61 protein-coding genes (1 of these 61 running past the window's edge) are annotated in these 55,307 nt (G+C 54.8%); 26 read left to right on the forward strand and 35 right to left on the reverse strand.

The window, feature by feature from the left end; all coding sequences use genetic code 11:
* The 8 genes from KBY68_RS08825 to asnB form a co-directional block, all read left to right on the forward strand.
* On the forward strand, positions 1-971 hold a 971-nt coding region (locus KBY68_RS08825; protein WP_255096836.1), incomplete at its 5' end, for a glycosyltransferase.
* A complete protein-coding gene (locus KBY68_RS08830; RefSeq protein WP_255096837.1) occupies positions 968-1,981 on the forward strand; it encodes a hypothetical protein in 1,014 nt (337 codons plus the stop codon). The genes KBY68_RS08825 and KBY68_RS08830, both read left to right, overlap by 4 nt.
* Positions 1,982-2,081: 100 nt before the next feature.
* Positions 2,082-2,756 (forward strand): O-methyltransferase, encoded by a 675-nt coding sequence (locus KBY68_RS08835; RefSeq protein ID WP_255096838.1) that lies wholly within the window; start codon positions 2,082-2,084, stop codon positions 2,754-2,756.
* Between the two features lie 8 nt (positions 2,757-2,764).
* Positions 2,765-3,958: a glycosyltransferase gene (locus tag KBY68_RS08840; protein ID WP_255096839.1), complete on the forward strand. Its 1,194-nt coding sequence runs from the start codon at positions 2,765-2,767 to the stop codon at positions 3,956-3,958.
* On the forward strand, positions 3,955-4,812 hold the full coding sequence (locus KBY68_RS08845) for a glycosyltransferase family 2 protein (protein ID WP_255096841.1): 858 nt from the start codon (positions 3,955-3,957) through the stop codon (positions 4,810-4,812). Before KBY68_RS08840 ends, KBY68_RS08845 begins: the two co-directional genes overlap by 4 nt.
* A gap of 5 nt (positions 4,813-4,817) precedes the next feature.
* Entirely contained in the window at positions 4,818-5,996 is a 1,179-nt protein-coding gene (locus tag KBY68_RS08850) for a glycosyltransferase family 4 protein (RefSeq protein WP_255096842.1), read from the forward strand.
* A complete protein-coding gene (locus tag KBY68_RS12320) occupies positions 5,993-7,060 on the forward strand; it encodes a glycosyltransferase family 4 protein (RefSeq protein WP_255096843.1) in 1,068 nt (355 codons plus the stop codon). Before KBY68_RS08850 ends, KBY68_RS12320 begins: the two co-directional genes overlap by 4 nt.
* 3 nt (positions 7,061-7,063) lie before the next feature.
* Positions 7,064-8,725 carry an asparagine synthase (glutamine-hydrolyzing) gene (gene asnB / locus KBY68_RS08860; protein WP_255096844.1) on the forward strand — a complete coding sequence of 554 codons (1,662 nt, stop codon included), beginning with the start codon at positions 7,064-7,066 and terminating at the stop codon, positions 8,723-8,725.
* On the opposite strand, the gene KBY68_RS08865 is transcribed toward asnB, so the two are convergent.
* From KBY68_RS08865 to gmd, 9 genes are all read right to left on the reverse strand, one after another.
* Positions 8,700-9,779, reverse strand: a complete 1,080-nt coding sequence (locus tag KBY68_RS08865; protein WP_255096845.1) for an SGNH/GDSL hydrolase family protein — start codon at positions 9,777-9,779, stop codon at positions 8,700-8,702. The genes asnB and KBY68_RS08865 overlap by 26 nt on opposite strands.
* Positions 9,776-10,954, reverse strand: a complete 1,179-nt coding sequence (locus KBY68_RS08870; RefSeq protein WP_255096847.1) for a glycosyltransferase family 4 protein — start codon at positions 10,952-10,954, stop codon at positions 9,776-9,778. The genes KBY68_RS08865 and KBY68_RS08870 overlap by 4 nt, the downstream gene beginning before the upstream one ends.
* Positions 10,951-12,111, reverse strand: coding sequence for an SGNH/GDSL hydrolase family protein (locus KBY68_RS08875; protein ID WP_255096848.1), 1,161 nt, complete (start codon positions 12,109-12,111; stop codon positions 10,951-10,953). Before KBY68_RS08875 ends, KBY68_RS08870 begins: the two co-directional genes overlap by 4 nt.
* Before the next feature lie 4 nt (positions 12,112-12,115).
* Complete coding sequence (locus tag KBY68_RS08880) at positions 12,116-12,274, reverse strand: DUF5989 family protein (RefSeq protein ID WP_255096849.1); 159 nt, start codon at positions 12,272-12,274, stop codon at positions 12,116-12,118.
* 82 nt (positions 12,275-12,356) lie between these two features.
* Positions 12,357-12,755, reverse strand: coding sequence for an SxtJ family membrane protein (locus tag KBY68_RS08885; RefSeq protein ID WP_255096850.1), 399 nt, complete (start codon positions 12,753-12,755; stop codon positions 12,357-12,359).
* Positions 12,756-12,762: 7 nt separating this feature from the next.
* Positions 12,763-14,619, reverse strand: coding sequence for a carbamoyltransferase family protein (locus tag KBY68_RS08890; RefSeq protein WP_255096851.1), 1,857 nt, complete (start codon positions 14,617-14,619; stop codon positions 12,763-12,765).
* Positions 14,616-15,977, reverse strand: a complete 1,362-nt coding sequence (locus tag KBY68_RS08895) for a sugar transferase (RefSeq protein WP_255096852.1) — start codon at positions 15,975-15,977, stop codon at positions 14,616-14,618. Before KBY68_RS08895 ends, KBY68_RS08890 begins: the two co-directional genes overlap by 4 nt.
* A complete protein-coding gene (locus KBY68_RS08900) occupies positions 15,977-16,975 on the reverse strand; it encodes a GDP-L-fucose synthase family protein (RefSeq protein ID WP_255096853.1) in 999 nt (332 codons plus the stop codon). The genes KBY68_RS08895 and KBY68_RS08900 overlap by 1 nt, the downstream gene beginning before the upstream one ends.
* Positions 16,972-18,096: a GDP-mannose 4,6-dehydratase gene (gmd, locus tag KBY68_RS08905; RefSeq protein ID WP_255096890.1), complete on the reverse strand. Its 1,125-nt coding sequence runs from the start codon at positions 18,094-18,096 to the stop codon at positions 16,972-16,974. The genes KBY68_RS08900 and gmd overlap by 4 nt, the downstream gene beginning before the upstream one ends.
* A gap of 40 nt (positions 18,097-18,136) precedes the next feature.
* Between gmd and KBY68_RS08910 the strand changes: the two genes are divergently transcribed.
* Both KBY68_RS08910 and KBY68_RS08915 read left to right on the forward strand, forming a co-directional pair.
* Positions 18,137-19,531 carry a nucleotide sugar dehydrogenase gene (locus tag KBY68_RS08910; RefSeq protein ID WP_255096854.1) on the forward strand — a complete coding sequence of 465 codons (1,395 nt, stop codon included), beginning with the start codon at positions 18,137-18,139 and terminating at the stop codon, positions 19,529-19,531.
* 1 nt (position 19,532) lies between these two features.
* Entirely contained in the window at positions 19,533-20,471 is a 939-nt protein-coding gene (locus KBY68_RS08915; RefSeq protein ID WP_106500673.1) for a UDP-glucuronic acid decarboxylase family protein, read from the forward strand.
* Here KBY68_RS08915 and KBY68_RS08920 read toward each other — a convergent pair.
* The 7 genes from KBY68_RS08920 to KBY68_RS08950 form a co-directional block, all read right to left on the reverse strand.
* Complete coding sequence (locus KBY68_RS08920; RefSeq protein ID WP_255096855.1) at positions 20,468-20,917, reverse strand: hypothetical protein; 450 nt, start codon at positions 20,915-20,917, stop codon at positions 20,468-20,470. The two genes, KBY68_RS08915 and KBY68_RS08920, sit on opposite strands and share 4 nt — an antisense overlap.
* Before the next feature lie 12 nt (positions 20,918-20,929).
* Entirely contained in the window at positions 20,930-21,130 is a 201-nt protein-coding gene (locus KBY68_RS08925) for a photosystem II reaction center protein J (RefSeq protein WP_106500675.1), read from the reverse strand.
* Positions 21,131-21,139: 9 nt separating this feature from the next.
* Positions 21,140-21,259, reverse strand: coding sequence for a photosystem II reaction center protein PsbL (locus KBY68_RS08930; protein WP_106500676.1), 120 nt, complete (start codon positions 21,257-21,259; stop codon positions 21,140-21,142).
* An 8-nt stretch (positions 21,260-21,267) separates the two neighbouring features.
* Positions 21,268-21,399, reverse strand: a complete 132-nt coding sequence (gene psbF / locus KBY68_RS08935) for a cytochrome b559 subunit beta (RefSeq protein WP_106500677.1) — start codon at positions 21,397-21,399, stop codon at positions 21,268-21,270.
* 5 nt (positions 21,400-21,404) lie between these two features.
* A complete protein-coding gene (gene psbE, locus KBY68_RS08940) occupies positions 21,405-21,656 on the reverse strand; it encodes a cytochrome b559 subunit alpha (protein ID WP_106500678.1) in 252 nt (83 codons plus the stop codon).
* A 70-nt stretch (positions 21,657-21,726) separates the two neighbouring features.
* A complete protein-coding gene (locus tag KBY68_RS08945) occupies positions 21,727-22,737 on the reverse strand; it encodes a photosynthesis system II assembly factor Ycf48 (RefSeq protein ID WP_255096856.1) in 1,011 nt (336 codons plus the stop codon).
* Between the two features lie 10 nt (positions 22,738-22,747).
* A complete protein-coding gene (locus KBY68_RS08950) occupies positions 22,748-23,113 on the reverse strand; it encodes a rubredoxin (protein ID WP_255096891.1) in 366 nt (121 codons plus the stop codon).
* A gap of 109 nt (positions 23,114-23,222) precedes the next feature.
* On the opposite strand from KBY68_RS08950, the gene KBY68_RS08955 reads away from it, so the two are divergent.
* The 3 genes from KBY68_RS08955 to KBY68_RS08965 are packed head-to-tail and all read left to right on the forward strand — an operon-like array spanning position 23,223 to position 24,819.
* Entirely contained in the window at positions 23,223-23,585 is a 363-nt protein-coding gene (locus KBY68_RS08955) for an NAD(P)H-quinone oxidoreductase subunit 3 (protein ID WP_106500242.1), read from the forward strand.
* A 5-nt stretch (positions 23,586-23,590) separates the two neighbouring features.
* The gene (gene nuoB / locus KBY68_RS08960) at positions 23,591-24,328 is read left to right on the forward strand and encodes an NADH-quinone oxidoreductase subunit NuoB (RefSeq protein WP_255096857.1); all 738 of its coding nucleotides are present in this window, start codon (positions 23,591-23,593) and stop codon (positions 24,326-24,328) included.
* Entirely contained in the window at positions 24,325-24,819 is a 495-nt protein-coding gene (locus KBY68_RS08965; protein WP_255096858.1) for an NAD(P)H-quinone oxidoreductase subunit J, read from the forward strand. Before nuoB ends, KBY68_RS08965 begins: the two co-directional genes overlap by 4 nt.
* A 16-nt stretch (positions 24,820-24,835) precedes the next feature.
* Here the strand turns inward: KBY68_RS08965 and KBY68_RS08970 are convergent, their stop codons facing one another.
* Positions 24,836-26,215, reverse strand: coding sequence for a gluconeogenesis factor YvcK family protein (locus KBY68_RS08970; RefSeq protein ID WP_106500240.1), 1,380 nt, complete (start codon positions 26,213-26,215; stop codon positions 24,836-24,838).
* A gap of 55 nt (positions 26,216-26,270) precedes the next feature.
* Here KBY68_RS08970 and KBY68_RS08975 point away from each other — a divergent pair, with 55 nt between their 5' ends.
* A complete protein-coding gene (locus tag KBY68_RS08975) occupies positions 26,271-27,101 on the forward strand; it encodes an ABC transporter ATP-binding protein (RefSeq protein WP_255096859.1) in 831 nt (276 codons plus the stop codon).
* Complete coding sequence (locus tag KBY68_RS08980; RefSeq protein ID WP_255096860.1) at positions 27,085-28,017, forward strand: MlaD family protein; 933 nt, start codon at positions 27,085-27,087, stop codon at positions 28,015-28,017. Before KBY68_RS08975 ends, KBY68_RS08980 begins: the two co-directional genes overlap by 17 nt.
* A gap of 30 nt (positions 28,018-28,047) precedes the next feature.
* On the opposite strand, the gene bchD is transcribed toward KBY68_RS08980, so the two are convergent.
* Entirely contained in the window at positions 28,048-30,063 is a 2,016-nt protein-coding gene (gene bchD / locus KBY68_RS08985; protein WP_255096861.1) for a magnesium chelatase ATPase subunit D, read from the reverse strand.
* Between bchD and folK the strand changes: the two genes are divergently transcribed.
* Genes folK through KBY68_RS09000 form a run of 3 tightly spaced genes read left to right on the forward strand, consistent with a single transcriptional unit; the run spans position 30,062 to position 32,715 of the window.
* The gene (folK, locus tag KBY68_RS08990) at positions 30,062-30,691 is read left to right on the forward strand and encodes a 2-amino-4-hydroxy-6-hydroxymethyldihydropteridine diphosphokinase (protein WP_255096862.1); all 630 of its coding nucleotides are present in this window, start codon (positions 30,062-30,064) and stop codon (positions 30,689-30,691) included. The genes bchD and folK overlap by 2 nt on opposite strands.
* Positions 30,692-30,722: 31 nt before the next feature.
* Positions 30,723-31,286 (forward strand): NUDIX hydrolase, encoded by a 564-nt coding sequence (locus KBY68_RS08995; RefSeq protein ID WP_106500233.1) that lies wholly within the window; start codon positions 30,723-30,725, stop codon positions 31,284-31,286.
* A gap of 1 nt (position 31,287) precedes the next feature.
* Positions 31,288-32,715, forward strand: coding sequence for a cryptochrome/photolyase family protein (locus tag KBY68_RS09000; protein ID WP_255096863.1), 1,428 nt, complete (start codon positions 31,288-31,290; stop codon positions 32,713-32,715).
* Here the strand turns inward: KBY68_RS09000 and pedR are convergent.
* Complete coding sequence (gene pedR / locus KBY68_RS09005; protein WP_106500231.1) at positions 32,705-32,941, reverse strand: photosynthetic electron transport-dependent transcriptional regulator PedR; 237 nt, start codon at positions 32,939-32,941, stop codon at positions 32,705-32,707. The genes KBY68_RS09000 and pedR overlap by 11 nt on opposite strands.
* A 68-nt stretch (positions 32,942-33,009) precedes the next feature.
* Here pedR and KBY68_RS09010 point away from each other — a divergent pair, with 68 nt between their 5' ends.
* On the forward strand, positions 33,010-33,888 hold the full coding sequence (locus KBY68_RS09010) for a methylenetetrahydrofolate reductase (RefSeq protein ID WP_255096865.1): 879 nt from the start codon (positions 33,010-33,012) through the stop codon (positions 33,886-33,888).
* Here the strand turns inward: KBY68_RS09010 and KBY68_RS09015 are convergent.
* The 5 genes from KBY68_RS09015 to KBY68_RS09035 all read right to left on the reverse strand — a co-directional run bounded on the left by KBY68_RS09015 (position 33,868) and on the right by KBY68_RS09035 (position 40,441).
* Entirely contained in the window at positions 33,868-35,040 is a 1,173-nt protein-coding gene (locus KBY68_RS09015) for a nucleotidyltransferase family protein (RefSeq protein WP_255096866.1), read from the reverse strand. The two genes, KBY68_RS09010 and KBY68_RS09015, sit on opposite strands and share 21 nt — an antisense overlap.
* Before the next feature lie 42 nt (positions 35,041-35,082).
* On the reverse strand, positions 35,083-35,922 hold the full coding sequence (locus KBY68_RS09020; protein WP_255096868.1) for a segregation/condensation protein A: 840 nt from the start codon (positions 35,920-35,922) through the stop codon (positions 35,083-35,085).
* Between the two features lie 89 nt (positions 35,923-36,011).
* A complete protein-coding gene (locus tag KBY68_RS09025) occupies positions 36,012-37,571 on the reverse strand; it encodes an NAD(P)H-quinone oxidoreductase subunit 4 (RefSeq protein WP_255096893.1) in 1,560 nt (519 codons plus the stop codon).
* Between the two features lie 94 nt (positions 37,572-37,665).
* Positions 37,666-39,663 carry an NAD(P)H-quinone oxidoreductase subunit 5 gene (locus KBY68_RS09030; protein WP_255096869.1) on the reverse strand — a complete coding sequence of 666 codons (1,998 nt, stop codon included), beginning with the start codon at positions 39,661-39,663 and terminating at the stop codon, positions 37,666-37,668.
* Positions 39,664-39,703: 40 nt separating this feature from the next.
* Positions 39,704-40,441, reverse strand: a complete 738-nt coding sequence (locus KBY68_RS09035; protein WP_255096870.1) for an NnrU family protein — start codon at positions 40,439-40,441, stop codon at positions 39,704-39,706.
* A gap of 40 nt (positions 40,442-40,481) precedes the next feature.
* Between KBY68_RS09035 and KBY68_RS09040 the strand changes: the two genes are divergently transcribed.
* Positions 40,482-41,441, forward strand: a complete 960-nt coding sequence (locus KBY68_RS09040) for a LysR family transcriptional regulator (protein WP_106500225.1) — start codon at positions 40,482-40,484, stop codon at positions 41,439-41,441.
* Here KBY68_RS09040 and KBY68_RS09045 read toward each other — a convergent pair.
* Both KBY68_RS09045 and ndhM read right to left on the reverse strand, forming a co-directional pair.
* The gene (locus tag KBY68_RS09045; protein WP_106500224.1) at positions 41,432-42,058 is read right to left on the reverse strand and encodes a DUF3172 domain-containing protein; all 627 of its coding nucleotides are present in this window, start codon (positions 42,056-42,058) and stop codon (positions 41,432-41,434) included. The genes KBY68_RS09040 and KBY68_RS09045 overlap by 10 nt on opposite strands.
* Positions 42,059-42,409: an NAD(P)H-quinone oxidoreductase subunit M gene (gene ndhM / locus KBY68_RS09050; protein WP_255096872.1), complete on the reverse strand. Its 351-nt coding sequence runs from the start codon at positions 42,407-42,409 to the stop codon at positions 42,059-42,061.
* A gap of 64 nt (positions 42,410-42,473) precedes the next feature.
* On the opposite strand from ndhM, the gene pds reads away from it, so the two are divergent.
* Entirely contained in the window at positions 42,474-43,841 is a 1,368-nt protein-coding gene (gene pds, locus KBY68_RS09055; protein ID WP_255096873.1) for a 15-cis-phytoene desaturase, read from the forward strand.
* 3 nt (positions 43,842-43,844) lie between these two features.
* A complete protein-coding gene (locus tag KBY68_RS09060) occupies positions 43,845-44,774 on the forward strand; it encodes a phytoene synthase (RefSeq protein ID WP_106500422.1) in 930 nt (309 codons plus the stop codon).
* Here the strand turns inward: KBY68_RS09060 and KBY68_RS09065 are convergent.
* The 3 genes from KBY68_RS09065 to KBY68_RS09075 all read right to left on the reverse strand — a co-directional run bounded on the left by KBY68_RS09065 (position 44,762) and on the right by KBY68_RS09075 (position 47,449).
* Positions 44,762-45,703, reverse strand: a complete 942-nt coding sequence (locus tag KBY68_RS09065) for an alpha/beta fold hydrolase (protein WP_255096874.1) — start codon at positions 45,701-45,703, stop codon at positions 44,762-44,764. The two genes, KBY68_RS09060 and KBY68_RS09065, sit on opposite strands and share 13 nt — an antisense overlap.
* 10 nt (positions 45,704-45,713) lie before the next feature.
* On the reverse strand, positions 45,714-46,151 hold the full coding sequence (locus tag KBY68_RS09070; RefSeq protein ID WP_106500421.1) for an RNA recognition motif domain-containing protein: 438 nt from the start codon (positions 46,149-46,151) through the stop codon (positions 45,714-45,716).
* A gap of 74 nt (positions 46,152-46,225) precedes the next feature.
* Entirely contained in the window at positions 46,226-47,449 is a 1,224-nt protein-coding gene (locus KBY68_RS09075) for a tRNA nucleotidyltransferase/poly(A) polymerase-related protein (protein WP_255096875.1), read from the reverse strand.
* Between the two features lie 31 nt (positions 47,450-47,480).
* Here KBY68_RS09075 and KBY68_RS09080 point away from each other — a divergent pair, with 31 nt between their 5' ends.
* From KBY68_RS09080 to KBY68_RS09090, 3 genes are read left to right on the forward strand one after another with little or no spacing between them, the layout of a single operon-like run.
* Positions 47,481-47,684, forward strand: coding sequence for a Ycf34 family protein (locus KBY68_RS09080; protein WP_255096876.1), 204 nt, complete (start codon positions 47,481-47,483; stop codon positions 47,682-47,684).
* A gap of 5 nt (positions 47,685-47,689) precedes the next feature.
* Entirely contained in the window at positions 47,690-48,316 is a 627-nt protein-coding gene (gene tsaB / locus KBY68_RS09085) for a tRNA (adenosine(37)-N6)-threonylcarbamoyltransferase complex dimerization subunit type 1 TsaB (RefSeq protein WP_255096877.1), read from the forward strand.
* The gene (locus KBY68_RS09090; protein WP_255096878.1) at positions 48,316-48,873 is read left to right on the forward strand and encodes a YdcF family protein; all 558 of its coding nucleotides are present in this window, start codon (positions 48,316-48,318) and stop codon (positions 48,871-48,873) included. The genes tsaB and KBY68_RS09090 overlap by 1 nt, the downstream gene beginning before the upstream one ends.
* Here KBY68_RS09090 and KBY68_RS09095 read toward each other — a convergent pair.
* The 5 genes from KBY68_RS09095 to rpaB are packed head-to-tail and all read right to left on the reverse strand — an operon-like array spanning position 48,815 to position 53,413.
* Entirely contained in the window at positions 48,815-49,498 is a 684-nt protein-coding gene (locus KBY68_RS09095; protein ID WP_255096880.1) for a lysophospholipid acyltransferase family protein, read from the reverse strand. The genes KBY68_RS09090 and KBY68_RS09095 overlap by 59 nt on opposite strands.
* 1 nt (position 49,499) lies before the next feature.
* On the reverse strand, positions 49,500-50,402 hold the full coding sequence (gene fabD / locus KBY68_RS09100; RefSeq protein ID WP_255096881.1) for an ACP S-malonyltransferase: 903 nt from the start codon (positions 50,400-50,402) through the stop codon (positions 49,500-49,502).
* Between the two features lie 30 nt (positions 50,403-50,432).
* Positions 50,433-51,431: a beta-ketoacyl-ACP synthase III gene (locus KBY68_RS09105; RefSeq protein WP_255096882.1), complete on the reverse strand. Its 999-nt coding sequence runs from the start codon at positions 51,429-51,431 to the stop codon at positions 50,433-50,435.
* Positions 51,428-52,645 carry a phosphate acyltransferase PlsX gene (gene plsX / locus KBY68_RS09110; protein WP_255096883.1) on the reverse strand — a complete coding sequence of 406 codons (1,218 nt, stop codon included), beginning with the start codon at positions 52,643-52,645 and terminating at the stop codon, positions 51,428-51,430. The genes KBY68_RS09105 and plsX overlap by 4 nt, the downstream gene beginning before the upstream one ends.
* Before the next feature lie 6 nt (positions 52,646-52,651).
* A complete protein-coding gene (gene rpaB / locus KBY68_RS09115; protein ID WP_106500426.1) occupies positions 52,652-53,413 on the reverse strand; it encodes a response regulator transcription factor RpaB in 762 nt (253 codons plus the stop codon).
* Positions 53,414-53,505: 92 nt separating this feature from the next.
* Here rpaB and radA point away from each other — a divergent pair, with 92 nt between their 5' ends.
* Positions 53,506-54,909, forward strand: a complete 1,404-nt coding sequence (radA, locus tag KBY68_RS09120; RefSeq protein ID WP_255096884.1) for a DNA repair protein RadA — start codon at positions 53,506-53,508, stop codon at positions 54,907-54,909.
* Here radA and KBY68_RS09125 read toward each other — a convergent pair.
* Positions 54,906-55,307: the 3' portion of a photosystem I assembly protein Ycf3 gene (locus KBY68_RS09125; RefSeq protein ID WP_255096885.1), read on the reverse strand. Its footprint extends 120 nt past the window's final position; only the last 402 of its 522 coding nucleotides appear in the window; the start codon falls outside the window, past its right edge — the gene reads right to left on this strand; its stop codon occupies positions 54,906-54,908. The genes radA and KBY68_RS09125 overlap by 4 nt on opposite strands.

The raw sequence follows: 55,307 nt of genomic DNA on the forward strand, positions 1-55,307 counted from the left end.
CCATGAATGGCCAAGCCCCTATCACTATCCTCCTTCCGGTGTACGGGCGCAGTGCGCTTTTGGCGGAGGCATGGCATAGCTTGCAAGACCAGAGCGATCCTGATTGGCAATTGCTAATTGCTGATGATGGTTCCGATGGGGCCACTGCTGCATGGATTGCAGCTGGTCCGGCTAAGGATCAGCGCACCACTTGGATACGTCGATCCCAGAACTTAGGCTTGTTTGCCAATCTCAATGCTGCGCTTGAAACCCTGGATGAAATCAGCTGGGTTTTGTTGCTCTGCAGCGACGATCGCTTACTCCCTGATGCCGTAGCCACTATAAAAAAACTACGGAATCAATGGCCTGAAGCACCTTGGATTTTAAGCACCCATTTGTCTATAGGTTCTCAAGGTGAACCATTAGCTAATACGAGCGCCGTAGATCATTGTCAATTTGCTGCAACCACTTGCACATTTAAATCCGATGAGTTCATTCCGCTTTTGCTTCGCTACGGCAGCATTAATGGCAATTTAACTGGGATGGCATTTTCTGTTCAATTCTGGCGTGAGGCAGGTGTATTTCGATCTGATTGGCGCCATGCGGCAGATTGGGAATGGCTTATACGTGCTTCGGAAAAGGCTCCAGTGTTACTCAATCGGGAGCCGATTGCGCAAGTGCGTACCCATCCAGCCCAGCTCTCAAATGCCAATCAAACAAGTGGTGATGAGTTGCTTGAGGTGGCGGCGGTGCAAAGATTGTTGCTAGCCCATCCGCTATTGAAAAATGAGCCGCGGCGATATAAGTGGGCTTCCCATCGGCTGCAATTTCAATTATGGAATCTATTTAAACAAGCTGCAAAAGGGAATTGGCATAGTGTATTAACAGGTTTGCAACATATCCATATAACTGTTGGCCTATTGCCCGCCTTTATTGCCCTTTTGACTTGGCTACCCCAGCGCTTTAGAAGCTTTCATTCACAATTAAGATGATTAATCAACAATCGCTACGGATATTATTCCTAACCGATGATCGTGAGGATTACTTGGCTGATGGCCTGCTCCATGGCTTGAGGCAGTTGCCTGGGCTGGAAGTGGTTGATTATCCCCGAAAGGAATGTATGTATGAAGGGGGCCGTAAATGCAAAGTTGCACCAGAGTTTGGTGTGCGCGGTGGTGGCTTCAGCCTATATGGCCTTCTAACGGAACCTCAGGGCGGGATTGATCGTAGTTTTATTTGGCAACGGCTTGCGGCCGGTTGGTTTAACGCTGTGTTGATTAGTAATGTTTGGCGCCAATGGGGATCTCTCTTGCAATGGCATGAATTGCTTGCAACACAACCATTGCTTTTACTGGATGGTGACGATGATCAGCGCCTTTATCCCCGCAGTGGCACACGCGTACGTCAATTTGGCATTGGAACTGGCTTATCCAATTTATTACAGCAACCAACCACCCATATATTTAAGAGGGAACTTACCAACAGAAGCAGGAAGTGGGGATTACGGCTTAATATTCATCCTTTGGCCTTTTCAATTCCAGAATCTCTAATATTATCACAACTGCCAAGTAAAAGTTTGCTTTTTTCTTCCCATATTGTTGATCGGGATTTATCTGCCAAACTTGGGGCTAGTGCAAATTATGTTTTTGCTGATGAACAGTCTTATCGGAGTGATTTAGCTAGCTCCAGATTTGGCATTACTACTCGTCGCGCTGGTTGGGATTGTTTGCGCCATTATGAAATCGCCGCTGCCGGGGCTGTTATTTGTTTTCGTGATCTAGATAAAAAACCAGTTGGTTGTGCTCCCCATGGCTTGATTGATGGTTTGAATTGTATTTCATATGGATCCAGTGATGAATTGCTTAGCCGTATTGAGAGTATAAGTATTCAACAAGAAAATGAATTGCAGAATTCAGCATTGGCCTGGGCCCATAAAAATTCTACTGTAAATCGTGCGCTTGAATGCTTGTTGCTGGCGGGCTTAAATGCGCCTCCTAATTAGTTTGCTTTTCTACCCATGGATGTAGTAAGATTCTATTACCTATGCTTTTAAGGTGTTTTATAATAGGATATTCAAATCTTTCGGCCGCAGGTTGCTTGGCATGAAGGCCCCAATGGGCGCAAGCGACTGGCGCCCAAGCTTGATTGCTTCCTTAGTGGATGATCCTGCAAGCCAAACCCATCCTGAACTGGCTTGGATCTTGAGGGCAGTTGCCAATGCTGCATCCCTAAGGCTGCCAGATGCTCCTTTTTTTAATGTGTTTCCCGGTGAGCATTACCGTTTATTGGCTGGCATGATCCTGGAATTACAACCTGAATTAGTGCTTGAAATCGGCACCTACACGGGCATGTCTGCCCGGGTTATCTGTGATTATAGCCCAGCAAATTGTTCAATTCATACTTTTGACCTATTGGCTTGGGATGGTTTTGAAAGTTACTTAAAACCTGATGATTTTAAGGGCCAACGCCTGCAGCAACATCTGGATAATCTTGCAAATAGCGAGGTATTTAATCGCTATTTCCCCCTCTTGGATCAGGCGCAACTGATCTTTTGTGATGCCCCAAAAGATGGCATATTTGAACCTGCCTTTCTTAGCCTTTTGGCAGCGGCTAACTTATCTCAACGCCCCCGCTGGTTATTACTTGATGATATTCGTTTACTGCCAATGGTTGAATGTTGGCGATCAATTTCATCACCAAAGCTCGACCTAACATCATTTGGCCACTGGAGCGGCACCGGCTTAGTTGACATAAGCCTAGGTTTGCATTTGCGCTGAGCTTGCTTATGCCAAACCAGTTGCGCATCCTCCATGCCCTACCTGTGTGGGCCCCCGCTTGGCAATATGGCGGGCCCGTGCGCAGCGTTGGTCGCCTTTGCGGTGCCCTTGCTGATAGGGGCATCAAGGTGGAAGTGATCACAACCACCGCTGGTTTACCCGATTGGCCGCCAGCAGAAATTGGTGTGCCGCTTGAGCGAGATGGCATCACCATTACCTATTACCCGGAGGATCAACCGGGTGGAGCGATTCGCTCACGCGCCTTATTAGCAGCCTTGCCAAAGCACCTCGCCCGCAATCAGTTGCTTCACATAAGCGCCCTCTGGCAACCCTTGGGTCCACCGCTGCAGCGGGCAGCCCAGCGCCTTGGCCTGCCTGTGGTGCATAGCCTGAGGGGAGCGCTTGGCCCCTATAGCCTCAGCCGCGGCTGGTGGAAAAAGCTGCCTTACTACTGGCTAGTGGAACGGCCTTGCCTCAAGCGTGCCGCCGCCTTACACACCACTTCAGGCCGTGAGCAGCGCGAATGCAACAACCCATTGCTTGGCCTTGGGGGCTTGCCCCCCCGCTGGCTTTTGCCCAATCCCCTCGAGCTAGCAGCCTTTGGTTTTGATCCCCAGCAGCGCCTGGCCTGGCGCACCACCCATAAACTGAAAGCAAAGGAGCCCCTATTTTTGGTGTGCGGCAGGCACCATCACAAGAAGGGTTTAGATCTGTTGGCACCGGTTTTTAAAGCGCTTGCCCATCTGCCTTGGCGTTTTGCTTTGGTGGGCCCAGATGAAGATGCCAGCGCGGCCGCCCTCGAGCAAAGCCTTAGGTGCCATGGTTTAGGCGAGCGCCTATTGCGATTGCCATTGCAACAGGCGACTGAATTGCCAGCTCTTTTTGCCGCTGCCGATCTTTTACTAATGCCAAGCCGCCATGAAAATTTCGGCAATGTGGCCCTTGAAGCCCTGGCCTGCGGTTGCCCAGTGTTGTTAAGTGATGGCGTGGGTGCGGGCGAGGAATTGGAACGGTTACTTACAACACAACCCTGGGGTGCAGTGCTACCTCGCCGCTCGCATTTATGGAGCCAGTGGTTAGCGAATTGGCTTATGGATTTCTCTATTAAACCGTTAAGGCTTGATCCGCAGTTGTTAGTGGATCATTACGGCAGCAGCGCGGTGGCAGCCAATTGCGAAGCCCTCTATCGCACCCTGTTGTGACACCTTCGGTGGCAGGGGTTGTGCTCACCCTAAATGAAGCAACAGATCTGCCTCGGGCCCTGGCTTCCCTGAGCTGGTGCCAGGAACTATTGGTGCTTGATTCCGGCAGCAACGATGGCACCACCGCCCTTGCCGCTTCCCTAGGCGCCCAAGTGCTGGTTAATAAACCAGGTGGTGAATTTTTGATTAGTGAACAACGCAATTGGGCCCTAACCCATGGAAATCTGCAAAGCAGCTGGGTGTTATTTCTCGATGCGGATGAGGAACTTAGTAGCGCAGCTATTGCTGCTATCAAAAAGGCTTTGGCAAAGGCTGCCCTATCGCCAGCGGCGCCTGTTGGTTTTGAACTAACGCCCCGTTATTGGTTCCTAGGCCGTTGGTTGCGCCACACCCAGGGTTATCCCAATTGGCATCCCCGCTTGTTGCAACGCCAATGCCTTCGCTTTGAAGGCGGCGTTTGGGAAAGTTTTTGCAGCTTTAACGGCGGCCCACCAGGGCCGGTGGCTCGTATCCAAGAACCCTATGAGCACTATGCCTTTAGCAAAGGAATAGACAGCTGGCTTGAGCGCCACCGCCGTTATGCCAATTGGGAAGCCGAAAAAATTACCGCCTATCTAGATGGCGGCGGCAGGGAAGCCCTTGGCACGAGGCGTTGGCGTCGCCTGCGGCAGTTGGCGGCAATCGCTTGGCCCCTGCGACCCTTAGCTCGATTTGGTCAAAAATATTTGTTGCAGGGCGGCTGGCGAGAGGGTTGGCAGGGATTTTTATTTGCCCTACTAATGGCCACCTACGACCTGATCACAGTGGTGAAGGTGATCGAACTACGGCGTAAACGGGGTGGATTGCCACTTTGAATAAATTGCCAAGGCGAAAGATATGGCTGATAACTGAGCATTTCGCCCCTAGCCACGGTGCTACGGCTCAATTGATGGGCGACCTTGCCCTAGGGCTTGCCGCCCAGGGCAAACGGGTGGTGGTGCTCACGGCCACGGCTGATCCTGCAAATCAAGTTTTTAGTTGCCTGCAGTTGGTGCGCTTAGGGGCAGCCCCCGGTGAAACGCCACAGCTGTTGATTAAGGCCTGGCGGGGACTGCGCTTTTTTTTGCTTGCCTTCTGCTGGTGCAGTTGGTTTGGGCGCCGCGGCGACAAGTTATTAATTGCCAGTAATCCTCCTTTTATTGGATTGCTAGGCCCATTATTGCAATGGCGTGGTATCAAATATGTGTTCCTATTTCAAGACCTTTTTCCCCATTCAGCTGTGCTCAGCGGCCTGTTGCGAGCTGATGGTTATCTCACCAAATTATTTAAATTGTTAATGGGCTGGGTATGCGTCGGTAGCTATCGCACAGTGGTGTTGAGCGAGGCGATGGCAACTGCTTTGCAAAATGATTATCGCCAGCGATTACCAATCCAAGTAATTCATAATTGGGCTGTGGAAAAGGCTCTTCCCGGCAGCCGCACCCAAAATATATTTGCCCAAGAATTGGGCGTAGCTGATTACTTCTTGGTGCAATATTCAGGCAACTTTGGTAGGTTGCATGATCTTAATACCCTCCTGGAAGCTGCCCTATTATTACGTGAGAAGCCGTTCCGTTTTTTGTTTATCGGTGGTGGTGCTAAACAGGTTGAATTGGAAAACTTTGTGCAACGCCAGCAACTAAAAAATGTTATGCAGTTGCCCTATCAAGCTAGAAATAAATTAGCGATAACCCTTGGTGCCTGTGATATTGCTGCGATTGCTTTGCAGCCTGGGGTAGAGGCCACAGTTGCCCCATGTAAGTTCTACGGGATCCTTGCCAGTGGCCGGCCAGTTTTGTTGGTTGCTAATCCCAATTGCGATATGGCTCGTTTATTAATTGAAAATCAATGCGGCCTTGTGGTGCCACCAGGTGATGCCAATGGGCTGGCCCAACAACTGCTTGTTTTGCAACGGGATCCGGAACGCTTAAGTGCCATGGCGCAACGGGCCCTTGCCCTTTATAAACAACGTTTTGGCCTAGAGAAATCGCTGCAGGCCTATTCGGCCCTATTACAGTGAAGATTCTTTTAATTAGCTATGACCTGCGCCGCCGCGGTGGAATTGAGCGGCTCAGCCTTGATGTTGTTGGAGCACTGCAAGCCCAGGGCCATCATTTGGTGCTGCTAAGCACCAGGCGTTTGGGGCCGGGTTTGATTGGTCGACTACTGGGCCAGCTCTGGTTTTTATGCCAATTAGCCATAGCAAGCCGCCGGTGCGAGCAATTGTTTTGTATGCATGCTTTGTTGCTTGCCCAGGTGGATTGGCTATTGCCGCGCCCAATGCCGCGCTTGTGCTGGCTCCATGGGGTGGAAGTGTGGGGAAAGGCATTGGCGCCACTGGCTATTGCCCTGTGCCGGTGCCGTTTATTAGTGGCAAGCAGCAATTTCACCCGCAGCAAGGTTTTAGAGCACTCCCATCCCTGGCCGCCCGTGGTGGTTATCAACCCACCGGCAAGGCTTTGGTTAGGGCAGGTATTACCTGAACCATTGCCAGCTCAAGCGCAGGATTTACGCATGCTTACCGTTGCCCGCATGGCTGCTGATGAACGCTATAAGGGCCATGATCTGATTATCGAGGCGCTGTGTTTGCTTCATACAGATAATTGGCATTGGCAGATAGTGGGTATTGGCGATGATCAGCCCAGGCTTAGGGCCTTAGTAAATAATTTGGGCTTAGCTGATCGAGTGTGTTTTAGTGGGGCCCTTAACGATGATCAATTGCGCCAGGCATATCAAGATTGCAATTTGCTTGCGATGCCAAGTAGTTATGGCTTACGCGCCGATGGCAGTGCCATGGGTGAGGGATTTGGCATTACCTACCTGGAAGCCGCCATGGCGGGCCGCGCTTCTTTGGCTTGTATCGAAGGGGGGCAAAGCGATTTAATTCAAGCTGGCAAAACTGGTTGGCTGGTGCAACCCAATGTGGATGATCTGCTAATAAACTTGCAAGCGATTCTTAATAATCATGGTGAGTTGGCTCGCCGAGGAGCTGCGGCGAAACAATATGCTTCTAATAATTTTGGCTTCCGCAACTTTGAAGAGGCAATCAAAAAAACTACGCAAAATCTCCCATTGCAGGCCTGAGCAATGTGTGGTTTATTTGCTCGTTTTGGCTCGCCTATATCCACTGCCCATCAAAAGGCGGTACTAGCAGCTCTCAAGGGTCGTGGCCCCAATGCTCAAGGCAGCCACCTTGAACATCTAAACGATCAAAATAATAACTGGATTACCCTCCTGCATACACGCCTGGCGATCCAAGATCTATCTCCGTTGGGTAACCAACCAATGACGTGCCCAGAAGCAAAGCTATCTCTGGTATTTAATGGCGAAATTTATAACCAATGGGAACTACGCCAAGAGTTGGAACGTTGTGGGATTTGTTTTCGTTCAAATAGTGATACGGAGGTGTTATTACATGGCTATCGCCATTGGGGTGCAGATTTATGGGGCAAATTAAATGGCATATTTGCAGTTGCTATTTGGGATGGCATTCGCCAGGAGTTATGCCTTGCAAGGGATAGTTGTGGCGTTAAACCATTGCTTTGGCAAAGGCAAGGAGCTGCTGTAACCGTAGCTTCTGAGCTAAGTGCTTTTGAAGCAGCATCCCTCGCCAGCCGCCGCAAACTATTAATTAATGGCCTTCAATCCTATGCCCTTTGGGGGGCAGTGGAGGCTCCCTACACCTTATTGGAAGGGGTGGAAGTATTCCCAGCTGGCCACTACGTTATTTGCAACAGCCATGCACAACAGGCTCCCCAACCATTTGCTGCACCACTAACTGCCCCTAAGCCCCTAGATGAATTATTAGCCCAGGCTGTTGTTCGCCAGGCAATCGGTAATCAACCGGTTGGTTTATTTCTTAGTGGTGGGTTAGATTCCGGCCTTTTGGCAGCGCTATTACGTAAACATCAACAGGGCCCAATTCATAGCCTTGCCATAGGTTTTGAGCAGTTGCCTGGAGCAGTGGATGAAACAAATCTGGCTGCCCTCACCGCAAATCATTTACAACTAAGCCATCAGCGGGTGTTGATTACAGCCCAGGCATTGGAGGCTGCTTTTGAACCTTTTCTTGCTGCCATTGATCAACCAAGCATTGATGGCTTTAATACTTTTTTGGTAGCCCAGGCCGCAAGGGCCCAGGGCATGGTGGTTGCTTTTTCAGGGCTTGGGGCCGATGAGTTGTTTTATGGCTACGGCCATATGGGATGGCCTAAGCCGTTGCAAAGGTTGGCCTGCCGCCGCATACCTGCAAGTGGTTTAACACCTTGGCGTAAGCATTCTCTTTTGCGCCAGCGGGCAGAGCGCTGCGGCAGCACAGGCGCTTCTAATCAAGAATGCAGCAGCTACATGGCCAATACCCTTTTGCGAGATAGTGATGCCGTAACAATGGCCCAAGGCTTGGAGCTACGGGTGCCTTTTCTGGATCCAGATTTAATCGCCTTTGCCAAAACTAAAAGCGCTGTTGAACATCTTATCGCTGGGCCTAAAACGTTATTGAGGCAGCAGGCGCAGGCCCTATTGCCCACTGAAATTCTGCAGGGCCCTAAACGTGGATTTAATTTACCATTATCCCCATGGCTATCTAGCAATAAACGATTTAGCCCCAGCCGTTTGGTGCATAAGCTCGCTCAAATCGATATTCCCGCCCAGGCAATCTGGCGCAGTTGGTATTTAATGCAGCTCAGCCCCAGGCGTTTTGCATCCTATTGGCGTTGGGTGGTGCTTAGTGAGTGGCTGGAGCAGGTTTAATCAGCGCTGTTAACGATTGGTTCAACCACTGAGCTACCCGCCGGTGCCCTGCGGCGGTGAGGTGATCATCCAGTTGGAAATAGCAGGAGCTATCGCAGGCTTGGCTGAGGTTGAGCAGCAGCACTCTGGTGTGGGGCAACTGTCGCCGTAGGCTGCCTAGGGAATGTTTGAGATCTCGGTACACAGAGGCATTCCAAAGGCCGTAGTCGCTGCTTACAAACACCACCAAACTCTTGCCGGCTAACAATTGCTTGTAGGGCATAAAGCTGGCCACAAATGCCTCCCCATGTTTTGGGAATGGCACATCCAGAGGATTGGCTTCCGCCTTAAGAATCCCCTGCAACCAATGTTCTGTGAAAAGACGCAGGTGGCCTAAATTTGAGGCATCCAGTAGCAGCTCAGGCTTCACATAGGGCGTGTTAGTGGCATAGCTGAGATAGCTGCTGGATTGGAAGCGTTGCTTGCCCGTGGAGCTGTTTTCCCCCCAGTCATTTACGCCGTATTGCAGCAGGATCGTGCGGGCACTGGCATAGCCCTGGGGGTAAAGCCCGGCGTAGCGCTCCAGTAGCCGCAGTTCCCGGGCGGTGCCATAGCTGGAGATGCCCAGATTCAAGCTGGGTTGCAATTTGGGGCTCAGCAAACTGGAGTAGCGCTCTTCAGACTCCACACCCCAGCCCATGGCGTGGGAATCGCCGATCACGATGCTGCGCGGCTGCCGCAGTGCTGCTTCGCTGTCGCGCACACCCATGCTGTTGAACTGATGGGTGGTGCGAAATTCCAAATTGTCAAAACGACAACTCGCCCTGGGCTGGCCGATGTAGGTGAGGGTTTGATCCCGCTGGAAGCAGTCTTTACGGCCCTGGATTCCCTGACGGTAGATATTTAGATAGGGCCAGCGGGCCAGCTCCAGCAGCGGGCCCCATGCCAAGCGTGGATGGCGTAGGGCCCAGTGGGCCAGCAGCCAGGGCCCCAGCAGGGGACTTAGTAGAAGCGCCAAAACCGCCAGGTTGATAGCTACCAGGCGGACGGGGTTGCTCCAGGCTTTGGGGGTCATGGGTTTGGCTTCAGGCTGCTGGCCACCGCCTCCGCCAGTTGTTCGGGCCTTGGCAAAAACTTGTTGGCAATGGTTGGTGAGTTTGCCAGGTTCCAGGGGCCCCTTAGGGCTTGGGCCAAAGCCTGGGGATCTCCACTGGGGAACAACCTATGGGGGGCTTCCCCCAGCAAATCCCTAGCGCAGCCCGGATGGTCACTGGCTATCACCCGTAGGCCAAATTGCAGGGCCTCATTAACCACTAGCCCCCAGGTTTCCCCCTGCACCGAAGGAAACACAAGCGTGTCGGCAACTGCGTAAAAGCGCCCCAACTGCGACTGATTCTGAAAGCCCACAAAGCGGCTACGTCCAGGCAACTGTTCTTCGATGGCGGCAGCGAAGGCCTCTCTTAAAGGGCCATCCCCCACCACCACCAGCCACAACTGCCTTTGGCGTTCCGCTGGCAGCAGCGCCAGGGCCTTGGCGAGCAGCAGCGGCCCCTTCACGGGGGTGATTTTGCCCACACTAAGCAGCACTTCTGCCGTGGCTGGAATCTGCAGGGCCCTGCGCAGTTCGTTGCGTTGGGGCATCCAGTGTTCCACTTGCCGTTGGAAATACTCCACATCTACGGCAAATGGCACCGCTTTGCGGCGGTGGGAAGGCACTCCTAAACGGGCAAAATGATCATTGGAATCACTGCCGATTGGAAATATTTGGCTAAATAAACAGTAATAACGCCTTAGCAATTGATCTTTTAACAAACTTTTCCATGGGGCCCTTTGGAAGGCGCGATCAGTGCCATCGGCCCGCAGTAATAGCTCTTCACCATGGGCAGCAAGTATTAGGGTGCTAGCGGTAATAAATAAGGGGCTATAGGCAAATATCAAAACCGCATCAGCTCTCCAGTTGTGAATTTGTGCGCTGCCTTTCCAGGCAAGCTGAATTGCAGTGGCAGGTTTTGCCAAGTTGGCTAGGGGGCTTTCGCTAAGAAAGCAATGATCAAATCCAGCCGTGGGGGCACTATCCCAGGCAAACGACACGCCAAAGTCTGGGTCGAGGCTGGGTTTAACACCATGATTACAACCAAAAAATACTTTTACCTTTAGATCTTCACAGGCAGCTAAGGCTTGAAATACCGGTTTGAAATATTGCACCGGATGGGTAATTAATACTGCTAGGCGCTTAGATTTGCTTTTCATTTGATGAGCTGTTTATCAGTGCAGATCAGCTGAGCAAGAACTGTTGCTGCTAATTGGTGGCCATTGATATTCCAATGGCCAATTCCTTTCGCTTTGCCAAAGCCATGCAATATCAGGCCTTTTTGATCAACTTGTTGCTGCATGGCAGGTGCCAGGGCGGTGTAAGCAATTCCTAGGGGTTGAAGTAAAGCGGCGAGCTGTTTTTCCTTGGCGAATATCTGGCTTGGGCGCTGGTTGCGCCGAGGCCACACCTGCTCAGGGCTGGTGAGGCTCACCACAAGCAGCTTTGCCCCTTCTGCTTTTACTTCTGTATTTAGTTGTTTAATTAGAGCTTCGGTGAGGGCCCAACCGCTTGGGCTTGCTGGTGCTACTTGTGGCGGTGTGTTTTGGTTGCTTTTAGAATTTGAGTTTATTGGATTAGCACTGCGGTTTTTTGCTTCATTTAGCAATTGCGCCAACCGGCTATGCTCTACAAACCAGTTAAGGCTGCGTCCAGGTAAACTATTTCGAAATATACTTGCGGGGGATTGGCGGAAATCGTTATTAATATGCAGTGTGCCATTTCGATCTAAATAAAAGAAAGGCCTATCATTTCTGGCCGTAGGTGTATTGTCATTGATGTCATTACCTAAAAATACAGCAAGAATAACCAGGTTGGGTTTGTTATGGCGTGCATCAGATCTCCAGGTAAGCAGTTGTTGACCAGTGCCATAGGCGCCAACACCAAAATTCATCACTTCTAAACCTTTTGGATAATTAGATATCAATGTGCAATCAGGCTTGTGATTTACCTGCTTTTGTAATTGTGCCCACCAGGTTTCGTTTTGATTCACCTGGAATGCTTCACTAAATGAATCCCCCAATACGGCCACTCGCAATACTCCTTTTGTTGGCAGGGCAGCATGGTTGCTATCGCGGAAGCCCGCTTTATTAATACTTACCCAGCCGCGGCCCTCTTGATTCCACCACCCTGTTGCCCCTGGCCTGTGGCTAAAGCCCCGCACGGGGTGAAATTGATAAAAAGCTGGCTTTTCAAGGGCGGCTAAACGCAATGCAAATTCTGCCAATAGCAAAAATATCAACAAAACAGCAATATTCATCACCCCCAAACGCAGCAAGGGAATCAAATAGCTACGGCTGGCAAACTTGAAGGCCAATTCTTTAGAATAATGTGTAGATAAATGGTGCTAAGGCCGAACCCTGGGTGAGCACCACTAGGCCGCCAAGTAATACCAAGGTTACAATTAGAGGTAGCAACCAAAACTTTTTGCGTTCATTTAAAAAGCCCCACACATCTGCAAGTAGTTCGAATATTGCCATGGCCTTATGGATTGGATAGATGTCTTGATTATACATTGGAAGCCCAGGAATCAACCGCGATCAATTTCATGGCGAACAATTTCTACCACGGTTTTACCATGTGGCTGCCTGGGCGTGATTTTGAAACCAACCTGTAGCTGTTGGCTTGTTGGTTGGTTTTACGTTTAAGCGGATCAATGCCGCGGGCGCGCATGATCAAGCCCATGGGCGTAAATATTCCATAAAAAAGTAGAGTTAAAATAATTCTGCTATTTATTGCACCAAGCACATTGCCAAGCCTCAACCATAGTTTCTCAATTGGCGCGAGGGTTTCTGGTGCTAGTAGTGCTAATGCCACTAAAATGCTATTAACTATCCACAACCAAATTGGTGCTGGATGATTGCGCAACCATGGGCCGATTACACCAAAGATCAAGCTAAGGCCACCGGCTAATACAAAGCCAAATTCCCTAAGTTTTATTTTTTGTGATTTATGTGCCATGGGTAGATTAATCCAACGCAAAGGTGTCTTGCCAGCGTTCGCTATCGGCAAAATCGGGCTGTTCATTTTTTAGTAGTAGGGTATTGCCGATCACTAGGGCATCCATTTCAGTGCGCATAAAGCAACGGTAAGCATCTTCCGCTGTGCAAACAATTGGTTCACCGCGCACATTGAAACTGGTATTTACCAGCACTGGGCAGCCGCTGATTTTTTCAAAAGCTGTTATCAAGGCGTGGTACCTGGGGTTTGTATCGGCATGAACTGTTTGGACTCTGGCTGAATAATCTACATGGGTTATGGAAGGCAGGGAGGAGCGGGGTACATTTAATTTATCAATGCCAAATAAGTTTTCTTCTTTAGTTGTCATTTGGCGCCGGTGTTGGTTTCTTATGCCTGCCACCAGCAACATATAAGGGCTGCTTTGATCCGGTTCCAGCTCAAACCATTCACTTGCTTTTTCCGCTAAAACGGAAGGCGCAAATGGCCTGAAGCTTTCTCGATATTTAATTTTTAAGTTCATAACACTTTGCATTTTTGCAGATCTTGGATCGCCAAGGATTGAGCGGCCCCCAAGGGCCCTTGGGCCAAATTCCATCGGCCCTTGGCACCAGCCCACCACCTGTTCAGCCGCCAACAGTTTTGCCACTTCCGGTAGGAGTTCTTGATCCGCAAGTTCCCTGCCCACAGCGCCAAGCTCCCTTAAGGCGGCTGCGGTGCTGGCAGGGTTGAGCTTCGGGCCCAAGTAGCTGCCCCTCTGGCGATCGCGCAAACCGCTGGCGGCAATACTGGGTCGTGGTTGCTTTTCATGGCGATGCCAAACAGCAAGGGCAGCGCCAAGGGCACTGCCGGCATCACCGGCAGCTGGTTGAATCCAAATTTGTTTAAACGTTCCCTCCCGCAATAAACGGCCGTTAGCAACACAATTCAGGGCTACCCCGCCGGCTAAGCAGAGGTTTTGCAGGCCTGTTTCCGCCTGCAGGCTGCGGGCTAGTTGCAGCACTAGATCCTCAGTTACAAGCTGAATGGAGGCGGCTAAATCCATATGACGTTGCTCTAGGGGTGATTCAGGCGCCCGCGGCGGCGCTCCAAATAGTTTGTGAAATGGTTCAGCCGTCATTGTTAAACCACTGGCGTAATTGAAAAAGCGTTGGTTTAGGCGAAAACTGCCATCTGCTTTCACATCCAATAGTTGGCTGCGGATTTCATCTGCAAATATCGGCCTGCCATAGGGGGCAAGCCCCATTAATTTGTATTCACCGGAATTCACCTTGAAGCCGCAGTAATAGGTGAAGGCCGAATAAAGCAAGCCAAGGGAATGGGGGAAATCAAGCTGCCATAGAGATTTGAGTTCGGCACCTTCTCCCACCCAAGCCGAACCACAGGCCCATTCGCCAACGCCATCAAGGCAGAGCACTGCCGCTTGATCAAAGGGGCTTGGGTAATAGGCGGCAGCAGCATGGGCTTCATGGTGTTCGGTGAACAGCAGGGGCGGAAGCTGTTTTTCCTGGCAGCTAGCCAATTCCGCGAATTCACGCCGCAGCACACTTTTCAGGTAGAGCTTTTCTTTTAACCACACCGGCATCGCTTTTAAAAATGAGCGCAACCCCCGTGGAGCCGTAGCTAGGTAGGTTTCCAGCAACCTTTCAAACGTAAGTAGTGGTTTTTCGTAGAACACCACCCGATCGATGCTGGTGAGGGCAATGCCTTCTTCTTCCAGGCACCAGCGGATGGCGTTGCTTGGAAAGGCAGGGTCGTGTTTGATGCGGCTAAAGCGTTCCTCTTGGGCGGCGCAGCGAATTTCACCATCCACCACTAGGGCAGCGGCACTATCGTGGTAGTAAGCCGAGAGGCCAAGGATTTTCATTGCTTTTGATTCTGACAGTGCTGCGGGCTGGTATCCAGGGGGATCGCCCCTTGGGCCAGCAGCACCAGCCGGATTGTTTTCAGCAGTATCAATCCATCTAAAAGAGGATTGCCATTGCGCAGGTAGTAGAGGTCGTAGCTGAGCTTGGCCCTGGCATCCTCAAGGCTGGCGCCATAGGGATAACACACCTGGGCCCAACCGCTCAGGCCAGGCCGCAGCCAATGCCGCAGCCTGTAGTGGGGAATAGCCCGTTCCAATTCCTCCTCAAATTCAGGCCGTTCAGGCCGAGGCCCAATCAGGCTCATGTCGCCCCTCAGCACTGCCCATAGTTGTGGTAGTTCATCAATTCGAGTGCGCCGTAACCAGTGCCCTAGCGGGGTGATACGGCCATCGCCGCGGCTTGCCCAACGGGCACCATGCTGCTCAGCGTTTGGGCGCATGCTGCGTAATTTGGCGATTGTGAATTTTTGGCCATATAAACCTGAACGCACCTGGCGATAGAGCACAGGTCCACCGTCTTGCAGTTTGATTAGCAGGCCTGCCATTAACAGCAGTGGTGCTGCCAGCAGCAGCAAGCTGCCAGCTACCACCACATCAGCGCTGCGTTTCAAGCGCCAAATAAATCGCCCCGGTTGCAACTGAAAGCCATCCCCTAGCAGCAGCGTTTGGCGGCAAAATAAATCCGGTGGTACCCGTTGCAATTGGGCTTCACACCATCCAACCAAGCTGATGCATGGCAAACCCTGGCTGCGGGCAAACATCAACTCAGATAGTTTCTCCAGGCTTAAGGAAAGATTCTCGCTAAGCGCTACCCCCTGAAATGCGTTCAAACCATCGGCTTGGCATTGCTCTAATTGGCTGAGGCTCCAAATTTGCGCCTGTGGCTGCTTTAAAAATCCTTGCAGCACCTGTTCTTCCCTGCTATCCACCACCAGCAGCCAAGGTTGTTTGGGCTTTTGGTTGTGTAACAGCAGCCTTTGACCTAACCATGAGGCCAGGCCAGCAAGCACTAAAAAAGGAATTTGCTGGCTGCGCAACCCCGTAACTGTTACCTGGAGCCCCAGCAACCACGACCCCCCTAAAACAGTTGTTAGCAGCAACAGGATCAACAGCAGCAACAACAATCCCTGATAGCGCTCACCCCGTGGTTGCTCTGATGGTTTGGAGTAGCGGCCGATTAAATAGGAAAAGGCAAGCCAAAGCCCTAGATAACTGGGCACAGCAAGTCCCCCCTGGGGCCAATTGCCGTGGTGCCAGAAATAAACAAGGCCGTAGCTAAGCGGCACCATCAGGGCATCCCAGGCGGCTGATGCCAGCATCGGCAGCCTTTCTTGAAGCCATGGGGCCCGCAGTTGCATCAGCGTTGCTGGGCAAAAGCCGCTGGAAAATCGCAAGCAACTTGCCCTAATCCAGCCTTAAGAGGAATTGCCGCCTGCCAGCCAAGCTGATGCAGCCGGCTGCAATCAAGCAGTTTGCGGGGGCTGCCATCGGGTTTGCTGACATCCCATTCGATTTCACCATTGAAACCAATGCTGGTTGCAATTTGTGTTGCTAATTCTTTAATGCTGATTTCATCGCCACTGCCCACATTTAGAAATTGCAATGGGTTGCCTTGCCTATCTTTAGGGGCATCAGCTCTACTGGGATCCCAATAATTTAAACAAAAAAGTGATGCGGAAGCCAGATCATCCACATGCAGAAATTCACGCTTTGGTTTGCCGCTACCCCAACAGCAAACCCTTGGTGCTCCGCTTTGCTGCGCTTCATAAAATCTCCTCAGCAGCGCTGCCATCACATGGCTATGGCTGGGGTGATAGTTATCGCCAGGTCCATAAAGATTGGTTGGCATGAGGCTAATTGCATCAAAACCATGCTGCTGACGCAGGGCCGCGCAAAGCTTTATGCCAGCGATCTTGGCGATTGCATACCATTCATTATTTGCTTCTAAGGCACCTGTTAACAGCGCTTCTTCTTGGATCGGTTGCTCAGCAAATTTTGGATAAATGCAGCTGCTACCAAGAAATAACAATCGCCTTACGCCACTGCGCCAGGCGGTTTCAATTACATTATTTTGAATTTTTAGATTATCAAGTAAAAAATCAGCTGGATAACTATTATTAGCCAATATTCCGCCCACCCTGGCCGCTGCTAGCACCACCACTGTGGGTTTATTTTCTGTGAACCATTGCTGCACTGCTGCTACATCAAGCAGGTTTAATTCCGTCCTTGGGGCAGTGAGCAGATTTGTGTATTGGGCATTACTCAGGGCTCTACATATGGCGCCACCTGCCATGCCGCGATGGCCGGCGACAAAAATGCGATCGTTTTGATTAATTAAGGCCGGAGGGGGATTCATTCCTGGGCTGCCCCCACCACGGCAAAGCCCTTGCGGTGCAGATAGGCCTCTTTTTTTGCTTCCTCGCGGTCTGTTGAGATCATTTCCGCCACCAATTCCTCCAAGGTTGTGGTGGGTTGCCAGCCCAATCTCTGATGGGCCCTGCTGGGGTCTCCCAAAAGGGTTTCCACCTCAGCTGGCCTGAAATAGCGCGGATCAATGCGCACCACAACAGCGTCAGTGTCTGCGCGGCGGCCAACTTCCTCAAGGCCTTCCCCATCCCAGTTGATGGCTCCCCAACCCAATTCAGCGGCGCTGAGTTCAATAAAACGACGCACCGATTCCTGCCTACCTGTGGCGATTACAAAATCCTCCGGCTGCTCCTGTTGCAACATGCGCCATTGCATCTCCACATAGTCGCGGGCGTGGCCCCAATCCCTTAATGAATCGAGGTTACCCATGAATAAACATTGATCTAAACCTGCATCGATGCGGGCAAGGCCCCTAGTGATCTTGCGGGTAACAAAGGTTTCACCACGCCTTGGGCTTTCATGGTTAAAAAGAATGCCATTACAGCAATACATTCCATAGCTTTCGCGGTAATTAACCGTGATCCAATAGCCATAGAGCTTTGCCACGCCATAGGGGCTGCGGGGGTAGAAGGGGGTGGCTTCCGTTTGGGGTATTTGCTGCACTAAGCCATAGAGCTCACTGGTGCTGGCTTGATAGATGCGGGTTTTAGTGGTTAACCCCAGCAGCCGCACCGCCTCAAGGATGCGCAGGGTGCCAAGGCCATCGCAATTAGCTGTGTATTCCGGCTCCTCAAAGCTCACGGCCACATGGCTTTGGGCGCCGAGGTTGTAGATCTCATCGGGTTGCACCTGTTGAATGATGCGGGTGAGGTTGCTGCTGTCGGTGAGGTCGCCGTAGTGGAGCTTGAGGCGTGGATCAGGCTCGTGGGGATCTTGGTAAAGGTGATCAATCCTTTGGGTGTTGAAGCTGCTGGCCCGCCGTTTGATCCCATGCACTTCATAACCTTTTTGCAGCAGTAATTCCGCGAGATAGCTGCCGTCTTGGCCTGTAATACCCGTTATTAAAGCAATTTTGGGCGGCACTGTTCTTGAGTTGTGAGTAGTGCCCATCACTTTATGGGTGAGAATGCCGCCCATCGACCTCCACCCCATGCACACCCCAACCCCCCGCAAGATTTGCTGCATCGGGGCTGGCTATGTGGGTGGGCCCACCATGGCTGTGATTGCCGATCGCTGCCCTGGGATCCAGGTAACGGTGGTGGATCTAAATGAAGCGCGCATCGCCGCCTGGAACCACCCTGACCTCAGCAAACTGCCGGTTTATGAACCTGGTTTAGATGCGGTGGTGGGCAGGGCAAGGGGCCGCAATTTGCACTTCAGCAGCGCTGTTGATCAAGCGATCGCCAGTGCAGATATGGTGTTTCTATCGGTTAATACCCCAACAAAAAAGCGGGGGGTTGGGGCTGGCCAAGCTTCGGATTTGCGTTGGATTGAAGCCTGCACCCGCCAGGTGGCAGCAGCAGCTACCGGCCACACAATTGTGGTTGAAAAAAGCACCCTGCCAGTGCGCACGGCTGAAACCGTGGCGGCGATCCTGGCGGCGGCAGAACAGGACCCAGCCCTGCCGCAAAAAAGCTTTTCGGTGTTATCCAACCCTGAATTTTTGGCGGAGGGCACTGCGATTAGTGATCTGGAAAATCCCGATCGCGTGTTGATTGGTGGTAATGATCCCAGCGCCCTTGATGCCCTGGCGGCGATCTACGCCAATTGGGTGCCAGTGGAGCGAATTCTGCGCACAAACCTATGGAGTAGTGAATTATCAAAGCTCACTGCTAATGCTTTTCTGGCCCAAAGGATTTCATCGATTAATTCAATTGCGGCCCTCTGTGAAGCAACCGGCGCCGATGTGCGTGAAGTGGCCCGGGCGATTGGTAGCGATAGCCGCATCGGTGCCCGCTTTTTGCAAAGTGGGCCTGGATTTGGTGGCAGTTGCTTTCAAAAAGATATCCTCAATCTTGTGTATCTATGCGGTCACTACGGCCTCAAGGAAGTGGCCCACTACTGGCAGCAGGTGGTGGATCTCAATAATTGGCAGCAGCAGCGCATCGCCCAAATGGTGGTACAAAAATTATTTAATACCGTTACTGGTAAACGGATTGCAATGCTTGGTTTTGCCTTTAAGGCAAACACAAACGACACCCGTGAATCACCATCTATTTGTATTGCAAAACAGTTGCTAGATGAAGGAGCTCAGCTCGCAATTTTTGATCCAAAGGTAAGCCCAGATCAAATCAGCCTTGATCTAGGCCAACCCGCGGGATCGGGGGAGGCCAGTTGGAGGGAGGCATCGGATAGCCTTGATGCATGCCAAGGGGCCGATGCGGTTTTGATTCTCACCGAATGGGATCAGTTTCGAGAGCTCGATTGGCATGCTGTTGCAGCGTTGATGCGCAAACCCGCCTGGCTTTTTGACGCGCGAGCGATTGCCGATGCCAAGGCCGCAAGGGCCGCTGGTTTGCAGGTTTGGACCGTGGGGGAGGGCTGAGATGACAATGCGTCATTTAGTAACCGGTGGTGCAGGTTTTGTGGGTTCGCATTTAGTTGATAGGTTGATGGCCGCAGGTGAGGAAGTTATCTGTTTAGATAATTATTTCACCGGTAGGAAAGATAATATTCGCCAGTGGATCGGCCATCCGAACTTTGAATTGATTCGCCATGATGTAACTGAACCAATTCGCTTAGAGGTGGATCGTATTTGGCATTTGGCGTGCCCTGCTTCACCTGTGCATTATCAATTTAATCCAATAAAAACTGCTAAAACAAGTTTCCTTGGTACCTACAATATGCTCGGCCTAGCAAGGCGAGTTGGGGCAAGGTTGATGTTAGCTAGCACCAGTGAAGTGTATGGCGATCCCGAGGTGCATCCCCAGCCGGAAAGCTACCGCGGCTGTGTAAATACGATCGGCATTCGCAGTTGCTACGACGAAGGTAAGCGCATCGCCGAAACCCTATGTTTTGATTATCAACGGATGCATGGGGTGGAGATAAGAGTGGTGCGTATTTTTAATACCTACGGCCCCCGCATGCTAGAAAATGATGGAAGGGTAGTTAGTAATTTTATCGTGCAGGCCCTGCGGGGTGAACCATTAACCCTATATGGCGATGGTATGCAAACCCGTTCTTTTTGTTATGTGGATGATTTAGTGGAGGGCTTTTTGCGTTTGATGGAATGCTCCCATACGGGGCCAATAAATATTGGCAATCCAGGTGAATTCACGATTAAACAACTGGCTGAATTGGTGCGTGATCGCATTAATCCGCAATTGGACTTGGTATATCGCCCATTGCCCCAGGATGATCCAATGCAGCGCCAGCCCGTAATTGATTTAGCCCGTGAAGTATTGGCGTGGGAGCCCAAGGTTTCCTTGCAGGAGGGGTTAGAGCCAACCATTGCTGATTTTCGCCGCCGCGTGGCACCTAATTAACCGGCATCAAATAACTTTTTACCCTTAGCTGTTTTTCGTTGGCGGTGACGCCTTGCTTCCCTTGAAGTGAATTGACTAACAGTTGGGTTGCCATACACGCCATCCACATGGGCCACCTGTTCCCATAGGTCGCGGGGTGCCCATTTCACGGTGTGGGCAATTTTATCGTGGCGAATAACATGGCACCAACGGCTGCAGCCACATTCGCTGCAATACAACTGCTCAAGCCATTCATTACTGAGCACCAGCACCGGATAGGCCTGGATTATTAATTTTGCTTTAGTTGCCTTAATGCCTCGGATCACCAATTGCTCTGGGCTGAGCAGGTGTAGGAAGTACTTTTTGCCACCCCCCACTAAAAATTCATCCGGGTGGCTAGGGCAAAACAGCTCCCTCCGTTTCGGGCGGCTGCGTTGCCTGCCACCTTGCACTGCAGTTGTTGTCACTGGCTTTTAGGTTTAGGCCGAACCAACGCCCACATAGGCGCCATAGAAGAACAAGCCCACCACAAAAATCACGGCCATGCCGCCGGCGGTAGCCACCAGCCACAGGGGTAGGGGGCCTTCTGTCCAGCGGCTGCGCCATGGCACAGCCGGACGGCCATCGGGTAAACGATCTGGAACGCGACCGTCGGGAAGCGAAGACTTCTTGCTGCTCATGGCTAGGCCTCAGTTAAAGAAGTAGCTGGAAAAAAGCACACCGGTAACGAAAATGAACAGCAGCCCCAGGTAGAGGCTGGTGCGGTTCAGTTCAACCGGCAGGTTGTTTGGATTTGGATTGCGATCCATGGCTGGTGTTAGCGGCGGACGAATTGCATAGCAGCTAAGGCGCCCAGGAAAAAAACCGTGGGGATACCTAAGGCATGGAGCGAAAGCCAACGCACCGTAAAAATCGGATAGTTGCGGGGCGTGGTGGGGGAGGAGGTCATCGGCTTTAGTTCTTGAGGCGCAGATCAAGTTGGGATTTGCCCTCGAAGCGCTGGCTCACCACAGGGGCTTTTTGATCATTTGCTTGGAAATAGGCATCCGGCCGCGGGGTGCCGAAGGCGTCGTAGGCAAGGCCAGTGCTCACAAAAAGGAACCCTGCCAGGAAGATCGCCGGCAGTGTTACGGCGTGAATCACCCAGTAGCGGATGCTTGTAATGATTTCGAAGAACGGGCGTTCCCCGGTGGAACCGGCGGCCATCGCAACTCTCTTATCAGCTGAATAATCCTAAGGGTTGGGATCCGCTAGGGGGCGGAACAGTTACACAGTGTCAGCCGATCCAACGCAGCAAGGTGCCCCGTTCACCCAGGGCAAAGCCCTTGCCATCTTCTAAAAACAGCAAACGGGTGAAGTTGCTTGGTGTGGCAGCCCCCACCGCATCCCTTTGCCAATGGGCTCCACCGTCACTGCTTTGCAGAAGGGTGCCGCTGCCGCCACCGGTCCAAATCGTGCCGTTTGGATCCCAAGCCATATCCAAGTAGCCAAAGCCATTGGTGATCGGAATCACCGGCTTGCTCCAATCCTCTGGGTTGCTGCCATCGGGGTTAAAGCGCAGTTGGGCGCCGCGGGTAACCATCCACAGCTTGTTATCGGGTTGAAAACCCATCGTTTGCACCCTTTGGCTGCTCACCCGGTTGTGGGGTTGCCACACCTGATCGCCCGGGTTCCAGGTGGAAAAGAAATTGCCGAGGCCACTCACGCTCACATAGCTGCCCTCTGGGCTGCGGCGCAGATCGCGCACTGCTCCAGCTGCATCACTAACTTCCGCCTGCCAACTCTTGCCGCTATCGCTGCTGCGGTAGATCGCCCCCACATTGGTGGCCAGTTCTGCCTTGTTGCTGCCGATGGCGGTGATCAGATATGGATCGCCGGGCAGTTTTGTGTCCAGCAGCAGGCGATTCCAATTCTGGCCGCCGTCATTGCTATGCAGCAGCAAGCCCGGCTGGCCGGCAATCCAGCCCTCCTGGCCAAGAAAATCAATGCTGATCAGGCGGAAATTTTCCTCCGCCGGCAATTCCAAGGCCCTTTCTTCCCAACTGTTGCCACCGTCATTGGTTTCCATCACCAGGCGGTTGCTGCCCACTAAAAAACCGTGGTTGGCATCCGTGAAAGCCACATCCAAGGGATTTGCGCTTGTGCTGAGCGGCACCGTTTGCCACGGGCTGGAAGCTGCTGTGGCAAGGCCGGTGGTAACGCAACCGGTGGTGAGCAAGATCAATAAAACCGCGCTTAGCACTGGCTTAAGCAGGGCATTGAGCTTTTGACGCAGGAGGTTGGTCATGGTTTCGATTTCAGCGCAGGGAATAGAGGGAGAGGAAAAAAGCAACGGCCAAGGCAAACCCCCCAAAGATCAACACATTCTTCTGGCCTGGGGTGAGCGTATTAACGCCAAAGCCAAATTTGAGATTTTCCTCAAAGCCACTCGGCTTATTGCGGGGCCCGATGTCACGGAAGGCAGCCACTGGGCTGCGGCACACGGGGCAGCGAAAGCGGCGCGGATCAATCGCTGTAAAGGGTGTTCCCACCTCAATTCCTAGCTTTTTTACCCCCTCTTCTGGATCGTAAACAAAGCCACAGCTGCGGCATTCAAATCGATGGCTATCCGGGTTGCTTTCCTCCTCCGGTATTTGCGGAGTATCCAATTCAGGGGTATCCATTTCAGGTGTATCCATGGCAACGGCCCAGTGCTTAAGCCAACTCTATCCAGCCCATTGCAGCAGCAGCGGTGCCACACTGGTGCCATCAAAACTGAGTAGCCCCTCAGGCATGTTTGTTCTCCCTGGCTACGACGCCTTTTTGGGGTTTTTGCTGATAGCAGCGGCGGTGCCGGTGCTCGCCCTGGTTACCAACAAATTGGTGGCCCCTAAATCCCGCAGCGGTGAGCGCCTACTCACCTATGAATCGGGCATGGAGCCCGTTGGTGGCGCCTGGATTCAATTCAATATTCGCTACTACATGTTTGCGCTTGTGTTTGTGATATTCGATGTGGAAACCGTTTTTCTCTATCCCTGGGCGGTGGCCTTCCATCGCCTCGGCCTGCTTGCTTTCATCGAAGCATTGATTTTTATTGCCATATTGCTTGTGGCCCTAGCCTATGCCTGGCGCAAGGGCGCCCTTGAATGGAGCTGAGTGCCATGACTGAAACCACCCCTTCTATCGATGCCCTGCGCGACCTAAGGGCCGCCAGCTGTGGTCCCGTTGGTGCACCGGAAATCACCTCTGGCCTTTCAGAGAATGTGATCCTCACCAGCCTTGATGATCTGCATAATTGGGCCCGCCTCAGCAGCCTTTGGCCGCTGCTCTATGGCACCGCCTGCTGCTTCATTGAATTTGCCGCATTAATCGGCTCCAGATTCGATTTCGACCGTTTTGGTTTGGTACCCCGTTCCAGCCCCCGCCAGGCGGATTTAATCATCGTGGCCGGCACCGTAACGATGAAGATGGCCCCAGCTTTGGTGCGCCTTTATGAACAGATGCCCGAACCGAAATATGTGATTGCCATGGGTGCATGCACCATTACCGGAGGCATGTTTTCCGCTGACTCCACCACCGCTGTGCGGGGGGTAGACAAGCTGATCCCCGTTGATCTCTACCTGCCCGGTTGCCCGCCTCGGCCGGAGGCAATTTTTGATGCGGTGATCAAACTGCGCAAAAAAGTTGGCAATGAAGCCCTGCAGGAACGGGGCCGCCTATTGCCCACCCACCGCTATTACACCGTTGCCCATCGCATGACTGCGGTGGAGCCAATCATTGATGGCCGCTACTTGCGGGCCGAATCCCAAAAGCAGGCCCTGGCTGCTGCAGAGGCGATATCACCGCTCAATTTGAGCCCTGCCAAATCTGAAACCATTGCCCTTCCGCTTGAGTCATGACCGATTCCACCCCAGGCCCCCTGGCTGAATGGCTGCAGCAGCAGGGTTTTGACACTCAGCCATTGGCAAATGACCATCTCGGGATTGAACGCATTGGCGTTGAACCCCAAGCGTTGCCACTGGTGGCAACAGCACTAAAAAGCAAGGGTTTTGATTACCTCCAAGTGCAAGGCGCCTACGACGAAGGCCCCGGCGAAAATCTGGTTAGTTTTTATCACCTGGTGCAGGTGGGCAGCAGTGATGGCAATGGCACCACCGAGGTGCGGCTTGAGGTGAGCCTCCCCCGCAGCGGTGATCTCAGCGTTCCATCCCTTTATCCCCTCTATCGCGGTGCCGATTGGCAGGAGCGGGAATGCTTCGACATGTTTGGCATCACCTACAGCGGTCACCCCTTGCCCAAGCGTCTTTTGATGCCTGAAGATTGGGTTGGTTATCCCCTGCGCAAAGACTACGTTCAGCCCGATTTTTATGAATTACAAGACGCCCACTAATTAAATTTTTTTACTACTAATTTGATCTGGTATTGCGGTAGAAGCGCATTACAGCCAAGGCCAAGCTGCGCGGTTCATGGCGCAGGGTTCCCCTACTGGCCCTGCCGGCGCTGCGTTGTTTCTTACCTTGCATCGCCGCCAACATCACTTCATAGCCCTGGGCCCTTAGGGCCTCCACTTCGCAATGAACCGGTTCAGCGCCTCGGGCGCGGTAATAGTTGAGCTCAGGGCCACTGGCCAGATCCTCTTGGGCAAGCACCGCATCAAATAAACGCCGCTGCACCCCATGGGTGGCGAGTTGCGCTTCGATTGCCCGCAGGTGGCCTGCCACATCAAGGCCGTCGGTTTCGCCCGGTTGGGTCATGAGGTTGCAGATATAAAGCCGTGGTGCTTGGGAGCGGCCAATCGCTTCCACCAGTTGGGGCACCAGCAGATTTGGCAACAGGGAGGTGTAGAGGCTGCCGGGGCCAAGCACGATTAAATCCGCCTGGGCAATCGCTTCAAGGGCCCTTGGTAGAGCCGCCGGCCGTGGCGGGGTGCAACCCAGCCGCACGATTGGGCTATCGGCCTTACCAATATTTGATTCCCCCTCCAGGCGCCTGCCATCTTCCAGTTCAGCCCAGAGGCGCACATCAGAGCTGGTGGCTGGCACCACCTGGCCCTGCACCGCAAGCACCTTGCTGCTGGCGGTGATCGCCGTTTCCAAGCTGCCGGTGATTGCTGTGAGGGCAGATATGAATAAATTGCCGAAACTATGGCCCTCTAAACCACTGCCGGCGGTGAAGCGATATTGAAACAACTTTGTTAGCAGCGGCTCCTCCCGCGCCAGGGCCGCCAGGCAATTGCGAATATCTCCAGGCGGTTGCACCCCCAGTTCCCGGCGCAGCACCCCGCTGCTGCCGCCGTCATCGGCCACCGTAACGATCGCCGTGAGATTGCTGCTGTAGCGCTTGAGGCCACTCAAAAGCGTGGATAGCCCGGTGCCGCCACCGATGGCAACGATATTTGGACCCCGGTTTAGGCGTCGTTGGGCCACCAGGGCATCCACCAGGGCGGTTTCGCTTTGATGGGGCGCCAATGCCCTTTGAATCGAGCCAAAACTACGGCTTTGACCAAGCAGAATTAGGCCTGCTCCCACCACCAACACCAATGGACCAGTGAAACCTTGCCCGGCCCCGGCTAGGGAGCGCAACAGGGTTTCAATTGCCGTGATCGTCCAGTAGATCGGTTTGAGGTCTGCCCAGATGGCAGCCCCCAAGAGGGCCATCACCAGCCCCAAGGCTGAGGTGAGCACCCAGCGCTTCACCACCAGGCCCGGTTGCAACCATTGCACCGCGCGCCTGGAGCGTTTTACCAATTCGTCGCGGCGGTGGTGATCGCCGGCTGGCTGAGCCATGGCGCTGGCCTTGGCAGCATCAACTTGTCACTGTAATGAGAAGAGCAACCCCTAAATGACTAAATCCCGCGCTGCCTTCAACCATTCCCACCTGCCCGTGGTGGAGCTGCGGGGTGTGAGCTTGAATCGCGGCAGCAGAAGGATCCTTTCCGATCTGCATCTGCAATTGATGCCAGGGGAGCGGCTGGCGATTGTGGGCCCCTCCGGAGCAGGTAAAACCACAATCCTGCGCATGTTGGCGGGTTTGGAATTGCCCACTGCCGGCGAATTACTGCTGTTTGGTGAGCACCAGAGCTACATGCGCCTCGATCAGAGCCATCCCCCTGATGTGCGCCTGGTGTCGCAAAGCCCTGCGTTGCTCGCCTCCCTTTCAGTGCTGCAAAACGTTGGTTTCTTGCTCTACCGCGATGGCCGCCTTGGGGAAGCTGAGATCAAGCGGCGGGTGGCCCGCTGCCTCGATGCCGTTGGCCTTGCGGGCACGGAGGAGATGATGCCGGCGGAACTATCTGGGGGCATGCAAAAACGGGTTAGTTTCGCCCGCGCCATGGTGGATGATCCCGGCGCTGGCCAGGATTTCCCCCTGCTGCTGTTCGATGAACCCACGGCGGGGCTTGATCCGGTGGCTTCCACCCGCATTGAGGATTTGATGGTTACCACCACAAGGGTTGCCAATGGCACCTCTGTGGTGGTGAGCCATGTGCTCAGCACAATTGAAAGGGCCGCTGAACGGGTGGTGTTGCTCTATGAAGCCGAGTTGCGCTGGCAGGGTTCTGTGGAGGAATTCCGCTGTTGTACAGATCCCTATGTGGTTCAGTTCAGAACCGGTAGCCTGAGCGGACCAATGCAGCCCAAAGAGCTCTACTCAGCTAATGCGTCGAAGCCTTAAAGAAGCCAGCATCGGGTTTTCACTTTTGGCGGCCATCGCCGGAGGGGTGGGGCTCTGGTTTTGGCTTTCCGGTTTTTTGTTTGGCAAAAAAAGCTATCCGATCCAGATGCGTTTTGCCGATGCCTCCGGTTTGGCCAGCAAGAGCACAATTACCTTTCGAGGTGTGCCTGTGGGTGTTGTGCGCAAGGTGTCGCCCCAGGGGAACACGGTGCTGGTAGAGGGCCGAATCACAGATACGCAATTGCTTCTACCCCGGCCGATCAGCGCCCAAGTGCGCAGTGGTTCCCTGTTGGGGGGTGATGCGCAAGTTGCTTTAGAAACCAGCTCCATTGCAGCCCCTAAGGGCCCTGGCCCCCTAGCGAGCAATTGCGATCCAACTTTGATCGTGTGCGCCAATGGCCTGGTGCATGGGGTGCCCACCCCAAGCCTCACCTCAGTGATGGGGATGATGCAAAACCTATTGGCAAAAGCAGAACAACAAGATTTGATCACTAAGGGCGCCACAACGCTCACGGAAGTGAGCAAAACATCTAAGGCATTTGGCATCACAGCAAAACGGGCCGATGCAGTGCTCGTGAGTGGCAATCAATTGGTATTGCAATTGCAACAGGCGGTGAAGGAAGCTGATCCGGTTATTAAAAATCTCAAACTGGCTACAGCCCAAGCCAATGCCACTTTGAAGCACACAAATAATATAGTTTCCGCCTTTGATAATCCCAAAACTATTAATGAGCTAAAGCGCACTGTTAGCAATGCAGAACAGCTCACCCGCCGCTACGACGCCATCGGTGGCGATGTGCAAAAACTGAGCGGTGATCCAAATTTTGTTAATGGGCTGCGCAGTGTAACCGTGGGACTGGGTAAATTCTTTGATGAGTTATATCCAGAGCTGCGTAAACCAAGCAAAGGCAGTTAAATTTAGCCTTAAAGATTATTTGATTATTTTTTATCGTTTTAGGGCACCGAGGGCGATGGCTGCAATTGCTTGGTCGCTGGCTTTTGGCAATTGCACGTAGCGGCCCCCCGCCGCTTCCGCTAACTCTTTACCCATGCCACTGCCAATAAATTTGCGTTCGGTATCGATAACTAAAAGCTCTATTCCCAGCAAGCGATAACGGCCGGCCACCTGCTTTAGTTCCTCTTTTAGATCAACCGTTGTTTCCGCTTCTGGTAACCCCAAGGAGCGAGAGAGGGGCACATTGCCGCGGCCATCGGTGATTGCCACCACCACCACCTGAGCTAGGTCGCCACTTTGCAAGGCATTAGCCCCCACCCTTGCCGCTTGGGCCAGGCCATGGGCCAGGGGCGATCCACCGCCGCAAGCCATGGTTTCCAGCCGTCTTTTAGCTGCGGTGATCGAGCGGGTGGGGGGTAGCAACACCTCAGCCTGTTCGCCGCGAAAGGGGATGAGGGCTACTTCATCTCGGTTTTCATAGGCCTCGGTAAGCAAGCGCAAAACAGCACCTTTGGCGCTTTGCATTCGATTTAGGGCCATCGAACCGCTGGCATCCACCAGAAATATCACCAGGGCGCCAGCTTTACGTTGTAATTGTTTTGCTCGAATGTCTACTTCTTTAACAATTAATTTGCGCCCCGGTTGTTGCTCCCGTCTGCTTTTTTGATATGGCGCTGCAGCCCGTAGGGTGGCATCAACGGCAAGGGGCCCCCCGGGGCCCCTTGGAATTATGGGCCTCACATAACGGCCGCGGCTATTGCTAAGTACTAAACCCCTGGCACCACTTCGCGCCGCCTTACTTTTTGCTGCTTGAAAGGATAGTAATTCTGGATCGATTGCAATCGCTTCCGCATCCAACATGAATTCTTCCGGCACTGAGGGTGGTTTATCTACTTCAGCTTCGTTGTTGTTTGGATCATTTTCGGATTCGTTCTCAGCTTCGTTTTCATCTTCAGCTTCAGCTTCATTTTCTTCTTTATCTGTTTCTTTGTCTTTTTCTTCTGCTTGATTTTCGCTGTTGTTTGCTGGGGGGGGAGTTGCTGGTGGTTGCTGCTCTGGTTGTTCCTGGGGTTGTTGCAATTTTGCCCGAGGTGCAATTACTAAGCGCACCGCCAGTTGTAGATCCTCCGCTTCCACGCGATCTCTAGCTTCAAGGGCCGCATGGGCCTTGGCCACCCTCAAGGCATACAACTCAGCGCGATGACCCTCAACGCCGCCGCGCAGGGCTTCCTCCACCAAATAGTTGATTTGGGCGCCAGTTATCACCACATCCGGCAACCACTGGCGGGCTAAGAGCAGTTGGGTGGCAATCGCATCGGTTTCCTCCTGCCACTGCTGGCGAAAGGCGCTGCTGTTTTCGCCATAGCCGATAGCCGCTTCTGTGATCGACACCCGTTCAGCTGTAGTAACCGTTTGGTTGGCGGAAAGGGCGATGGCAAAACGATCGAGCAGATGGTCTGCCATGGCGCCTTCCTCTGGATTGAAGGTGGCAATCAGCAGCGGCTGGCAGGGGTGGCAAACACTTAAGCCCTCCCGCTCCACTTGATTAACGCCTGAACCCACCGCCGCCAGCAGCAGGTTTAGGGCATTCATATCGAGCAGATTTAATTCATCGATGTAGAGCACCCCCCGGTGGGCCTCGGCCAGCAACCCCGGTTGAAACACAGTGCTTCCCTCCGCCAGGGAACGGGCCACATCCACCGACCCCAGCAAGCGATCTTCCGTAACCCCCAGGGGCACCTGCACAAATGGGGCCGGAATTATCCGGCTGGCTTGGCTGCCATCGGGTTCCGCATTAAGGCTGCCTTCAATAATTTCAATCGCTGGCAGCAGCGCGTGTAAACCCCTGGCCAGCACGGATTTACCGGTGCCCCGGCCGCCGGCGATCACCACGCCGCCTAAACCGGGATCAACGGCCGCCAGCAGCAGGGCCAATTTCAAAGTGGGATGGCCCGTGATGGCCGCCAGGGGGAACACCTGGCTTGCGGTGGAAGGCAGGGCGGTCATGGGGCCCAAAATCCACTCCAGCATCGCAGCTTGGCCGCTGTTATATCAGGAATGCTGGCAGCTGGATTTAGCGCTTTTGATGGCTGGGGCCAATGCAACGCAACCGCTGGCTGAGGCAGCAGCCATCGCCCTTGGCAGCAATTTGGGGGATTGCCTTGCCTTGCTGGGCGCAGCCCGCCAGGGCCTAGGCGCCCTGGCGCAGCCTGGATCCCTGCGTTGTTCACCCCTATTTCGCACGGCGCCGGTGGGGGGGCCAGCGGGCCAACCAGCCTTCCTTAATGCTGTGGTGTTGCTGCAATGGCTTGGCAGCCCTGAGCAATTGCTGGCGGAACTACAAAAGCTTGAGGCGGCAGCCGGTAGGCAGCGTTTGGTGGCTTGGGGGCCCCGCAGTTTGGATTTAGATCTGCTTTGGTGTGGCACAGCAAAACGGTTTAGCCCCCAGCTGCAATTGCCCCATCCACGGCTATGGGTGCGCCGCTTTGTGCTCGAACCATTGGCAAGCCTTGATCCCAACCTCAGGCCACCGGGGCAAAAGCTCACGGCGGCAGAACTGCTGGCTGCTTTATTGCTTGATTGCAGTGAACCAGCGCCGCAACAGCTCCCCGCCACAGCGGTTTGGCCCGATTAATCGCCAAACTGGATTGAATTGAGCCCAAGCCTTGGCATCCCTTCCCCCGCAGGAACCAGCTGAATTGCTTGAAACGGTGGCCTGCCTTTCGGTGCGCAAGCTGCGCATGGAAATTCAACATTTGCGCTTACCGCTCGGGGTGGAGGGCACCTATGGCTGCATTCGCCATCCAGGCGCGGCCTTGGCGGTGCCGGTGTTGGCCGATGGCAGGGTGGTGCTGTTGCGTCAATATCGCTTTGCCGTTCAGCGGCGCATTTTGGAATTTCCAGCGGGCACCCTTGAAGCTGCTGAAGCGCCCCAGGCGGCCATGGAGAGGGAATTGCAGGAGGAGGCCGGCTATTGCGCCATGCGTTGGGATCCCCTCGGCCTACTGCTGCCCTGCCCTGGCTATTCCGATGAGGTGATCCACCTGTTTTTAGCTCGCAACCTGCAGCCGCTGGCCACTCCCGTTGCCGCCGACCACGACGAAGACATTGAAGTGCTTTTGATGGCACCAGCTGAGTTGGATGCAGCCCTGGCCAGCGGCGCTGAACCCCTTGATGGCAAGAGTGTTACCGCCTGGTTCCGGGCCAAGCAGTTGCTGGGTTTGCACTGACATGACTGCGTTGCCCCCCCGCTGGCTGTTTTGGCATCGCCGCGACCTGCGCCTTGCCGACAACTTGGGCCTGGCCTCCCAAGCCGCCAGCAGCCCAGCCCTAACTGGCCTTTATGTGCTGGATCCAGCTGAATTGCAGCACCCCACCATGGCGCCCGCCCGCCGTTGGTTTTTGCTGGAGTGTCTGGTGGAATTGCAGCAGCGTTGGCTCGCTGCCGGTAGCCGCCTACTGGTGTTGCAGGGCGATCCGCTTTTGCTGGTGCCCCAGCTGGCCCAATTGCTTGCGGTGGAGGGGGTGGCCTGGAACCGTGATGTGGAGCCGTTAGTACGCCAGCGCGATAAAAGCCTTGCCCAATCCCTTAAGGCAGCTGGGATCAAGGTGGCAGCTGATTGGGATCAATTGCTGGTGCCACCGGAGCAATTGCGCACTGGCGCCGGTGACCCCTACAGGGTTTATGGCCCCTATTGGCGGGCCTGGCAACAGCAGGCCAAGGCGGCACCGCTGGAGGCACCCAAGGCTCTGCTCGACCTAACAGCAACCCAGCAGGCTTGCCTTGCCGCCATGCCCCTTGTTCACACCCTGCCAAGGGAACAGTGGCCAGGCGCTGGGATTTGCCCCTGTTTGCCGGGGGAAACGGCCGCCCTTGGCCAATTGCAGCAATTTGCCGATGGGGCATTGCAGCACTACGAGGAAGGTCGCAATTTGCCTGCGGAGGCCGGCACTTCTTGCCTTAGTGCTGCTTTGCGGGCCGGCAGCCTTAGTGCCCGCACCGCCTGGGCAGCCAGCTTGGAATGCTTAGAGAATTGCCGCAGTGATGAACAGCGCCAATCAATTCGGGTGTGGCAGCAGGAATTGGCCTGGCGTGAGTTTTATCAACAGGCCCTGTTCCATTTCCCTAGCCTTGCCGATGGCCCCTATCGGCCCCTATGGAGCCAGTTCCCCTGGGAGAACAACGGCCAGTGGCTAGAGGCCTGGCGGCAGGGCCTCACCGGGGTGCCAATTGTTGATGCAGCGATGCGAGAGCTGGCGGAAACAGGCTTTATGCACAACCGCTGCCGCATGATCGTGGCTTCTTTTTTAGTTAAAGACTTGATTTGTGATTGGCGCTTTGGGGAGGCCTGGTTCATGGCCCTTGAAGTGGATGGTGATCAAGCTGCCAATAACGGCGGTTGGCAATGGAGTGCCAGCAGTGGCATGGATCCAAAACCGCTGCGAATTTTTAACCCCGCCACCCAGGCGCGCAAATTTGATAGCGATGCGGTGTATATCCGCCGCTGGCTGCCGGAACTGCAACATGTGAATAGTGCTGATCTAATCAGCGGTGAAATCGCACCCCTAGAAAGCCGTGGCTATCCGGCGCCATTGGTGAGCCATCGCCAACAGCAGGCCCATTTCAAAGCCCTATACGCCTCCCTGCCTAGGCCTTAGGCAGGTTGCAGCAATTGAGGCCATCGCGGCAGATTTTGCCGTTGCTCATGGCCCAATTCACCAGGGCTACCCGGTTGCGGGAGCCGGTTTTCGTGAAGATATTGCTCACGTGGTTATCAACCGTGCGTTTACTGATCGAGAGCTTTACGCCGATCTCATGGTTGGTGAGCTCCGCCGCCACCAATTCGATGATTTCCAGCTCCCTTTCGGAGAGATGGGCGTCCATAGCCTGCGCCCCAGCAACACTTGAGCAGTGTAGGCAGCCTGGGAAGATATCCAAGTTATTAGGCAGGTATGGCCCCAGGTTTTGAACAGGCCTTAGCGGGCCCTAGGCCGGTAATTACCGCTGAAATTACACCGCCCCTAGGGGGAGATCCCAGTAGGGCACTGGCGGCAGCCGAGAGTTTGCGGGGGTTGGTACAGGCATTCAACGTTACCGATGGCAGCCGAGCGGTGATGCGCATGGGCAGCCTTGCCCTTTGCAAATTGCTGCAGGAGCGCGGCCTGGAGCCAGTGCTGCAGCTGGGCTGCCGCGATCGCAATCGCATTGGCCTCCAGGCGGAACTGCTTGGAGCCCATGCCCTGGGGCTGCGCAATGTGTTGTGTTTAACCGGTGATCCGGTGCGGGCTGGCAATCAACCCCTGGCGCGGCCTGTATTTGATTTGGAATCGGTGCGTTTGTTGCTGCAGGTGCAGGCCCTTAATCAGGGTTTGGATCCCCTCGGTAAGGTGCTGCCCGATGGCCCCACAAGCCTGTTTGCCGGTGCCGCCGCTGATCCGCAATCGCCCAGCTGGAGTGGCCTCAAAAGCCGCACAGCGCGGAAGGCGGCAGCAGGCGCCAGGTTTTTACAAACCCAAATGGTGATGGATCCCGAGGCATTGCGGCGTTTTTGTGGAGAGATAACAAACCCCCTCGGTTTACCGGTGCTGGCCGGGGTGTTTCTTTTGAAATCAGCCAAAAATGCCAGTTTTATCAATCGTGTGGTGCCAGGGGCCCAGATCCCCCAGGCCTTGATCGATCGCCTTGCCGCTGCCGCCGATCCCCGCTTGGAGGGGATCCGGATTGCCGCTGAACAAGTGAGCAGCTATTGCAAAATTGCAGCTGGCGTGCACCTGATGGCGATTAAGGCTGAGGAAAGCCTGGTGGATGTATTAGCCCTTGCCGAGATCTGAACCGAGCAATTCGGCCAGGGCCTTTTGTTCCGGTGATGGCTGCACAAGGTCTTGGCGGCGGGCATCGGTGATCAACCAGTCGAGGGCGGCCTCCTGCACATCGATATGGTCGCCGCTGCGATCAACGCAATAGCGGCCAAAAACCAACTTTTCCACCAGGCGAACGCCAGCGCCGATGCGGGAATAATCAAAAATAATGGAGTTATCAATTGTTGCCCCGGCGCAGATATGACAACTAGGGCCAATCATTGCTGGACCAATGATTGAAACACCATCTTCTATTTTTGTCATGCCGCCCACATAAACAGGCCCTTCCACATGGATTTTATCCCAATTTGCAGCAACATTTAGGCCGGTGTAAATTCCAGGCCTCACCTGCTTGCCTGGAATCGTTACCTGCCTAACTTCACCTTGCAAAACAGATCGAATCGCCTGCCAATAATCGGGAACTTTACCAATATCAACCCATTCAAATTCCATTGGCAAGGCGTAAAATGGCAACCCTTCCTCCACTAATTTAGGAAACAGATTTGCGCCAATGTCGTAGGGAATATCGCTAGGGATATGCTCGAATATCTCAGGCTCAAATATATAAATGCCAGTGTTTATCTCGTCGCTTAAGGCATCGTCTATGGCGGGTTTTTCCTGAAATGCTTTTACCCTTCCCAGTTCATCTGTTACCACCACGCCATAGCTGCTTACCTGCTCCTTTGGCACCCGTTTCGTTACTAAAGAAGCCAAGGCTCCTTTCTGGCGGTGGCGTCGCACCGCTTCGCTGAGATTTAAATCGATTAGGGCATCACCACAAAGCACCACAAAGGTGTCGTCGAAAAAACGTTGAAAGTTTTGAATCTTTTTTAAACCGCCTGCGGAACCAAGGGCATCACCAATTAATTCACCATCTTCAATGCGACCCTCAAAGCTATAGGCAATCTCCACGCCAAACCTTTGGCCATCGCGGAAATAGTTTTCAATTTCTTCTGCTAAATGCGACACATTTACCATCACTTCCGTGAAGCCATGCTGACGTAATAATTCCAGCAGAAATTCCATCACTGGTTTCTGCAAAATAGGAATCATTGGCTTGGGAATGGTGTGGGTGATCGGCTGCACCCTCGTTCCTTTTCCCGCCGCCAAAATCATGGCCTTCATGGCGGATATCTCAACAGATCAAGTAAGCGTATCAATGCTTTCCTAGGCGGCTTGCAGTTCACGGGCCGGCTGCGGCGCTGACCCTATCCAGCTAATTTCCTGCTGCACCCCCTCGCCGGCCTGTAATAAACAACGCAAACGCAATGGGCCAAATAGCTGGGAGCCATCTTGCTCAAGATCCACCCGCCCTTGGGAGCAAAGAAAAAGCAGGGCCCAAAACACCCCAACCCGATCGCTATCAAGGTCGGCGGGGGCTGCTTTTCCCCAGGCGGTTACCAATTGTTCAAAGTCAACCCAGCTGGTGCCAGGGCCCCATTTCCCCAGAAAAACACTGAGTGCTGCTGTGGTTTCAGGCAGCTTTTCCCTGTGGGCCAGGGCTGTTACCTGGGCAATCGCCTCGCGATCGGAATAGCGCTTCGGGGCCTGGCGCCGTTGCCGTGGTCCCTGTTCCTCCAGGCGAGTGGCGATATCCTCCAGCTGCTGAATCAATTCCCCCAGGGTTACGGGCCTTTGTAGGGGTGGTGGTGCCACCGTTCGCCGCAGTAGCAACCGTTCCGGCCGCGCTGGTAATTGCAGCAGCTGCGGCCAATCCGCTTCGAGGTTGAGCAAATCATCCTCTTCGGGGCAAGGCAGTTCTTGGGCAAAGGTGCGCTGCTCCAGGTGTTCGGCCTTTAGGGACACAAGCACCGATGCCGCTAAAAATGCTTCGCTACTTTCTGCTAAATCTTGTTCATAACTGCCACCCGCTGCTGCCACCAGCCTTGGCAACTCAAGTTTTTGACGCAACTGATCTAAAAAACCATCAATTACTGCAATAACATCAACATCCCAAGGGTCGATATCGCCCCGTTCCGCTGCATCTTGCAGTAAGCGGATGGCCACACGGGCCCCACTGTCCCCCGAATGGGTCAAAGGGGTTTAAGGCCAACTGGGCGCAGATTAACCTGCGCAGCTAGGCAGTGCCAGGGGCATTAGTTCAATTGCGGTGCCATCCGGAAGGGGAAGGGCGGTGCACTGGCCGCCTTCATTTTGGATTCATCAACCGCCACCAATTGTTCAATCGTGGCCCTGTAGGTGTCTGTAACTAACCTGGGGTAGAGGCCGATGCCAATAATTGGCACCAGCAGGCAAGAGATGATGTAGATCTCCCTGGGTTCAGCATCCACCATGTTGGTGTCTGCCAATACTGGATTTTCCGTACCAAAAAATATTTCTCTCAACATTGAAAGCAAATAAATAGGCGTGAGGATCACACCCACGGCCGCTAAACCATCGATCACGATCCTGAAGGGCAGGCTGTAGGCGTCGTCGGTGGCAAAACCCACAAACACCATCAATTCCGACACAAAGCCACTCATCCCAGGCAAGGCAAGGGATGCAAGCGAACAGATGGTCCAGAGCGCAAACATCTTGCGCATTTTTTGACCCACCCCACCCATTTCATCCAGCTGCAGGGTGTGGATGCGGTCGTAGGTGGCCCCCACCAGGAAAAACAAACTGGCACCGATCAAGCCATGGCTGATCATCTGCAGCATTGCGCCGCTTGCCGCGAGTGGCGAGAAACTACCAATACCAATCAGCACAAAGCCCATATGGCTAATTGAGCTGTAGGCAATTTTGCGTTTTAAGTTGCGTTGGGCAAAGGAGGTGAGCGCCGCATAAATAATGTTCACAACCCCCAAAATCACCAGTAGGGGCGCAAATTGCACATGGGCTTCCGGGAACATCGAAGCGTTAAAGCGGAATAAGGCATAGCCGCCCATCTTGAGCAGGATCCCGGCTAGCAGCATGTGCACAGGCGCTGTTGCTTCCCCATGGGCATCAGGCAGCCAGGTGTGCAGGGGCACAATCGGCAGTTTTACGCCAAAGGCGATTAACAACCCGCCATAACAAAGCAATTGAAAGCCAGTGCCCAGGTGTTTAGCCGCTAGTTCGCTGTATTCAAAACTTGGCGTGCCGCCGCCGGCAAAGGCCATTGCTAAGGCCACCAGCAAGATAAAAAGTGAACTGCCGGCGGTGTAAAGGATGAATTTTGTGGCCGCATATTGGCGTTTTTTACCGCCCCAGATCGCCAGCAATAGATAAACAGGCAGCAGTTCCAGTTCCCATGCCAGGAAAAACAGCAGCATGTCTTGCACTGCAAAAACTGCTATCTGGCCGCCATCCATGGCCAGCAATAGGAAAAAGAAAAGTTTTGGCTTGAAGGTAACGGGCCAAGCCGCAAGGCAGGCCAGGGTAGTGATGAAGCTGGTGAGCAATATCAAGGGCATCGAGAGGCCATCGGCCCCCACCGACCAACCCAAACCCACCTGGGGCAACCAGGAAACCCGTTGGTAGAGCTGTAGCCCAGCCACATCAGGGTCGTAGCCCCGCAGGTAGGCAGCAACCGTGATCAAAAATGTGGTGAGCGTTACCCCAAGGGCATACCAGCGCACAATTTTGCCGTCGCCTGGATCAGGAATGAAAAAGATCAGCAGGGAGGCCGTTATCGGCAGCAAGATGGCTGTTGTTAGCCAGGGAAAGGCGTCCAGATCCTTGGCAGCGTCTTGAGGGAGTGTAGAAATTACTAGCCAACCGTGCATTCACCGGTTGGGTTTGACACACACATCTCAAGCTTGCTCGCCGTTAGCCGAGGGAGCCAAAGATCACCACAAGGCCAATCACACCGCCAAACACGATCAAGGCATAGAACTGGGCCCTACCGGTTTCGAAATACTTCAAGCCCTCACCACTGCCAAGGGTGAGCAAGCCTGTGAGGTTCACAACCCCATCCACCACCTTTGCATCCACCTCAAGCACCTGCTTTGCCAACTTGCGGCTGCCCTGCACAAATAGTTTTTCGTTTAAGGCATCCAGATACCACTTATTGGCAAGAAAGGCATTGATGCTGGGGAAGCGAGCGGCAACGGCCTTAGCAAGGTCGATTTTGTGCAAGGCATAGGCCAGCACAGCAATGCTGATGCCCGTTAGGGAAATCGCCACCGATGCGCCAGCAAGGGGAAGAAATTCAGGCCAGCTAAATGCTGCTGCCATTTCTGTTGCCTCCTTTGGATCAAGCAAAGCGGCAAAGCGGCTATGCCAAGGGGTGCCAAGCAGGCCAATCAGGATTGAAGGCACCGCTAAAACCACCAGGGGCAAAGTCATCGGCCAGGCCGATTCATGGGCCTTGCTGGCATGGCCGCCCTTATCGCTTGCTGGTTTACCAGCTGCTGCGAGCAGTTCCTGGCGCAATTGCAGATCAGCGCCGCGGAAGGGCCCCTCAAAGGTGAGGAAATAGAGCCGGAACATGTAAAAAGCTGTCATCCCGGCCGTTAGGAAACCCACAACCCAGAGCAGTGGGTAGCTGTTGAAGGCTTGACCAAGAATTTCGTCTTTACTCCAGAAGCCCGCCAAAGGTGGGATGCCACTGATGGCAACGCAGCCGATCAAAAAGGTGATCGCTGTGATCGGCATCTGCTTACGCAGCCCGCCCATTAAGCGCATGTCTTGGGCAAGGGCCGGTTCATGGCCCACCACCTCTTCCATGGCATGGATCACCGAACCGGAACCCAAAAACAACATCGCCTTGAAGAAGGCATGGGTTACCAGGTGGAACATGCCGGCGATCGGAGCGCCGCAACCCATGGCCAGCATCATGTAACCCAACTGACTCACGGTGCTGTAGGCCAACCCCTTTTTCAGATCCATCTGGGTGAGGGCGATGCTGGCCCCTAGGAAGCAGGTGATGGTGCCAATTACGGCGATCACCGTTTGCACATCTGGGAAGAGGCCATAGAGGGGTTCAAGCCGCGCCACCAAAAACACCCCAGCTGCCACCATCGTTGCCGCATGGATTAGGGCTGATATGGGCGTTGGCCCTTCCATGGCATCGGGCAGCCACACATGCAGGGGGAACTGGGCCGATTTGGCCATGGGCCCCATAAAAACAAACAGGCAAAGGGCAGTTGCTGCCCAACCAGACACGCGGCCATCTGCCATGGCAGCACTAAGGCCCGTGGCGATGCCTTCGAAATCAAAACTGCCCGTGGCCCAAAACAAGCCGAGTATTCCGAGGAGCAGGCCGAAATCACCAACCCGGTTCACCACAAAAGCCTTTTGGGCCGCGTGGGCTGCCCCCTCTCTGTCGTACCAAAAGCCCACCAATAGATAGGAACACATCCCCACCAATTCCCAAAAAACGTAGATCTCCAGCAGGTTTGGGCTGATCACAAGCCCCAACATCGAACTGCTGAACAGGGCTAGGTAGGTGAAAAAACGCACATAGCTTTTGTCGTGGGCCATGTAGCCATGGGAATAAACCATCACCAACACAGCGATGGTGGTTACCAAAGCCAGCATCACAGCCCCTAGGGGATCAACCCTGAAGCCCATCTCAAGGTTGAAATCACCGGCACTAGCCCAATTGAACAGGGCCTCATAGGGGCCAGCGCCCCGCAACTGTTCAGCCAAAACGGCAAAACTCAATACCCCTGAGGCGCCCACACAGCTGAGCAGCAACAAAGCCACGGGCTTGCGTAAACGATTAACGGTGCGGTTGAAGCTGATCAGCCCCAACCCCACAAACACAGCTCCCGCCAGCGGTAACACGGGAATTAACCAGGCAACCTCGGCAGCCGAAGGCATCTGAAACGGCAGGCGGGTATCTGGAGTGTAGGCAGCACAGCTAATGAAGCCAGTGGCCAATCCAAGAACGGGCAAAAGTTGTGGCCCCTAGCCCAATCCAACGGTGGGCAAACCAGAAGCTGGCAATGGCGATGGCAATACCCAATTGGGCTGGCCTTAAAAATTCAGTTAGCACCAAGCTCTGGCGGCCATCCAGCACCGCCCGAAAGGGAATTACTGAAGTGTTTGCCTGCAATTCTTTGAAGCCATCGCCAAATCTGGCCGCCAGGCGCCGATCACCATTCCATACGGCAAATAAATGGTGGGCAATCAAACCAACACAAGTAACCAGCATGAAGCTGCTGCCGATCCAAAGCAGATGGGTGAAGCACCAGAGCACTTGGCCCACCGCCTGGGGATGGCGGCTGATGCGAATAATGCCGCTGGCATAAAGCCGCACCTTTGGTTGTTGCAATGCCGGTATTTCCAGCAGGTTGTAGGTGGCTGGATACAGAAAGAAAAAGCTAACGGCGGTGCCAGCCCACACCAGGGGCACAATCCAGGCTTGATCCTGCAGATTCCAAAGCCGGAGGCCGTCGTAGCGATGGGCCAAAAAGTAACCAACTAACACCACCGCTGCCGGGATGCTGATCGCTGCAAAGAGCAGCCGCCAGGCCCGTTCGCCGATGCGGGCTGCACCCCAATAACGCAGGGAGGCGCCACCGCTGTGCAAAATTGCAAACACCAACAGCAAAGCCAGCATCACCAGGCTGCTGTTGTGCAGGGTGGAAGTAGCCATCCAACTAAGGCCATTGGAAATTGCACCCTAGAGTTAAGCGATGGCGGACCTTCCGTTCACTATTGATCAGCTGCGCATCCTTCGGGCCATCGCCAGTGAGGGCAGCTTTAAGAAGGCCGCAGATAGCCTCTATGTAACTCAGCCAGCGGTGAGTTTGCAGATCCAAAATTTGGAAAAGCAGCTGGATGTGTCTTTATTTGATCGCGGCGGCCGCAAGGCCCAACTCACAGAAGCTGGTCATTTATTACTTACCTATTCCGAGCGGATTTTGAGTCAATGCCAGGAGGCTTGCCGCGCCCTAGACGATCTCCATAACCTCAAGGGGGGCTCCCTTGTGGTGGGTGCAAGCCAAACAACGGGCACCTATTTAATGCCCCGCATGATTGGTTTATTTCGTCAGAAATATCCTGATGTTTCTGTGCAATTGCAGGTGCACAGCACCAGGCGCACCAGTTGGAGTGTGGCCAATGGCCAGGTGGATCTCGCCATCATTGGTGGTGAGGTGCCAAACGAATTGGCCGAGCAGCTGCAGGTGGTGGCCTATGCCAGCGAGGAATTGGCTTTGGTGTTGCCGATAAAACATCCCATGGCACGGCTGCAGGAATTACAAAAAGAAGATCTGTATCGCCTTTCCTTTATTTGCTTGGATGCCCAATCAACCACCCGCAAGGTTGTGGATCAACTGCTTTCCAGGGGTGGGCTCGATGTGCAGCGCTTGCGCATTGAAATGGAGCTCAATTCCCTCGAGGCGATTAAAAATGCGGTGCAAAGTGGTTTGGGCGCTGCTTTTCTACCGGTGGTTTCGATTGAACGGGAACTGGCCACCGGTGGTTTGCATCGGGTGATGTTGAGCGATTTGAGCGTGCGGCGTCAGTTGCGTTTGATTACCCATCCCGCCCGCTATTGCTCAAGGGCTTCAGCGGCATTCCGAAAAGAAATCCTGCCGGTATTTGCCAGCCCCGATAGCCCCCTACGGGATCAGAGTTCTGCTCAGAACTGATCCGCTTCTGGGGTAACACCCACGGTGTCGTCGGCGGCGGCACCGGCAATGCCCTTGGTTTGGAATTTGTTTTGGCTGGCGTCGTTTTGATAAACGCAACGCACCACTGGCTTATCTCGGATTGAACCGATGTAGGCGAAGGTATTCATCCGCTGCTTGCATTCCCGCATTTGTTCAGCTGTAACCGCCCCTTCTTTTTGTAAAACCGACCAATTTTCGCGGCGGATTACACAGCCTGGTTGCAGGCTTGGCTGGGTTACAAAGCTTGAGGATGGGTTCATCGTGGTGTAGGTCTCCACGTCGATCACGAAGGCGCTAGCACCCCACTGCTTACAAAATTCCGGATCGGGCACTGCCATATCCAATTGCTGGCTGCTGGAAATATTGCCCTGGCTGCCGGCGGTGTTACTGCTTAAAGCGGTGCCGATGCCGATGCCCAAAATCATCACCCCAGCCATCAGGGCGATGGTGGCCATGTTGAACTTCAAGCCGGCTAAACCTTCACCGGGCTTTTTGCCAGCACCACTCGATTGGGGCCCACCCCGATAGCGATCTTGGTAGCGCTCCCTTTCGTAGGCGCTGTCGTCGTAGGGGGAAGGCGGGCGACGGGGGGCCATTTAGGGGGATTCGGGGCTACGGGGTAAACCCATGGAGTAATTCAGCACCCGGCTATTTAGGTTGTAGCGCAATTCACCGGCCTGCAGTAGCTGGCGGATGTAGCCCTCCAAGGCGGAACCAATCCCGCGCAGGTTGTAGTCGTTCATTGGGGTGTTGGCCGCGGCTTCCACCAGCTCAGCAAAGCGTTGCTGCACCTTGGTTAGGGGAGCAGCATCCCATTCAAATTCGTTATCTGGATCCAAATCAAGGGTGAGTTGATCGTTGGCAGCCGTGAGGATGCCGTCGCTGCCAACGGTGGCCGCAAATATCCGCACATGGCGGGTGGTGCACTTCAGCGGCGTGTCAGACACCGGCGATAAACAGCGAGAGGGTTCCTAACTCTATGGTGAGCGCTCAATTTGAACAGGGGCGCAGATGCGGGTGGCGATTGCCGGGGCAGGTCTTGCGGGCTTGTCGTGCGCCAAATACCTCAGTGATGCTGGCCACACACCAGTGGTATACGAAGCCCGAGATGTGCTCGGCGGCAAGGTGGCCGCCTGGCAAGACGAAGACGGTGATTGGTATGAAACCGGCTTGCACATCTTTTTTGGTGCCTACCCAAACATGCTTCAGCTCTTTGCCGAACTAGGCATCGAAGAGCGGCTGCAATGGAAAAGCCATTCGATGATCTTTAACCAGCGGGAGGTGCCCGGCAGCTATAGCCGCTTTGATTTCCCTGATCTGCCGGCACCGCTCAACGGCGTGGCAGCGATCCTTGGTAATAACGACCTACTCACCTGGCCGGAAAAAATTGCCTTTGGCTTGGGTTTGGTGCCGGCAATGCTGCGGGGGCAGGAATATGTGGAAAGCTGCGATAAATATTCCTGGACGGAGTGGTTGCGCCTCCACAACATCCCCGAACGGGTGAATGATGAGGTATTTATTGCCATGAGCAAGGCGCTTAATTTCATAGATCCAGATCAGATCTCCAGCACAGTTTTACTAACAGCCCTAAATCGCTTTTTGCAAGAAAAGAATGGTTCAAAGATGGCTTTTCTTGATGGCAACCCACCGGAGCGCCTTTGTATGCCAATGGTGGAACACATCCAAGCCCGTGGCGGTGAGGTGCATTTGGAGGCGCCCCTGCGGGAGATCCAGTTGGCGGAAACCGGCGAGGTGAATGGTTTCCGCATCGCTGGCATCAATGGCAAGGAGGGCTATCTGGCGGAAGCCGATGCCTATGTGAGCGCTCTGCCGGTGGATCCCTTCAAGTTGCTATTGCCTGAACCATGGAAGGAAATGCCATTTTTTAGTCGCCTTGATGGCTTAAGGGGCGTGCCAGTAATTAATATCCATCTGTGGTTTGATCGCAAGCTCACTGATATCGACCATCTGCTATTCAGCAGATCGCCCCTGCTTAGTGTTTACGCAGATATGAGTAATACCTGTCGCGAGTATGAAGACCCAGAGCGTTCGATGCTCGAGTTGGTTTTTGCCCCTGCCCATGATTGGATCGGCAGGCCTGATAGTGAAATTGTTGCAGCCACATTGGGTGAGCTAGAGCGATTATTTCCCCAGCATTTTGGTGGGGAAGAGCCAGCTAAATTGCGTAAAAGCAAAGTGGTTAAAACACCGCTTTCGGTATATAAAACCGTGCCCGGTTGCCAGGCCCTGCGGCCAAGCCAGGCCACACCGATCGCCAATTTCTTTTTGGCTGGCGACTACACCATGCAGCGCTATCTCGCTTCGATGGAAGGTGCCGTGCTCAGCGGTAAACTCTGCGCGGCTGCAGTGGCGAGCTAAACGATGGTGCTATGCCCCCTGCCCTCGAAATCAGTTTTGCCATCCCTTGATGAGGCCTATGAGGCCTGCCGGCTGGAAACGGAGCGGTGGGCTAAAACCTTCTACCTCGGCACCCTGTTGATGCCCCCGGCGAAGCGCCGGGCAATTTGGGCCATCTATGTGTGGTGCCGCCGCACCGATGAATTGATGGATAGCCCGGAGGCGCAAAATCTGCCGGTGCAAGAATTGAGCGATCGGCTTGATTGTTGGGAGCAACGCACGCGAAACCTGTTTCAAGGTGATGTGCTCGATGGCCTTGATCTGGTGATGGCAGATGTGCTCGAGCGTTACCCCCAGCCCCTTGAACCCTATTTGGAAATGATCGAGGGCCAGCGCATGGATTTGCGCAAACATCGCTATGCCACTTTTGCCGAATTAGAGAGCTATTGCTTTCGCGTTGCAGGCACCGTGGGTTTGATGACCCAAGAGGTGATGGGTTTAGATCCTGCCTACATCAGCGCCCCATGGAGCAATAAACCAAATACGAGCGAAGCGGCTGTGGCCCTTGGTATTGCCAACCAGCTCACCAATATCCTCCGTGATGTGGGCGAAGATCGCGGCCGCGGCCGAATTTATTTGCCCCAAGAGGATCTGCAGCGCTTTGGTTATTCAGAGGCGGAATTGATGGCTGGCACCCTGAATGAAAATTGGAATGCCTTGATGGCTTTTCAGTTGCAGCGGGCCCGCCACTGGTTTGCCCTTTCCGAATCTGGGGTGCGTTGGTTGGCAGCTGATGCCCGCTGGCCGGTGTGGGCTTCCTTGCGCATCTATCGCGGCATCCTCGATGCCATTGAAAAGCTCAACTACGACGTTTTTAACCACAGGGCCTATGTGCCTCGGGTGGGTAAGTTTCTTGATCTGCCCCTGTCTTATTTGATTGCTCAGGCCCGCTGAGCTAACCACTGGCGCAGAATTGGATTAACAATTTCCGGTGCCTCATCGTGGGGGCAATGGCCTAGCCCTGGCAATAGTTTTAGTTCCTTTACGCAGGCAAATTGCGCCGCCCAGCGGCCTGCTTCTAAGGGGTCCTCCCAGGGGTCAGCCGCACCCCAAAGCAAACGCACCGGCAGTGGCGGCTCGATCTGGGCCAAAAGTTCTGGGGCCAGGTGGTCGTTAAAGAGATTCACAAAGCCGCGGAAGCTTTCGGTGGCGCCCTCAGCAAGGCTGGGCCCGTGCAGCAGGGCAACCAACTCTTGATCCACATTGGCGCCGCTTGGATAGGCCCTGAGCAGCACGCTGCGGATAAAAGCAGGCCGGGCCAACAGCCGAAATAATGGGTTGATCACCCACCGCTGCTGCACCAGTTGCTTGATCAAAGGGCGACTGGCGCGCTCGAGGCCTGGCAGTTGGGCGGCGCGTTTGTCGTCGAGGCTGCGCTGGGCGCAATCGATCAGGATTAGTTGGGCCGGCGGCTGCCCTTGCTTTTGCATTAAGCAAGCAGCCGTTAAAACAACCATCGCACCAATTGAATTACCCACTAGTTGCACCTGCACCCCTGGTGCTGGGGCAACCACCTGCTGGATGAAATCGCTCAGCAATTGGGCCCAAAGATCAAAGCAGTAGCGCAGTGAACCTGGGCTTGCAGCCTCATTTTCAAGTTGGGAGCGGGGTTTTGCGCTAGCACCAAAACCGAGCAGATCGATGGCAAATACAGGCCTGTCTTCACTGATGGGGCCCAGGTTGAAACGCCAGTGGCCGCTGGAGGCGCCAAAGCCGTGCACCAGCACCACTGGATCAGCACCATTGGCAATTCCGGCCTGGCGGTAGGCAATTCGCTGGGAACCGCTATTCCCTTGCCAGGTCCAAAAATGAAGTGTGGTCAAAAAATAATTACTAGGCGGTTGTTTTTTGGTTTGCCAGCAGATCTTTCAGTTTGGATAGTTCGCCGGCCCAGCGGGGGTCGGGGGCTGCTGCTGCAGGTGCATCGCTATGCACAACTTTGTCTACTGATTTACGCGCGGGTGTGGGTCCGGCGGAGCTGGGGCGGCGATCGCTGCCGCCAGCGCGCTCATTGCCGCGGCTTTCACGCTTCTCCGACACCTCCACCTTCAATTGGTTGCCGCCATATTCACGGCCGTTGAATTGTTCGATTACGGCATCTGTGAGTTTGGCGTCGTCCACATTTACAAAACCAAAACCACGGCAGGCGCCCGTATCACGGTCGAGAACAGCTTTAAATCGCACGCCAGCGCCAACGGCAGCAAACAGTTCCTCCAGTTCTTTTTGGTTAAACGACTGGGGCAGGTTGCCAACGTAGAGGCGGGTGCTCATGGGAAGAAAAAAACGTGGGGCCTTTGTTTATAACCAGATGCTCTGGAAGCTTGGGCCAGGAACAATGCAGTTAATCATGCGGCAGGGGGTCTTTGCTCAGCAAGGATCCTGGCGGCCTCAAGGTTATGGGGCCTGCCAAAGGCGCGAGCCCGGGTTAGTTGAGCCAAAAGCAGCCCCAGGGCTGGGCCCGGCTTGATCCCCAACTCCCGCTGCAATTGGGCCCCATCAATGGGGCTGCGGGGATGGAACAGGCAGTCGTTTGGGTTGCGCCAGCGCTCTAGCCAGCCTTTGGTTTGCTGCGGTGCAAGCAGCACTAGGGCAGCTAGATCTAGCTCTAATTCCTGGCAAAGCAGCAATTGTTGCTCCTCGCCAAGGCTGGGGCTAGTAGCCAAAATTCGTAACCATTTACGCAAAATTGAACAGCGTTGCTGCAGCCTTTTGCTGGCCCGCAGGCGCCCCAAACCACTGGCGCCAAACAACTGGGCAAAGCGCGCCAGGGGTAAGGCAGTAGATGCTTCAGCTGCGCTGAGGGGGCCCGCATCATTGAGCGGTTGCAAGTTATCAAGGGCCAGCTCCTCCAACCATGGCCGCAGTAAACCCAGCTCTATGGCTTGGCGGAGGCCCTGGGCCCCAAGGGGGCACCTGGCTAATTTTTCCAATTCCGCCAATACCCGCTCAGCTGAAACCTGGCTAAGCAAGGCTCCATGGCGTTGCACAAAGGCGCTGGTGCTGGCGGCCAACTGAAAATTCAGCTCCGCCGCCAGGCGCGGCCCCCGCAATAAACGCAAGGGATCCTCCTGGAGGTTTGCTTCGCTGATGGCAGTGAGCTGGCCCTTGGCCAGATCAGCCAGGCCGCCGAGGGGATCCAGCAGGGGGCCATCAACCCCAAGGGGGAGGGCCATGGCGTTGATGCGGTAGTCGCGCCGGTGCAGATCTTCCACCAGGCTGCTGCCGGCGCAGGCGGCTAGATCAATGGTCCAGGGGCCTAGCACCACCCTTGCCATATCCCTTGGGGCATCAAGCACCACCGCAACGCCCCTGTGGGCCTTAGCCAGCTGGCGGGCTAGGGCAATTGCCCCAGTGGGCACCACCAGGTCGAGGTCGGGGTGGGGTGGCAAACGATTTAGCAGGCCATCCCGCACGGCACCGCCCACCAGGGCGCAGCCGGGTGGCAACTGCTCGATCGCCAGCGGCCAGCTCTGCGGCGCTAGCCGCTGCCGCAACAGGCTTGCCGCCCCCTGGGTGCTGGTGGCTGTAGCTGGCAAATCCATGGCACCATCTTGACGCTGTAATTTCACGGCACAATTCAGCTATCAACCAAGCCCACCCATGTGCATTTGCCTGGATTGTTCCTGGATCCAGCGCTGCACTGCCTATCACCGGGTGGAAAAGGAGCATGGCGTGCCCCATTTGAATCAAAATCCTGATTTCACACCCTTAAATCCCCAGATTCACATTTGCGTGCAAGAGGTGGAAAACAGCTGGGGTGTGGAGTGGGATGTGCGCGGCTGCAATAGTTTTCAAGCTAATTAGCCGCCATGAGTTGTGCCCTGGCGCTCCACAGTTGCAGCAGCACCCTTGGGGTTGCCTTGCTGGATAGGGGCCAGGGCCGTTCCGCTGCTTTCCCCTTAGCCCGTGAATTGGCAAACGGCCTATTTGATGCCATTGCTGAGTTGTTGCCCGCCAGCCGCTGGCGGGAGCTCAGTTGGTTGGCGGTGGCCACCGGCCCCGGCAGTTTTACCGGCACGCGGCTCACCTTGGTGCTAGCCCGCACCCTGGCCCAGCAGTTGCAAATACCCCTTTATGGCTATGGCAGCCTGCGCCTGATTGCAGAGCGGCGCCGGCTGGAATTAGCAAGCACAGGTCCCCATTGGATTGGTCAAACCCTGCCCCGCAGGGGGGTGGTGGCTGGCTATTACGGCGTTGTTGCGGCTGATGTTGCAGCTGTTGAGGAGCTTGAGCCGCCAAGCCTCAATCCAGCTGGATTAACCAGCGCCTTTTGGGAGGCGCAGATGCAACCGGAGCACGATGCCCGGCTGATGTTGCAGCTGAGTGAACCTTTGTTTGAGCAAAACATCGCTGGCCCTTGGCAGCAGGTTTTGCCCATCTACCCCACCTCCCCTGTTCAAGAATTACCTGCCAAAAAAACGTCAATCGAAAGCTGATGTGGCGTTTATTGCTGGGGGCAGGCTTAGTTGTTGGGCTGTGGAGTTGCGGGGCAAAGCTTGTGGAACCTCTGCTGCCGCCACCCCAACAAATTTTGGTTTTGGGTGGTGATCTTGAGCGGGAGGAGGTGGGCGCCCAGCTGGCCCGCAGTACCCAATTGCCCCTGCTGGTGAGCAGTGGCAGCAATGCCGAATATGCCCATTGGCTGCTAGCCCGCCATGGCCTAGATCCCAGCAAAGTTCAGCTGGATTACCGCGCCAGCGACACCCTTAGCAACTACACAAGCGTGGTGGATGAATTACATCGCAAGGGGGTGCGCCACGTGCTTTTGGTAACCAGCAGTGACCACATGGAAAGGGCCCTGCTGGTGGGGCGCTTGGTGGCGGGCAGCAGGGGTGTTTACCTCAGCCCGGTGGAGGTGCCCTGCGGCAACAACTGCGTTCCGGAATCGCGCCGCAAGGTGTGGGGTGATGGTTTACGCGCCTTGGTTTGGGTTGTTAGCGGCAAGGATTTACGCCAACAGTTGAAGCTGAAGGCGCCTCCAGCAAGGCATTGATCGCCTCCTGGCAGGCCCTAGTAGTGGCCTCCAGGTCGGGGCGACGGCGGGAGGCAGGTGGCGGGATTGGCAGCCCCACCCGCACTTCTAGGGGCACCAGCCGTGGCCAGGTTTGACCAGGCCCCAGGGCCCTGTGGGTGTTCACAAGGGCCACCGGCAGCAGCGCTGCCCCACTGCGGGCTGAAAGCAGGGCTGCCCCCAGCTGGGGGTCCTCAACCCGGCCACTGGCCTGGCGGGTGCCATCTAAAAAAATCCCCGTGGCCCAGCCCAGCTCCAAACGCCCGAGGGCAGTGCGGATCGCCTCCCGATCGCTCGCGCCGCGGCTAACGGGATAGGCGCCGAGGCTGCGGATCAACGGCCCCAAAACAGGCACCGCAAATAATTCCGCCTTAGCCATAAAACTCACCGGCCGCGGCAGGGTGTGGCCCAATAGGGGTGGATCCAGGTGGGAACCGTGGTTTGCCACCACCACCAAGGGCCCCTGGCGGGGTACCCGTTCCATGCCACGGCAGCGGCCACGAAATAACAAACGAAAAATTGGTGCCACCAATAGCCATTGCACCAGGCGATAGCTGGGGCTCGGTTGGGGCCTAAGGATTAGGGGGAAGTTTTGTGATGAAGGCATCTCAAGCGACACCCAGATCGTTTAAGCAGCTGATCTGGGCTGTTACCACTGCCGGCAAGCTGCGTTTTATTAAGCCGCTCAGCACTGCCCCGGGCCCCACCTCCACCACGGTGTGGATCCCAGCCAACTCAAATTGCTGCATCGTTTCGCGCCAGCGCACCCCTGAGGTCATCTGCTGCTCGAGCCTTTGCTTTAAATCGCTGCCATCACTGCAGGGGCTGGGGTTTGTGTTGCTCAGGATCGGCACGGTGCTGTTGTTAAAAGCCAGCGCAGCTAACTCCTTGGCAAAGGCCGCGGCTGGAGCTGCCATGAAGGGTGAATGGAAAGCGCCCGAAACGGCAAGGGGCACGGCCCGTTTGCAGTTAACTGCCGCTAACACGGCATCAAGGGCTGCCTGGCTGCCGGAAAGCACCACCTGGCCATCGCTGTTGTCGTTTGCGATCACCACATCAGCCGTTGCAGCTACGGCTTCCTCCAGGCTGCTGCGGTTGAATCCGATCACAGCCACCATGGCGCCCTCGGCGGCGGCGGCCATTAATTCACTCCTGCGAATTACCAACTGCAGCCCGGTTTCAAATTTAAAAACACTGCCGGCATAGAGGCCAACTAATTCACCTAAACTGTGGCCTGCCAACAGATCTGCTTGCTTTTCCTGTTGATGCAGCAGATCCACCAGCAGGCTTTCAAGCACAAATAGGGCTGGCTGGGTGTTGCGGGTGTTGTTGAGGTTGTGAAGGTCGTTTTCGATCTCGGGGCAAGTGCCTGCGCAGATCTGGGCCAGGTTGCGGCCCAACAGATCAGATGCCAGCTCAAAGCGTTCTTTTGCTAGTGGATGCTCCAGCAAGCCAGCGGCCATGCCGATTTTTTGCGACCCCTGCCCCGGAAACACCCAAGCAATGCCCATACCAGTTGCAAGCTGCGCTAGCCATGGAGGCTACCGGCTGCCTGCCCAACGCCAAAGGGCTGCCCCCCAACTGAGCCCCGCCCCAAAACCACTGCTGGCGATCAAATCACCGGCTTGAATGCGGCCATCGCTCACGGCTTCATGGAGCATCACGGGGATCGTGGCAGCTGAGGTGTTGCCGTAGTTGGCCAGGTTGCTCAACACTTTCTCTGCCGGTAGCCCCAGCCGTTCGGCCACGGCATTAAGGATGCGTTGGTTGGCCTGGTGCAGCAGCAGCCAATCCAACTGCTCGGCGCTCGTGCCTGTGCTGCCAAGCAGTTCCATCAATATTGTTGGCACCTCCCGCACGGCAAATTTATAAACCTCCTGGCCATTCATTGCGATTGGTTCAAAGCCACCCCTCTGGCTTGTTACGCCTGGGATCAAATCCTCAAAAGCCGCCCCTTGGCGCAGGTTTAAACAATCGGCCTTACGGCCATCGGAGGCCATGCGAAACCCGATTAGGCCATCTTCCTCTGGGGTGCAGGCTTCAATTGCCAATGCCCCTGCCCCATCACCAAAAAGCACACAGGTGCGGCGATCATTCCAATCCACCCAGCGGCTTAATTGATCGGCTCCAATCACAAGGGCCCGCCCCATGGCGCCGGTGCGCAGGTATTGGGAAGCGGTAATCAGGGCAAATAAAAAACCGCTGCAGGCGGCGGTGAGATCAAAGGCAACGGCATTGGTGGCGCCAAGTTGGGCCTGGATGCGGGGGGCGGAGCCGAATAGGTCGTCGGGGCTGGAGGTGGCCAGCAGGATTAAATCGAGGCTTGCTGGATCCCAACCGGCGGCAGCTAAGGCCTTGGCACCAGCCATAGACGCCAGCTGGGTGAGGTTTTCGCCCTCACCGGCTATGCGCCTGGCGGCGATGCCCGTGCGGCTGCGGATCCAGTCGTCGCTGGTGTCTACCCGTTGGCTGAGGGCCTCATTGCTAACACTGTTATGGGGCAGGGCTGCTCCTGTGGCGCAAAAGCGAATGCCCTTCATTGACCATCCCCTTCACTAAGGCGGTGCAGATTTTCTAACGCCCCATGGCTGGCGGCGGTGTGGGCAAGGCGCAGGGCCCCCAATACGGAAAGTGCTTTGCTGCTGCCATGGCCGATCACGCAGATCCCATCCACCCCTAAAAGCAGGGCACCGCCGTGTTCAGCGTGGTCGAGCCGTTTTTTGATGCGCCGCAAATTGTTGCGAAGGAATGCAGACCCCACCTTGCCGCGGCGACCGCGGGGTAGTTCGGCCTTGAGCACCTCCAACAGCACGCTGCCCACGGATTCCAAAAATTTGAGCAGCACATTGCCGCTGAAGCCATCGCACACCACCACATCAAAGTCACCGGAAAGCACATCGCGGCCTTCGCAATTACCGGCGAAATGGAAGCGCTTTTCAGCCGCCAACAGGGGGTAGCTGCGCAGGGCGAGATCGTTGCCCTTGCACTCCTCTTCGCCAATGTTTAAAAGGCCGATGCGGGGCTTCGCCACCGCCAACACATCACGGCTGTAGATGTTGCCCAGCAGGGCGAATTGATGCAGATAACTGGGTTTGCAATCCATATTTGCCCCCACATCAAGCACCAACACCTGACGGTTCACATCTTTGGTGGGAAAAAGGGCGCCGATGGCAGGGCGCTCGATGCCCTTCAGCCGCCCTAAACGAAAAATTGCAGAAGCCATAACGGCCCCTGAATTACCAGCTGAATAAACCGCTAGGGCGGCGCCGCTTTTCACTTGATCCATGGCCAGATTGATGCTGGCATCCCGTTTGCGGCGCACCGTGGTGGCCTCTTCCCCCATGCCCACGGAGGGGCCGGCGGGCAGTAGTTGCAGGCATCCCTGGGCCTGGGCCTGGGCAACCCGCTCCTGCAGCTTGAGGTTTTGGATGGCGGTTTGCAAGGGCGCCTCCTCAGCCACAAACAGCACCTTCAAGGCCAATTGCTCGATGGCATCAAGGCAACCCTCAAGGATGGGGCCGGGGGCATGGTCACCCCCCATGCCATCAACGGCAATCGCTATGCGGGGGCCGCGGGGGCCGTTGCTGGCGGCGGGGTTAAAGCCAAACCCAAACCTGCCGCTAAGAACGGTGCCAGCACTGCCCACAAGGCTGATTACGGGCCCGGTGCGGCGATACCAGATCACCAGCCGGCGCATGGCACGGCGGGGCCTGGGCCGCCTGCTGCGGCCCAGTAGGGAATTTGGCTCCGCCATGGAGATTTAGCCTCCGTCGCCGCTGGCGCCGTCGATGATGCGCTGAAAAAGGTAACCGGTTCCGCGGGCGGTGAGGATAAGTTCTGGATTTGCTGGGTCGTCTTCCAATTTGGAGCGCAGGCGCGAGATGTGCACATCAACCACCCGGGTATCCACATGGCGCTCTGGGGTGTAGCCCCAAACCTCCTTGAGGATTTCACCACGGCTAAAGGGTTCTCCAGAACGACCCACCAAAAGCTCCAGCAGGCTGAATTCCATGCCGGTGAGGCGGATCCGCTCATCGTTGCGAAATACCTGACGCTTATTTGTATCCACCTTCAGTTGACCCACCTGGATCACCCCTGAGTTGGGTAGGCCCGGGCCACCGAGGTTGTCTTTATCAACCCGGCGCAATACGCAACGGATGCGGGCCTCCAGCTCCTTGGGGCTAAAGGGTTTCACCACGTAGTCGTCGGCACCGAGCTCAAGGCCCGTGATGCGGTCGGCCACATCACCAAGGGCGGTGAGCATCACGATTGGCACATCCGATTCCTTGCGCAGCTCTTGGCAAACGCCATAGCCATCAAGCTTTGGCATCATCACGTCGAGCACCACCAAATCGGCTGGTTGGCGGCGAAAGGCCTCAAGGGCCTCCTCCCCATCGGCGGCCGTAACCACCTGATAACCAATCATTGTGAGGCGCGTTTCCAGGATCCGACGGATACTGGCTTCGTCGTCTACCACCAGAATTATTTCTTTTCCGTTGGGGGGAGCAGCTGTAACTGCCATAGAGGGCAAGACCGGCAACGGAGCAGTTGGACCACTCAACTGAGGTTTGGCTGCATTTATGTAGTAATTCACATCAATCTTCATAGAACGTTTTGGCAAAGAGCAGCACCAGCTACGTATGCGAAAGCTGTGGCGCCCAATCGCGTCAGTTTTTCGGCCGTTGTTCCGCCTGCGGCAGCTGGAACACCATCGTTGAACAGATGGTTGGCAAAAGGGTTATTGCAGCCCATGGCCGCCGCTCTGAGCCCATCTATGCCGTTGGCGATCGGCCGTTGCAACGGCTCTGCAGTGGCTATGGGGAGTTGGATCGCGTGCTGGGTGGTGGCTTGGTGCCCGGCTCTCTGGTGCTGTTGGGGGGTGATCCCGGCATCGGCAAAAGCACGCTGTTGTTGCAGAGCGCCCAGGCGATGGCCACCCGTCATTCCGTGCTTTATGTGAGCGCTGAGGAATCAGCCCAGCAGGTGAAGCTGCGCTGGCGGCGCCTAGTGGATCAACTGGGCCAAACCAACGGCTTGGCAAACCCTGGGGCAAGCGATCCCAATGTTGAGTTGCAATTATTGGCTGAAACCGATCTGGAAATGGTGCTGCAGGAGCTGCAGGCCCTGAAGCCAGCCGTAGCCGTAATCGACAGCATCCAGGCCCTCCACGCCGCTGAACTAAGCAGTGCGCCCGGTTCCGTAGCCCAAGTGCGCGAATGTGCCGCCGCCTTGGCACGGATTGCAAAAAGCCAAAACACTGCCCTGCTGCTGGTGGGCCATGTAACCAAGGAGGGGATTTTGGCGGGTCCAAAGGTGTTGGAACACCTGGTGGATGCGGTGCTCACCTTTGAGGGCGATCGCTTTGCAAGCCATCGCCTGCTGCGGGCGGTGAAAAATCGTTTTGGTGCCACCCATGAATTGGGGGTGTTTGAAATGCGCGGCCAGGGCCTAGTGGAAGTAACCAACCCCAGTGAGTTGTTCTTAGGTGGTGATGAACCAAGCGCTGGCACCGCCACGATCGTGGCCTGCGAGGGCACCAGGGCCCTGGTGGTTGAACTGCAGGCTCTGGTGAGCACCACCAGCTACGCCAGCCCCAGGCGAACGGCCACCGGCATCGGCACCAACCGTTTGCACCAGATCCTTGCGGTATTAGAAAAACATTTGGGCCTGCCACTTTCCCGCTTTGATTGTTATTTAGCCGTGGCGGGTGGTTTGGAAGTGGAGGAGCCGGCTGCCGACCTGGGCGTGGCAGCAGCGGTGGTAGCTAGCTATCGAGATCTGATCATGCCGCCTGGCACGGTATTGATTGCTGAATTGGGCCTTGGCGGCCAATTGCGGCCTGTGGGTCAGCTGGAATTGCGCCTGCAGGAATCAGCTCGCCTTGGTTTTCGCCGGGCTGTGGTACCCAAGGGCAGTGGCCTCGGTCGCCTTGCAGCTGGTTTGGATTTGCAATTGCTAGAAGCTGGCACGATTGCAGAAGCTTTGGTGGCAGCTTTAGGGGCAGATACTGTTAGTTAGAAAAATATATCTGCGTTGCCGCGGCCTGTGGTTTTAAGCCAATTTTGAGCTTCGATGTAATTATTGGGCGCTAAACGTATGGCTTTTGTCCAATAATCAGCGGCTAGATCAAAGCAGCGATCAGCTTCATCGGTTTCACCTTGCTCTTGGGCCAAGCTGCCCAGGTGATGCTGAATAACAGCCATGTTGTTTAACACCTGGGGCATTTTTGCATTTAGGGCTAGGGCCTGTTCGTAGTGCTCTAGGGCCTTGGCGTGGTCGCCATTGCTGGCAAATACCAGGGCCATGTTGTAGATGATGAAAGCGCGGTCGTTGGGGTCTTCTTCCAAACGCAGGGCTTCTTCGTAATTTTCTAAGGCCTCGGCATATTCCCCATCCCCCTGGGCACTCATGCCATC

Source organism: Synechococcus lacustris Maggiore-St4-Slac (assembly GCF_024345595.1).
In the GTDB taxonomy this organism is placed as follows: domain Bacteria; phylum Cyanobacteriota; class Cyanobacteriia; order PCC-6307; family Cyanobiaceae; genus Synechococcus_D; species Synechococcus_D lacustris.

Bases quoted from the DNA above. Each gene is read 5' to 3' on its own strand.
- KBY68_RS09070 (WP_106500421.1), bottom strand. From the start codon at position 46,151: ATGAGCACCCGCCTCTACGTTGGCAACCTGCCCCAGTCGTTTAACCAA.
- KBY68_RS08900 (WP_255096853.1), bottom strand. From the start codon at position 16,975: ATGAATCCCCCTCCGGCCTTAATTAATCAAAACGATCGCATTTTTGTC.
- KBY68_RS09080 (WP_255096876.1), top strand. From the start codon at position 47,481: ATGTGCATTTGCCTGGATTGTTCCTGGATCCAGCGCTGCACTGCCTAT.
- KBY68_RS08830 (WP_255096837.1), top strand. From the start codon at position 968: ATGATTAATCAACAATCGCTACGGATATTATTCCTAACCGATGATCGT.
- KBY68_RS08915 (WP_106500673.1), top strand. From the start codon at position 19,533: ATGACAATGCGTCATTTAGTAACCGGTGGTGCAGGTTTTGTGGGTTCG.
- KBY68_RS08925 (WP_106500675.1), bottom strand. From the start codon at position 21,130: ATGAGCAGCAAGAAGTCTTCGCTTCCCGACGGTCGCGTTCCAGATCGT.
- KBY68_RS08895 (WP_255096852.1), bottom strand. From the start codon at position 15,977: ATGCAACTGCGGGCCCCATGGCTTCAAGAAAGGCTGCCGATGCTGGCA.
- tsaB (WP_255096877.1), top strand. From the start codon at position 47,690: ATGAGTTGTGCCCTGGCGCTCCACAGTTGCAGCAGCACCCTTGGGGTT.
- KBY68_RS08945 (WP_255096856.1), bottom strand. From the start codon at position 22,737: ATGACCAACCTCCTGCGTCAAAAGCTCAATGCCCTGCTTAAGCCAGTG.
- folK (WP_255096862.1), top strand. From the start codon at position 30,062: ATGGGGCCCAAAATCCACTCCAGCATCGCAGCTTGGCCGCTGTTATAT.
- KBY68_RS09105 (WP_255096882.1), bottom strand. From the start codon at position 51,431: ATGAAGGGCATTCGCTTTTGCGCCACAGGAGCAGCCCTGCCCCATAAC.
- KBY68_RS08885 (WP_255096850.1), bottom strand. From the start codon at position 12,755: ATGGCACATAAATCACAAAAAATAAAACTTAGGGAATTTGGCTTTGTA.
- KBY68_RS09000 (WP_255096863.1), top strand. From the start codon at position 31,288: ATGACTGCGTTGCCCCCCCGCTGGCTGTTTTGGCATCGCCGCGACCTG.
- psbE (WP_106500678.1), bottom strand. From the start codon at position 21,656: ATGGCCGCCGGTTCCACCGGGGAACGCCCGTTCTTCGAAATCATTACA.
- KBY68_RS09015 (WP_255096866.1), bottom strand. From the start codon at position 35,040: ATGAAGGCCATGATTTTGGCGGCGGGAAAAGGAACGAGGGTGCAGCCG.
- KBY68_RS09095 (WP_255096880.1), bottom strand. From the start codon at position 49,498: ATGCCTTCATCACAAAACTTCCCCCTAATCCTTAGGCCCCAACCGAGC.
- pedR (WP_106500231.1), bottom strand. From the start codon at position 32,941: ATGGACGCCCATCTCTCCGAAAGGGAGCTGGAAATCATCGAATTGGTG.
- bchD (WP_255096861.1), bottom strand. From the start codon at position 30,063: ATGACCGCCCTGCCTTCCACCGCAAGCCAGGTGTTCCCCCTGGCGGCC.
- fabD (WP_255096881.1), bottom strand. From the start codon at position 50,402: ATGGGCATTGCTTGGGTGTTTCCGGGGCAGGGGTCGCAAAAAATCGGC.
- KBY68_RS08950 (WP_255096891.1), bottom strand. From the start codon at position 23,113: ATGGATACCCCTGAATTGGATACTCCGCAAATACCGGAGGAGGAAAGC.
- KBY68_RS08835 (WP_255096838.1), top strand. From the start codon at position 2,082: ATGAAGGCCCCAATGGGCGCAAGCGACTGGCGCCCAAGCTTGATTGCT.
- KBY68_RS09045 (WP_106500224.1), bottom strand. From the start codon at position 42,058: ATGGCCCCCCGTCGCCCGCCTTCCCCCTACGACGACAGCGCCTACGAA.
- KBY68_RS08865 (WP_255096845.1), bottom strand. From the start codon at position 9,779: ATGACCCCCAAAGCCTGGAGCAACCCCGTCCGCCTGGTAGCTATCAAC.
- KBY68_RS08880 (WP_255096849.1), bottom strand. From the start codon at position 12,274: ATGGCAATATTCGAACTACTTGCAGATGTGTGGGGCTTTTTAAATGAA.
- KBY68_RS08910 (WP_255096854.1), top strand. From the start codon at position 18,137: ATGCACACCCCAACCCCCCGCAAGATTTGCTGCATCGGGGCTGGCTAT.
- KBY68_RS09010 (WP_255096865.1), top strand. From the start codon at position 33,010: ATGGCCCCAGGTTTTGAACAGGCCTTAGCGGGCCCTAGGCCGGTAATT.
- KBY68_RS08930 (WP_106500676.1), bottom strand. From the start codon at position 21,259: ATGGATCGCAATCCAAATCCAAACAACCTGCCGGTTGAACTGAACCGC.
- KBY68_RS08870 (WP_255096847.1), bottom strand. From the start codon at position 10,954: ATGAAAAGCAAATCTAAGCGCCTAGCAGTATTAATTACCCATCCGGTG.
- KBY68_RS09060 (WP_106500422.1), top strand. From the start codon at position 43,845: ATGGTGCTATGCCCCCTGCCCTCGAAATCAGTTTTGCCATCCCTTGAT.
- KBY68_RS08840 (WP_255096839.1), top strand. From the start codon at position 2,765: ATGCCAAACCAGTTGCGCATCCTCCATGCCCTACCTGTGTGGGCCCCC.
- KBY68_RS08890 (WP_255096851.1), bottom strand. From the start codon at position 14,619: ATGAAAATCCTTGGCCTCTCGGCTTACTACCACGATAGTGCCGCTGCC.
- asnB (WP_255096844.1), top strand. From the start codon at position 7,064: ATGTGTGGTTTATTTGCTCGTTTTGGCTCGCCTATATCCACTGCCCAT.
- psbF (WP_106500677.1), bottom strand. From the start codon at position 21,399: ATGACCTCCTCCCCCACCACGCCCCGCAACTATCCGATTTTTACGGTG.
- KBY68_RS09040 (WP_106500225.1), top strand. From the start codon at position 40,482: ATGGCGGACCTTCCGTTCACTATTGATCAGCTGCGCATCCTTCGGGCC.
- KBY68_RS09035 (WP_255096870.1), bottom strand. From the start codon at position 40,441: ATGGCTACTTCCACCCTGCACAACAGCAGCCTGGTGATGCTGGCTTTG.
- rpaB (WP_106500426.1), bottom strand. From the start codon at position 53,413: ATGGCAGTTACAGCTGCTCCCCCCAACGGAAAAGAAATAATTCTGGTG.
- plsX (WP_255096883.1), bottom strand. From the start codon at position 52,645: ATGGCGGAGCCAAATTCCCTACTGGGCCGCAGCAGGCGGCCCAGGCCC.
- KBY68_RS08970 (WP_106500240.1), bottom strand. From the start codon at position 26,215: ATGGCTCAGCCAGCCGGCGATCACCACCGCCGCGACGAATTGGTAAAA.
- KBY68_RS08955 (WP_106500242.1), top strand. From the start codon at position 23,223: ATGTTTGTTCTCCCTGGCTACGACGCCTTTTTGGGGTTTTTGCTGATA.
- pds (WP_255096873.1), top strand. From the start codon at position 42,474: ATGCGGGTGGCGATTGCCGGGGCAGGTCTTGCGGGCTTGTCGTGCGCC.
- KBY68_RS09030 (WP_255096869.1), bottom strand. From the start codon at position 39,663: ATGCCTTCGGCTGCCGAGGTTGCCTGGTTAATTCCCGTGTTACCGCTG.
- KBY68_RS09090 (WP_255096878.1), top strand. From the start codon at position 48,316: ATGTGGCGTTTATTGCTGGGGGCAGGCTTAGTTGTTGGGCTGTGGAGT.
- nuoB (WP_255096857.1), top strand. From the start codon at position 23,591: ATGACTGAAACCACCCCTTCTATCGATGCCCTGCGCGACCTAAGGGCC.
- KBY68_RS08975 (WP_255096859.1), top strand. From the start codon at position 26,271: ATGACTAAATCCCGCGCTGCCTTCAACCATTCCCACCTGCCCGTGGTG.
- KBY68_RS08980 (WP_255096860.1), top strand. From the start codon at position 27,085: ATGCGTCGAAGCCTTAAAGAAGCCAGCATCGGGTTTTCACTTTTGGCG.
- KBY68_RS08965 (WP_255096858.1), top strand. From the start codon at position 24,325: ATGACCGATTCCACCCCAGGCCCCCTGGCTGAATGGCTGCAGCAGCAG.
- gmd (WP_255096890.1), bottom strand. From the start codon at position 18,096: ATGGGCACTACTCACAACTCAAGAACAGTGCCGCCCAAAATTGCTTTA.